Annotated in this window: 54 protein-coding genes and 1 pseudogene (2 of these 55 running past the window's edge); 22 read left to right on the top strand and 33 right to left on the bottom strand. The window is 72.5% G+C overall.

What is annotated here, in order from left to right:
* Together O7621_RS12605 and O7621_RS12600 are read right to left on the bottom strand one after the other, a co-directional pair.
* Nucleotides 1–837 carry the 5' portion of a 1-acyl-sn-glycerol-3-phosphate acyltransferase gene (locus O7621_RS12605; protein WP_282234129.1) on the bottom strand. The gene continues 186 nt to the left of window position 1, outside the view, so the window shows 837 of its 1,023 coding nt (coding positions 1–837); it begins with the start codon at nt 835–837; its stop codon lies off the left edge, out of view.
* Nucleotides 837–1,673: a patatin-like phospholipase family protein gene (locus tag O7621_RS12600; protein ID WP_281553523.1), complete on the bottom strand. Its 837-nt coding sequence runs from the start codon at nt 1,671–1,673 to the stop codon at nt 837–839. Before O7621_RS12600 ends, O7621_RS12605 begins: the two co-directional genes overlap by 1 nt.
* Nucleotides 1,674–1,876: 203 nt before the next feature.
* Here O7621_RS12600 and O7621_RS12595 point away from each other — a divergent pair, with 203 nt between their 5' ends.
* Complete coding sequence (locus tag O7621_RS12595) at nt 1,877–3,394, top strand: serine/threonine-protein kinase (RefSeq protein WP_282234128.1); 1,518 nt, start codon at nt 1,877–1,879, stop codon at nt 3,392–3,394.
* Between the two features lie 44 nt (nt 3,395–3,438).
* Here O7621_RS12595 and O7621_RS12590 read toward each other — a convergent pair whose 3' ends face one another.
* The 9 genes from O7621_RS12590 to O7621_RS12550 form a co-directional block, all read right to left on the bottom strand.
* Complete coding sequence (locus O7621_RS12590) at nt 3,439–4,809, bottom strand: ABC transporter ATP-binding protein (protein WP_282234127.1); 1,371 nt, start codon at nt 4,807–4,809, stop codon at nt 3,439–3,441.
* A gap of 124 nt (nt 4,810–4,933) precedes the next feature.
* Entirely contained in the window at nt 4,934–5,773 is an 840-nt protein-coding gene (locus O7621_RS12585) for an Os1348 family NHLP clan protein (RefSeq protein WP_282234126.1), read from the bottom strand.
* A 333-nt stretch (nt 5,774–6,106) separates the two neighbouring features.
* Nucleotides 6,107–9,616, bottom strand: a complete 3,510-nt coding sequence (locus O7621_RS12580; RefSeq protein WP_282234125.1) for a cyclic nucleotide-binding protein — start codon at nt 9,614–9,616, stop codon at nt 6,107–6,109.
* 127 nt (nt 9,617–9,743) lie between these two features.
* Nucleotides 9,744–10,199 (bottom strand): SRPBCC family protein, encoded by a 456-nt coding sequence (locus O7621_RS12575; protein ID WP_282234124.1) that lies wholly within the window; start codon nt 10,197–10,199, stop codon nt 9,744–9,746.
* Between the two features lie 120 nt (nt 10,200–10,319).
* Nucleotides 10,320–11,822 (bottom strand): trypsin-like peptidase domain-containing protein, encoded by a 1,503-nt coding sequence (locus tag O7621_RS12570; protein ID WP_282234123.1) that lies wholly within the window; start codon nt 11,820–11,822, stop codon nt 10,320–10,322.
* Between the two features lie 62 nt (nt 11,823–11,884).
* Nucleotides 11,885–13,501 (bottom strand): HAMP domain-containing sensor histidine kinase, encoded by a 1,617-nt coding sequence (locus O7621_RS12565; RefSeq protein WP_282234122.1) that lies wholly within the window; start codon nt 13,499–13,501, stop codon nt 11,885–11,887.
* Complete coding sequence (locus tag O7621_RS12560; RefSeq protein ID WP_282234121.1) at nt 13,498–14,199, bottom strand: response regulator transcription factor; 702 nt, start codon at nt 14,197–14,199, stop codon at nt 13,498–13,500. The genes O7621_RS12565 and O7621_RS12560 overlap by 4 nt, the downstream gene beginning before the upstream one ends.
* Before the next feature lie 89 nt (nt 14,200–14,288).
* Nucleotides 14,289–15,137, bottom strand: coding sequence for a lysophospholipid acyltransferase family protein (locus O7621_RS12555; protein ID WP_282234120.1), 849 nt, complete (start codon nt 15,135–15,137; stop codon nt 14,289–14,291).
* A 125-nt stretch (nt 15,138–15,262) separates the two neighbouring features.
* Nucleotides 15,263–16,045, bottom strand: coding sequence for a GNAT family N-acyltransferase (locus O7621_RS12550; RefSeq protein WP_282234119.1), 783 nt, complete (start codon nt 16,043–16,045; stop codon nt 15,263–15,265).
* A 120-nt stretch (nt 16,046–16,165) separates the two neighbouring features.
* On the opposite strand from O7621_RS12550, the gene O7621_RS12545 reads away from it, so the two are divergent.
* The 7 genes from O7621_RS12545 (at nt 16,166) to O7621_RS12515 (ending at nt 26,284) form a co-directional block, all read left to right on the top strand.
* Nucleotides 16,166–16,936, top strand: a complete 771-nt coding sequence (locus O7621_RS12545) for a hypothetical protein (protein WP_282234118.1) — start codon at nt 16,166–16,168, stop codon at nt 16,934–16,936.
* A 13-nt stretch (nt 16,937–16,949) separates the two neighbouring features.
* A complete protein-coding gene (locus O7621_RS12540) occupies nt 16,950–17,864 on the top strand; it encodes an ATP-binding cassette domain-containing protein (protein WP_282234117.1) in 915 nt (304 codons plus the stop codon).
* Nucleotides 17,861–18,688: an ABC transporter permease subunit gene (locus O7621_RS12535; RefSeq protein WP_282234116.1), complete on the top strand. Its 828-nt coding sequence runs from the start codon at nt 17,861–17,863 to the stop codon at nt 18,686–18,688. The genes O7621_RS12540 and O7621_RS12535 overlap by 4 nt, the downstream gene beginning before the upstream one ends.
* A gap of 225 nt (nt 18,689–18,913) precedes the next feature.
* On the top strand, nt 18,914–22,825 hold the full coding sequence (locus tag O7621_RS12530; RefSeq protein WP_282234115.1) for a multifunctional oxoglutarate decarboxylase/oxoglutarate dehydrogenase thiamine pyrophosphate-binding subunit/dihydrolipoyllysine-residue succinyltransferase subunit: 3,912 nt from the start codon (nt 18,914–18,916) through the stop codon (nt 22,823–22,825).
* Nucleotides 22,826–22,838: 13 nt separating this feature from the next.
* Complete coding sequence (locus O7621_RS12525) at nt 22,839–23,015, top strand: DUF6104 family protein (protein WP_199757927.1); 177 nt, start codon at nt 22,839–22,841, stop codon at nt 23,013–23,015.
* Between the two features lie 81 nt (nt 23,016–23,096).
* Nucleotides 23,097–25,160: a phosphate acetyltransferase gene (gene pta / locus O7621_RS12520; protein WP_282234114.1), complete on the top strand. Its 2,064-nt coding sequence runs from the start codon at nt 23,097–23,099 to the stop codon at nt 25,158–25,160.
* A complete protein-coding gene (locus O7621_RS12515; RefSeq protein WP_282234113.1) occupies nt 25,157–26,284 on the top strand; it encodes an acetate kinase in 1,128 nt (375 codons plus the stop codon). Before pta ends, O7621_RS12515 begins: the two co-directional genes overlap by 4 nt.
* Before the next feature lie 60 nt (nt 26,285–26,344).
* Here the strand turns inward: O7621_RS12515 and O7621_RS12510 are convergent, their stop codons facing one another.
* Nucleotides 26,345–26,509 carry a hypothetical protein gene (locus O7621_RS12510; protein WP_282234112.1) on the bottom strand — a complete coding sequence of 55 codons (165 nt, stop codon included), beginning with the start codon at nt 26,507–26,509 and terminating at the stop codon, nt 26,345–26,347.
* 92 nt (nt 26,510–26,601) lie between these two features.
* Between O7621_RS12510 and O7621_RS12505 the strand changes: the two genes are divergently transcribed.
* Nucleotides 26,602–27,561 (top strand): chlorophyllase, encoded by a 960-nt coding sequence (locus tag O7621_RS12505; protein ID WP_282234111.1) that lies wholly within the window; start codon nt 26,602–26,604, stop codon nt 27,559–27,561.
* A gap of 25 nt (nt 27,562–27,586) precedes the next feature.
* Here O7621_RS12505 and O7621_RS12500 read toward each other — a convergent pair whose 3' ends face one another.
* From O7621_RS12500 to O7621_RS12490, 3 genes are all read right to left on the bottom strand, one after another.
* Entirely contained in the window at nt 27,587–28,549 is a 963-nt protein-coding gene (locus O7621_RS12500; RefSeq protein ID WP_282234110.1) for a zinc-binding dehydrogenase, read from the bottom strand.
* 54 nt (nt 28,550–28,603) lie between these two features.
* Entirely contained in the window at nt 28,604–29,770 is a 1,167-nt protein-coding gene (locus O7621_RS12495; RefSeq protein ID WP_282234109.1) for an NADP-dependent malic enzyme, read from the bottom strand.
* 139 nt (nt 29,771–29,909) lie between these two features.
* Nucleotides 29,910–30,233, bottom strand: coding sequence for a S24/S26 family peptidase (locus O7621_RS12490; RefSeq protein ID WP_282234108.1), 324 nt, complete (start codon nt 30,231–30,233; stop codon nt 29,910–29,912).
* A 115-nt stretch (nt 30,234–30,348) separates the two neighbouring features.
* On the opposite strand from O7621_RS12490, the gene sodN reads away from it, so the two are divergent.
* Together sodN and O7621_RS12480 are read left to right on the top strand one after the other, a co-directional pair.
* Nucleotides 30,349–30,756, top strand: coding sequence for a superoxide dismutase, Ni (gene sodN, locus O7621_RS12485; protein WP_123605226.1), 408 nt, complete (start codon nt 30,349–30,351; stop codon nt 30,754–30,756).
* Between the two features lie 183 nt (nt 30,757–30,939).
* Nucleotides 30,940–31,353, top strand: coding sequence for an ATP-binding protein (locus O7621_RS12480; RefSeq protein WP_282234107.1), 414 nt, complete (start codon nt 30,940–30,942; stop codon nt 31,351–31,353).
* Nucleotides 31,354–31,402: 49 nt separating this feature from the next.
* On the opposite strand, the gene O7621_RS12475 is transcribed toward O7621_RS12480, so the two are convergent.
* Nucleotides 31,403–31,792, bottom strand: a complete 390-nt coding sequence (locus O7621_RS12475; protein ID WP_282234106.1) for a hypothetical protein — start codon at nt 31,790–31,792, stop codon at nt 31,403–31,405.
* Nucleotides 31,793–31,834: 42 nt separating this feature from the next.
* Between O7621_RS12475 and O7621_RS12470 the strand changes: the two genes are divergently transcribed.
* The gene (locus tag O7621_RS12470; RefSeq protein WP_282234105.1) at nt 31,835–32,785 is read left to right on the top strand and encodes a diacylglycerol kinase family protein; all 951 of its coding nucleotides are present in this window, start codon (nt 31,835–31,837) and stop codon (nt 32,783–32,785) included.
* A gap of 425 nt (nt 32,786–33,210) precedes the next feature.
* Nucleotides 33,211–33,468 carry a WhiB family transcriptional regulator gene (locus O7621_RS12465; protein ID WP_123605230.1) on the top strand — a complete coding sequence of 86 codons (258 nt, stop codon included), beginning with the start codon at nt 33,211–33,213 and terminating at the stop codon, nt 33,466–33,468.
* Between the two features lie 118 nt (nt 33,469–33,586).
* Here O7621_RS12465 and O7621_RS12460 read toward each other — a convergent pair whose 3' ends face one another.
* From O7621_RS12460 to O7621_RS12435, 6 genes are all read right to left on the bottom strand, one after another.
* Entirely contained in the window at nt 33,587–34,345 is a 759-nt protein-coding gene (locus O7621_RS12460) for a CbiX/SirB N-terminal domain-containing protein (RefSeq protein ID WP_282234104.1), read from the bottom strand.
* Nucleotides 34,327–35,088: a phosphoadenylyl-sulfate reductase gene (locus tag O7621_RS12455; RefSeq protein WP_282234103.1), complete on the bottom strand. Its 762-nt coding sequence runs from the start codon at nt 35,086–35,088 to the stop codon at nt 34,327–34,329. The genes O7621_RS12460 and O7621_RS12455 overlap by 19 nt, the downstream gene beginning before the upstream one ends.
* Nucleotides 35,085–35,249, bottom strand: coding sequence for a hypothetical protein (locus O7621_RS12450; RefSeq protein WP_281553493.1), 165 nt, complete (start codon nt 35,247–35,249; stop codon nt 35,085–35,087). Before O7621_RS12450 ends, O7621_RS12455 begins: the two co-directional genes overlap by 4 nt.
* 19 nt (nt 35,250–35,268) lie before the next feature.
* Nucleotides 35,269–36,960 (bottom strand): nitrite/sulfite reductase, encoded by a 1,692-nt coding sequence (locus O7621_RS12445; RefSeq protein ID WP_282234102.1) that lies wholly within the window; start codon nt 36,958–36,960, stop codon nt 35,269–35,271.
* A 296-nt stretch (nt 36,961–37,256) separates the two neighbouring features.
* On the bottom strand, nt 37,257–38,774 hold the full coding sequence (locus O7621_RS12440; RefSeq protein ID WP_282234101.1) for a PAS domain-containing sensor histidine kinase: 1,518 nt from the start codon (nt 38,772–38,774) through the stop codon (nt 37,257–37,259).
* A gap of 40 nt (nt 38,775–38,814) precedes the next feature.
* The gene (locus O7621_RS12435; RefSeq protein WP_282234567.1) at nt 38,815–39,885 is read right to left on the bottom strand and encodes an SIS domain-containing protein; all 1,071 of its coding nucleotides are present in this window, start codon (nt 39,883–39,885) and stop codon (nt 38,815–38,817) included.
* Between the two features lie 333 nt (nt 39,886–40,218).
* On the opposite strand from O7621_RS12435, the gene O7621_RS12430 reads away from it, so the two are divergent.
* Complete coding sequence (locus O7621_RS12430) at nt 40,219–41,955, top strand: tetratricopeptide repeat protein (RefSeq protein WP_282234566.1); 1,737 nt, start codon at nt 40,219–40,221, stop codon at nt 41,953–41,955.
* A gap of 73 nt (nt 41,956–42,028) precedes the next feature.
* Here the strand turns inward: O7621_RS12430 and O7621_RS12425 are convergent, their stop codons facing one another.
* From O7621_RS12425 to O7621_RS12400, 6 genes are all read right to left on the bottom strand, one after another.
* Nucleotides 42,029–42,244: a biotin/lipoyl-binding carrier protein gene (locus tag O7621_RS12425; RefSeq protein ID WP_123605236.1), complete on the bottom strand. Its 216-nt coding sequence runs from the start codon at nt 42,242–42,244 to the stop codon at nt 42,029–42,031.
* Nucleotides 42,245–42,591: 347 nt separating this feature from the next.
* Nucleotides 42,592–42,876, bottom strand: coding sequence for a mycothiol system anti-sigma-R factor (rsrA, locus tag O7621_RS12420; protein WP_278174373.1), 285 nt, complete (start codon nt 42,874–42,876; stop codon nt 42,592–42,594).
* Between the two features lie 5 nt (nt 42,877–42,881).
* Nucleotides 42,882–43,583, bottom strand: a complete 702-nt coding sequence (locus O7621_RS12415; protein ID WP_282234100.1) for a sigma-70 family RNA polymerase sigma factor — start codon at nt 43,581–43,583, stop codon at nt 42,882–42,884.
* A 450-nt stretch (nt 43,584–44,033) separates the two neighbouring features.
* A complete protein-coding gene (locus tag O7621_RS12410) occupies nt 44,034–44,633 on the bottom strand; it encodes an alpha/beta family hydrolase (RefSeq protein ID WP_282234565.1) in 600 nt (199 codons plus the stop codon).
* 164 nt (nt 44,634–44,797) lie between these two features.
* Nucleotides 44,798–45,193, bottom strand: coding sequence for a WhiB family transcriptional regulator (locus O7621_RS12405; protein WP_278167290.1), 396 nt, complete (start codon nt 45,191–45,193; stop codon nt 44,798–44,800).
* Between the two features lie 251 nt (nt 45,194–45,444).
* Complete coding sequence (locus tag O7621_RS12400; RefSeq protein ID WP_282234099.1) at nt 45,445–46,215, bottom strand: SOS response-associated peptidase; 771 nt, start codon at nt 46,213–46,215, stop codon at nt 45,445–45,447.
* Between the two features lie 48 nt (nt 46,216–46,263).
* Here O7621_RS12400 and aroA point away from each other — a divergent pair, with 48 nt between their 5' ends.
* From aroA to O7621_RS12380, 4 genes and pseudogenes are all read left to right on the top strand, one after another.
* Nucleotides 46,264–47,562, top strand: coding sequence for a 3-phosphoshikimate 1-carboxyvinyltransferase (aroA, locus tag O7621_RS12395; RefSeq protein ID WP_282234098.1), 1,299 nt, complete (start codon nt 46,264–46,266; stop codon nt 47,560–47,562).
* Nucleotides 47,535–48,737: a ribosome small subunit-dependent GTPase A gene (locus tag O7621_RS12390; protein WP_282234097.1), complete on the top strand. Its 1,203-nt coding sequence runs from the start codon at nt 47,535–47,537 to the stop codon at nt 48,735–48,737. The genes aroA and O7621_RS12390 overlap by 28 nt, the downstream gene beginning before the upstream one ends.
* A gap of 66 nt (nt 48,738–48,803) precedes the next feature.
* Nucleotides 48,804–49,595, top strand: a complete 792-nt coding sequence (gene hisN, locus O7621_RS12385; RefSeq protein ID WP_282234096.1) for a histidinol-phosphatase — start codon at nt 48,804–48,806, stop codon at nt 49,593–49,595.
* Between the two features lie 84 nt (nt 49,596–49,679).
* Nucleotides 49,680–50,462 (top strand): annotated as a pseudogene (locus O7621_RS12380) (hypothetical protein); the annotation flags it as partial.
* A 107-nt stretch (nt 50,463–50,569) separates the two neighbouring features.
* Here O7621_RS12380 and O7621_RS12375 read toward each other — a convergent pair.
* Nucleotides 50,570–51,937: a glycosyltransferase gene (locus O7621_RS12375; RefSeq protein WP_282234095.1), complete on the bottom strand. Its 1,368-nt coding sequence runs from the start codon at nt 51,935–51,937 to the stop codon at nt 50,570–50,572.
* A gap of 231 nt (nt 51,938–52,168) precedes the next feature.
* Between O7621_RS12375 and O7621_RS12370 the strand changes: the two genes are divergently transcribed.
* From O7621_RS12370 to O7621_RS12360, 3 genes are all read left to right on the top strand, one after another.
* Nucleotides 52,169–52,300 (top strand): hypothetical protein, encoded by a 132-nt coding sequence (locus O7621_RS12370; protein ID WP_282234094.1) that lies wholly within the window; start codon nt 52,169–52,171, stop codon nt 52,298–52,300.
* 103 nt (nt 52,301–52,403) lie between these two features.
* Nucleotides 52,404–52,871 carry a hypothetical protein gene (locus tag O7621_RS12365; RefSeq protein WP_282234093.1) on the top strand — a complete coding sequence of 156 codons (468 nt, stop codon included), beginning with the start codon at nt 52,404–52,406 and terminating at the stop codon, nt 52,869–52,871.
* Nucleotides 52,872–52,899: 28 nt separating this feature from the next.
* Complete coding sequence (locus tag O7621_RS12360; RefSeq protein WP_282234092.1) at nt 52,900–53,481, top strand: DUF5709 domain-containing protein; 582 nt, start codon at nt 52,900–52,902, stop codon at nt 53,479–53,481.
* 30 nt (nt 53,482–53,511) lie between these two features.
* On the opposite strand, the gene O7621_RS12355 is transcribed toward O7621_RS12360, so the two are convergent.
* Nucleotides 53,512–54,141 carry a response regulator transcription factor gene (locus O7621_RS12355; protein WP_282234564.1) on the bottom strand — a complete coding sequence of 210 codons (630 nt, stop codon included), beginning with the start codon at nt 54,139–54,141 and terminating at the stop codon, nt 53,512–53,514.
* A 41-nt stretch (nt 54,142–54,182) separates the two neighbouring features.
* The gene (locus O7621_RS12350) at nt 54,183–55,418 is read right to left on the bottom strand and encodes a DUF5931 domain-containing protein (RefSeq protein WP_282234091.1); all 1,236 of its coding nucleotides are present in this window, start codon (nt 55,416–55,418) and stop codon (nt 54,183–54,185) included.
* 138 nt (nt 55,419–55,556) lie between these two features.
* Between O7621_RS12350 and O7621_RS12345 the strand changes: the two genes are divergently transcribed.
* Nucleotides 55,557–56,075, top strand: a complete 519-nt coding sequence (locus O7621_RS12345) for an ATP-binding protein (RefSeq protein WP_282234090.1) — start codon at nt 55,557–55,559, stop codon at nt 56,073–56,075.
* Here O7621_RS12345 and O7621_RS12340 read toward each other — a convergent pair.
* Complete coding sequence (locus O7621_RS12340) at nt 56,056–56,994, bottom strand: ribose-phosphate pyrophosphokinase (protein ID WP_278167274.1); 939 nt, start codon at nt 56,992–56,994, stop codon at nt 56,056–56,058. The genes O7621_RS12345 and O7621_RS12340 overlap by 20 nt on opposite strands.
* A gap of 56 nt (nt 56,995–57,050) precedes the next feature.
* Nucleotides 57,051–57,671 carry the 3' portion of an alpha/beta fold hydrolase gene (locus tag O7621_RS12335; RefSeq protein WP_282234089.1) on the bottom strand. It continues 354 nt past the right edge of the window, so the window shows 621 of its 975 coding nt (coding positions 355–975); the start codon falls outside the window, past its right edge; it ends in the stop codon at nt 57,051–57,053.

Here is a 57,671-nt window from a genome sequence, read left to right as displayed (position 1 = left end):
CCGGTCCAAACCGGTGTGCGCGACGAAGATGACGCCGGCGTCCGGGGCCGCGTCCAGCGCGGCGAGCAGGCCGCCGGGGCGCGGTGCCAGAACGTGCCGCATCGACTCGGCGCGGGCCGCCATCCCGTGCAGTCCCAACGCGTGCAGCCGCTCGATCGCCCGGCTGCGCCGGCCCGGGGTGAAGTTGCCGCCCTCGGGGAAGATGACGAACGCGTCGTTGGCGTCCAGTCCGGTCGCCAGGTGTCCGATCTGGGTCTCGACCGGCTCGGCGCGGCTGTCGCCGGGGGCGATGAACCGGTTGGGCAACCGGTTTAGCAGCACGTCGATCGCCGGATCCCACTGCAGGGTCTCCTTCAGCACGATGCGCGGCTCCCGGTCGAACCAGTTGACCAGGCCGTGGATCAGGATGAACGAGTCGCCCGGGCCGGCGTGCCGGGAGACCACCAACTCGGGACGGCCGGGCAGGGCGGTGTCCGGGTCGGTGCCGACCACGTCGATACTCAGCCGCAACGCCCAACGGGCATGCCAGAAGAAGAACGTCAGGAACCAACCGGTCAGCACGTAGTGGGCGCGTTGAAACGCCGGGCTGCGGATCTTCCAGCCGCAGCCGGAGGCCAGCCAGAGTCCGAACAGGGCGATCAGAGCGGCGGTGTCCCACAGCAGATAGACCACGGCGACCCAGAACAGTCGCAACACCCGCAGCCGGCCGGGCACCAGCAGCGAGGCGGCAGCGGCCAGAAAGATCCAGAACGGCAGCGTGGTGAGCACCGCAGCGGCAAGCAGCGGTACGGCCGGGGCGAGCAGTGTCCGGCGTACCCAGCGGGGTGGCAACGGCATCAGCAGCCGGCCACGTTGGTCTTGAGGTAGCGCCGGGAGGCGGTGTAGGCGCGGCTGATCCGGCGGCCGACAGCGGTCATGTCCCGATACGCCCAGGGTGTGTCGTCACGTGTCTCTCCCCCACCGGTCGGCAGTACGTGCACCTCCACATCGTGACCGAGCGCCGCCAGTTCCCGGGCGAACCGGTGCCGGCGGGCGATCTCGAAGGCGACCTGGGCGACCTCCCAGGGCCGCCGGGGCGCACTGAGTGGCCGCTCGATCCGGCCGACCTGGAGCACGAAGACGCGCTTCGCCCCGGCTTCGACGGCCTTGCCGATCGGGATCGAGTTGACGATCCCGCCGTCAATGAAGTGCTCGCCGTCGATCTCGGCCGGGGGCAGCAGGCCGGGCACCGCGGCCGAGGCGAGCACCGCCGGCACCACCGGGCCGGTGTCGAACCAGTGTTCGGCGGCGCGTTCGATGCTGGCGGCACAGCAGTGGAACGGCACGGCCAGGTCGGCGAAGGTGGTGGTCTCGCCCAGTTCGGCCGCCAGCAGCCGGCGCAGTGGTCGCGGCGAGTGCAGGTGGGTACGGGCGGCGAACCGGCGCAGCTGGCGGGCCATCGAGTCGCCGTACACCTCGCTGGCCTCCGGGGAGGCCCAGAGCCGTACCAGCCGCAGGGTGACCGCCTCGGAGGGGTCGGCGGCGACCAGTACGCCGTTGACGGCGCCGATCGAGGTGCCTACGACGAGATCGGGCTCGATGCCGGAGCGGAACAGGGCGCGCAGCATGCCGACCTCGACCGCGCCGAGCACCCCGCCGCCGCCCAGCACGAAGGCGACCGGACCGTTGACCATGGCGTTCATCCTGGCACGGGCCCGATGGCCGCCGGTCGGGGTCGGCTCGCCGCCCAGGCTCGGTCAGTATTACCGGCTCATCGGCAATCCTGACCTATGTCGGGTTAAATGATAAATGTTCGCCTGTTTAACGTGCCGTTGACAGGACGTGCCAATTCGCGCAGCCTGATACGACCTCCACTCCCCAGGCAGGTGCGACAACGATGGCATCGCTGCAAGCGGGCGAACTGCTCGCCCGCAGGTACCGTCTCATCGACCGGATCGGTGCCGGCGGCATGTCGGTCATCTGGCGCGCCCGCGACGAGGTGCTCGACCGGGTGGTCGCGGTCAAGGTGCTCGCCGCGTCGTTGGCCGCCGACGCGCGGTTCCGCAGCATGGTGCGGGAGGAGGCGCGGTCCGCCGCCCAGCTGATCCATCCACACGTGACCGCGGTGCACGACTACGGCGAGGCGGTCGCACCGGACGGCACCGTCACCGCGTTCGTGGTGATGGAGCTGCTGTCCGGCGAGGAGCTGGACGCCCGGCTCACCGCCGGCCCGCTGGCCTGGCCGGCGGCGGTGGAGACCTGCGCCCAGGTCGCCGAGGCGCTGGCCGCCGCGCACCGGTTGGGCATCGTGCACCGCGACGTCACCCCGGCCAACATCATGATGACCTCGATCGGCGTCAAGGTGCTCGACTTCGGGATCGCCACCCAGATCGGTGCCCCCGACGAGGACGAGGAGGGCGAGACCTTCGGCACCCCGGCGTACGTGGCCCCGGAACGCCTCGACGGCCGACCGGCACAGCCCGCCACCGACGTCTACTCGCTCGGCGTCCTGCTCTACGAGACCCTCACCGGCCGGGTGCCGTACCCCGCTGACACCTGGGACGACCTGCACCGGGCACTCGATCAGGAGATCCCGCCGCTGACGGTGCCCGGACTGCCCACCCCGGTCGCCGAGATCTGCCTGCGCTGCCTGTCCCGGGACCCGCTACGCCGCCCCACCGCGCACCAGGTCGGCGCCGCGCTGCGGGACCAGTTGCTACCGGCCGATCCGCAGGCGGCGACCATGCTCGCGCCGACGATGACCCTGCCGACGATGGCCGGGTCCGACGCTGTGCCACCCGCCGACGCTGGGCCACCCGCCGACGCCGGGCCGCCGGCTGTCGACGGTCGACGGCGGGTCGGCCGGCTCGATTCCAAGGTCGCCACGCTACTGATGGTCGGCGCCGTCGCAGTCGCCGTGATCCTGCTGCTGCAGCCCGAGGTGCTGCGGCGGCCGGGCAGCGACCATCCGCCGCCCGCCGGGCAACCGCAGTCCACTGGTACGCCCGCCGATCCTGCCCCGCCGGCACAGCCGACCCAGCCGGGGCCGTCGGCGGACGCGCCGCCCACCGACGCGCCCGCCACCGGCGCCGCGCCGACCCCTGCAGCGACCGACACCGCACCGGCACCGACCGGACCGGTCGTTCCGACCGTCGACGAGGCGATCACCCTGCTCGGTCAGGTGATCGACGACGGGCTGGCGGACGGTGCGATCCGCCGCGACGCCGGCCTCGACCTGCAGAACCTGGTCCGGAACCTGCGGACGTCGTTGACCAGTGGCACCGCAGACATCGACCGGGACGTCGACCAACTGCGCCGCAAGGTGCGGATCCGCGCCGACGAAGGCGCGATCACCTACGCGTACGCCGACGAGCTGGACTCGGCACTGGACCAGTTGGCCGGTGCCGCCGTCTGACCGCCGGCAGCCACGGCACCAACCGGGTCGCGGGTACAGATGCGTCAGTGCAGGCGGATGCGGTGCCCGGAGCGGTCGAACAGCAGCAGCCGGTCCAGGTCCAGCGCCATGGTCATCGTCTCGCCGGGCTGCGGCGGTGCCGTTGCCGGCACCCGGACCACGACATCACCGTCACCGTCCGGTGGGTCGGACGGATCCGGCTCGTACACCGGGTAGAAGCCGTACCGGGTCCGAGCGGTCGGCGGCGGGTCCGGACGACGCTGCTGCGGAATCATCCGGGCGATGGTCTTCCGCAGCTGGTGCCGGGGCGGCGGATCCTCGGCCAGCAGCTCGGCCAGGTGGGTCTGCGGATCCGGCAGATCCAGCTGTGACTCGGCCGGGGAGGTGGGCAGGCCGCCGGTGTCCACCCAGACCAGTGCCTCGTGGCCGAGGTTCTCCACCGCCCGGACTGTGCCGCGCAGGGTGACCGAGAGCGTCCGGTCGGACCTGGCCGGGTCCGGGCCGTCGGGCCGCGCCGGGTCAGCGCCGGTCGGCGGTACGGGGTACAGCGCGTCGGCCCGCAACGCCACGGTGACGCGCTCGGTGTGGTGCTCGGCCAGCCGGGCCACCCGGGCGTCACCCACCGGCAACTCCAGCACCTGCGAACCGAGGTCGATCACCATCCGGTCCGGCTCGGCGTAGACCGCCCCCTGCAGCAGGCTGGTCCGTGGGGTGCCGAGGAACGCCGCGACAAACAGATTCGCCGGGTCACCGTACACCTGCTCCGGCGGCCCGATCTGCTGCAGCCGGCCCTTGCGGAGCACCGCGAGCTGGTCCGCCATGGTCAGCGCCTCGGTCTGGTCGTGGGTCACGTAGACGGTGGTCACCCCGTGCCGGCGGGCCAGCGCCGTCACATCGGCCCGCAACTCGGCGCGCAGCCCGGCATCCAGGTTGGACAGAGGTTCGTCCAGCAGGAACGCCTTCGGCTGGCGCACGATGGCCCGGGCCATGGCGACCCGTTGGCGTTGCCCACCGGACAGCACGGCGGGCTGCCGGTGCAGGTGTCCGGCGATGCCCAGCTCGGCGGCCACCTGCCGGATCCGCTGCTCCACCGCCGGGCCGTGACCCATACGCAGCGGAAAGGCGATGTTCTGGGCGACCGTCAGATGCGGGTACAGCGCGTAGTCCTGGAACACCATGGACACCTGTCGTCGCTGCGCCGACCAGCCGTCCACGACCCGGTCGTCGATCAGCACGTGCCCGGACGTCGGCGTCTCCAGGCCGGCGACCAGCCGCAGGATCGTCGACTTCCCGCACCCGGTCGGCCCGAGCAGCACCAGGAACTGGCCGGACGGGACCGCGAGACTCACCCCGTCGACTGCGACAGTGCCGTCGTCGAAGACCTTCGTCAGCCGGTCGGTGGCGATGGCGACCACGCGATCACCTCCTGACCCCATCGTCAGGCCCAGCAGCCATCGACGCCAGCCCCTGTCGACGGACGGCCCGCGACCGCCGGTGAGCGGTCGTCGGCGGCACCGCCGACGGCGACCGCCGGGAAGGTCAGCGCAGTTCCTCGGGGAGCCGCAGGTTGTCGCCGATCAGCCCGCCACCGACCGGGGGCGGGGCTGGCGGCGTGGGCGGGGGTGGTTCGGTGGGCGGAGGCTGGTTGGTGACGCTGCGGTCGAGCCACCCGTCGCCGTCGTCGTCGTAATGGGTCTGCTCGAAGAACCCGTCACCGTCAGTGTCGTACGCCGCGGAGTCGACCAGACCGTCGGCGTCGTCGTCCCGGCCGACGAAGTCGGCCCGGCCGTCGCCGTCCTGGTCAACCAGTATGTCCACCCCGCCGTCCGACCGTCCCCGGACGATGTGCCGGTCCCACTCGCCGTCGCCGTCGACGTCCACCCGGGTCCGGTAGTCCTCCGGCACCGCCGGCTCTACCGGCTGGGGTGCCGTGCCGAACCCAGCGGACCGGTCCGGCACCGGCGGACCGGCAGCCTCCGGCCGTGCCCCGAAGTCGCTGTCCGCCCCGGCCGGGCCGAAGCCGCTCTGCGCACCGGCAGAGCCGAAGCCGCTCTGCGCTCCAGCCGAACCGAAGCCGCTCTGCGCACCGGCAGAGCCGAGAGCCTCGTCGACGGCACCGGCCGCCGCGCCGATGTCGCCGAAGCCGCCCATCATTCCGGTCAATGGGCTCAGCAGCCCGAACGCGCTGGACTGGTTCGCCCGCGTCTCCACCGCCGCCGTCGGGCCGCCCGCGACACCGCCCATCTGGGTCCGCAGCAGCTCCTGCTCCTCGGCGGTGAGCTGGTAGCCGGCTAGCGCCGCCGTCGGGTCGGCTGCCAGCGCGGCGGCGAATCCAGGGTCGGTCAGCAGGCGTTCGAGCGCGGTGTCGAAGTCACTCATCACCGGTCCCCTCGTCGATGTCGCTCCAGGGTAGTCCGGGGCCACAATCCGCCACGAGCCCGGCGGCGTCCGGCGCGGGCTGCCGGTGACCAAATGTCTCCTCGATCAGTCCAGCTCCGGCATTGGTACAGGCTGCGGCCTGGGCCGGCAGGTGCCGCACTGCAACGCGTCCTCGACGACCAGCCCCTCCGCCCGTCCCCGCCGCTCCGACCGGTGCACCTCCAGCAGATACGGACCGAAACGGGCGTGGTCCTCACACACGCCTCGGCCGCAGAACCGGCAGCCACCCCGCGCCGCCTTCGGACAGAACCAACAGAGCACCTGTATTCCCCCTCAGCTGACATTCGTCGAGCCCACGGTTTCCTGGCACCCGGCAACGGCGACAGTGGCCACCAGCGGTTGGCTGCTGCGCCCACTGCGGTCGGTGGCAACCGCCCGTACGCTGAGCGACCCACCACCGTTCGGGGTACCTGAGTACTGCACCGGGCCGACCACGCCGTAGTAGATCGGGCCGTCCGGGCTCATGACGGCGCTGCCGTCGGCGAACCCGGTCCAGGAAAGCCTGACACTGACGCCGGGAGGATCTCCGACGACCCGCACCGAGGCGTCGGCGATGGTCAGGTTCGGGCCGCCACACGGGTTGCCGCCTACCGCCTGCCCTATCTGCCCACCTGGTGCCTTCACCCAGGTGATCACCAGGGCTGGTGGTGCGGTGGTCGGCGGCGGTGCGGTGGTCGGCGGCGGCCCGCTGGTCGGCGGTGCGGTGGTCTCCAGTGGCGTACTGGTCGGCGGATCGGTCGTCGGCGCTGCCGTGGTCGGTACCGGGCCGCTGGTCGGCGGCGGGCCGGGCGGGCTCGGCGGCGCGGCCGGGGTAGTCGGCTGCGGCTGCGGCTGGCGAGTCACGCCGGGGTTCGGCGCCGGGGCCGGCGTCGGCTGGCTGGTCGCGGAGAGATCCGGTGACGGGCTCTGCACCGTCGGTGATCCACTGGTTGCGCCCGGAGCAGGAGCACTCGGCGTGCCGCCGGGCGGGTCGACCACCCGGCCGTCACCGCAGCCGAGCTGCTCCCCGGTGGCCCGCAGAGACACCCCGTTACGCCGCACCTCGCCGAGCGACACCCGGGCTGTTCCGGCGTTCACCGCGAACCAGGCCTCGCCCCGGTTCGCCAGTACCGCGTCCTGGCTGATCACGGTCATCGCCAACGGTCGGAAGGCACCGGAGACGCTGGCGGTGTCGGCCAGGATCCGGCCCCGGTCCAGGGTCAGCTCCCCGCTGGGCGCGACCGGCCGGGTGCCGTCGCTCCACAGCGCCCCCACCTCGGCTTCAACCCAGGCGCAGAGCACCGTGGCGGCCCCGCCCCGAAAGACAAGTTCACCGGCAGACCGGTCGGCGACCTCGATCCGGTCCCCCTCGGCGACGTATGCCGCCGCACCATCGCGCAACGTCAACAGCCGCCCGCCGGCGGTACGCACCTCGACGGTGCCCCGCTCGGCCCGCAGCAGCGCCCGGTCGGCCGGCATCTCCGCCCAGGCCGGCCCGGGCAGCAAGTTGCCGCCGCTGATCAGCAACGCGAACAGCAGCAGGAGCAGCACCAGCCACCACAGCCGGCGCTCGAACCGCCGGTCCACCCGGTCGTCGGCGTCCCCCGGTGGCGGCGGGCCGGGCGGGGCGGCCAGCGGTGGATAGTCGGCGGGCGGATGCACGCCGCTGGTCGGCGGACCGCCGCGTACCGTCGCCGCAGCGGCCTCGGCCACCTGTGACGGTGCCGCGCCGAGCAGCATCGGCAGCCCGGCGACGGCTGGCAACTGCCACAGCCGGGTCTGCGTACGGGTGGTCGCGACCACGTCCGGCGGATCGGCGCCGACCGGGCCGATCATCGTGCCCCGGCGCAGTTCGAGGCCGTCCATCAGAGCGATCACGCCCGATTCGAGGACCACCGCGTCGTACGGGCCGGACAGTCGGACCGGCGCGCCGGGCGGCAACGACACCGGCCGGGCACGGGACACCAGTCCCAGCCGGTCCTCCGGGGTCAGCCCGGCCAGCGCGGGGGTCTCGGCGAACAGCGACTCGGCGGCGGACCGGTCGGCCGGCGGCGGACCGGGCAGCGGGCCGACGACCGTGGCGACCGCAGTCGGCGGCACCGCCAGCAGCGTCGTACCGGCGGTACGCCAGGTGAGCGTGGCCGGCGTACCGGTCAGGGCGCTGGCCAGACCGACCAGACCGCCCGGTCCGAGCCGCTGCCGGACCGTGCCGGCCGGGTCACTGGGCGCCCGGCCCTCCACCGCGCCGTCGACCACGACGTAGACCGCCGGTTGGGCGGCGCCGGCGGTGACGAGTTGCTGACCGGTACGCGGGTGCACCCAGCGCGCCTGGGCGGCGAGCCGGTTCAACGCGCTGGCCGGCAGTGTCCGCAGCGCGCTGGCGCGCAGCGCGTCCAGCCGCCGTGGGGTGTCGCTGGCGTGCCGCCGCTCGGCGAGCGCGCCGCGCAGCCGCCGCCAGCGCTGGGCCAGCCAGCCGGCTGCCAGGTAGACCAGCGGGGCGGCGAGGCCGGCGACCACCGCGGCGAGCAGCAGCCGGGCCGGCCACCCGGACCGCCACAGGCCGAGGACCAGGCCGGCGACCCGGTCGGTCCAGATCCGCCAGAACAGGTTGACCGCGATGACCACCCAGAGCACGGCGAGCGTCCCGTACAGGGCGACCAGCCGGCCCTCCCGGTCCAGCGCCGACCAGCGCGGGCCGCGCCGGCGCAGCCGGCCGACGACGTAGGCCAGGCCGCGGGTGCGCAGGTTCGGGATCTCCAGCCAATCCATCAACAGGTAGTAGCCGTCGAGAGCGAGGAACGGGTTGAGGTTGAACAGGGCGTTCAGATACCAGGCGAAGGCGAGTTTGAACGTCCACGGCGCGGCGGCCGGAAAGATCAGCCCGACGATGCCGGCGACGCCGGCCAGCACCAGCCCGGCGGCCGGCCCGGCGGCCGTGGTGATCAGTCGTTGCCGGCGGCCGGCCAGCCAGACATCGGTGGTATCGACGAAGACCGACGGGATGCCGAAGTAGATGAGGAACCCGGCGGCCGGCACCCGGCGGCCGGCGTGTTTGGTGGCCAGGGCGTGACCGAGTTCGTGGCAGGCGAGAGCGACGACGTTCAACCCGAGCAACACCGCCGCGCCGGCCGCGTACGACCCGCCGGTGAGGAAGACTGCCTGCTCGCCGCGCCACCAGGTCCAGCAGAACGCGGCGAACCCGGCCAGCGCGACGACGGCCAGTAGCACCGCCGCCAGCCGGGTGAACAGGAAGCGCCCACCGCCCCGGTAGAGGGCGCCGACCAGCGGGTCGACGTCGGCCAGCACGGTACGCCGGCCCTGCGCCACGGCCAGCAGGGTGCGGCCGAACCGCAGCGGCCACGGCCGGCGGTGCACCCGGGCCAGCGGTCGGAACGCGTCGACCGGCAACTCGGCGAGCATCCGGTTGCCGGCCAGGTCGGCGACGACCCGGGTGACCTGGTCGGGGGCGAGCCGGCCGGCGATCCGGGCGAACTCGGCAACCAGCCGGGCGACCGTACGGCTGCCGTCCATCAGCTGGGCGAGCCGCCACTCATCCGGGGCCAGCCGCAGGTAGCAGGCACCGCCGCGGCCGTCCGGCGAGCGGAGCATCACGTACGGCATCCCGCGTACCGAGGTCAGCTCGACGTGTTCGATGCCGGACCGCAGCACCGGCCGGGCCCGGGCCGGGTTGAGCCGTTCGACGACGGCACCCCACAGCCCGGCGTCGGCCGGGGCGACCGGCTGGCCCGGTGCCCGGCCGGCCAGGGCCTCCCACACGCTCATCCTGGTCTCGACGACCGTCACTGTGCCTGCTCCTCCGCCGCTACTTGCGGCTGCAGGTTAGACCGCCTTGTCGACCGCGCGCGACTGCTCAACCGCTTCCGGACAGCATGTCGTGCGGAAAAAGTCCCGTCGATCGACTACGCCGGGGTCAGCCGCTCATCCTTTCGGCCAGGGTACGGGCCCGGAACATCTGCACCCGCTTGGCCGTGCGCACCACATAGGAGCGCAGCAGGGCCGGCATGGTGAGACTCACAGTGACGGTGACCGCCGATCCGGTGCCGTCGGGCTCGGTCTCCATCACGAACCGCACCGATACCCGCGCCGGGCTGCGTACCTGCATCACGAGCCGGCGACCCGGATCGGTCTCGGTCTGCCGGACGTGCAGGATGTTGTCGTACCGCAGCGGCCCGACGATCTTGAACCGCTCCACCGCGACGTACCGCAGCACGGTGTGGCCGTCGGCGTCGGTGCTCCGCTCGATGTCACGGACCGCGACGATCAGCGGCGAAAGCCCGATGTGGTTGGCCGGGTCGGCCAGGTGGGCGTGCACCCGGTCCGGTGCCGCCGCGACGGTGAACCGGTCGGTGAAGGTCTCGGTGCGCACGCCGGGGAAGGTAGCGAACGCCAGGGAGGAAGCGAACGGCGGGCGGCGTGACCAACCCCCTTGGTCACACCACCCGCCGCTCTTTTCGGGGGAGGCAGGTCCATCTGTGTCACATTGCGGTCACGGCGCGTCGACCAGGGTCGCGGAGGCGGTCCGCGCCTCGCCGTCGCGCTCGTAGGTGATCTCGATCTGTTCCCCGACCTGGCCCGACTGCACCGCCGCGACGAGATCATCCGAGTCGTTCACCGGGGTGTCGCCAATCTGCACGACCACGTCGCCCTGGGCCAGGCCGGCCTGGTCGGCCGGGCTGCCGTCCTCGACCGCCGCGATCAACGCGCCGCCCTCGTCGGCCGCGGTCACACTCACCCCGAGGTACGGGTGGCTGACCTCTTCGCCGGCCATCAGCGCTTCGGCCACGTCGTTGGCCTTGTTGCTGGGGATCGCGAAGCCGACCCCGATGTTGCCCTCGCCCTGACCGGAGGTGGCGATCGCCGTGTTGATGCCGATCACCTCACCGTTGGTGTTGACCAGGGCGCCACCGGAGTTCCCCGGGTTGATCGGGGCGTCGGTCTGCAACAGCCCGGACATCGAGCTGACCTGACCCCCGCCGCCGAACGGGCTCTGCTGCTGGCCGCCACCCACCGAGATGGTGCGGTCCTGCGCGCTGATGATCCCGGCGGTCACCGAACCCTGCAGACCCAGCGGGCTGCCCAGGGCCAGTACGGTGTCACCGACCCGCATCGTGCTGCTGTCGCCGAGGGTCGCCGGGGACAGCCCGTCCACGTCGTCGACCTTGACCACGGCCAGGTCGGTGCGCGCGTCGGTGCCGACCACGCCGCCGGACGCGGAGCCGCCGTCGGCGAAGTACACGGTGACCGATCCGCCGCGCGCCGACTCGACGACGTGGTTGTTGGTCAGGATGAAGCCTTCGGCATTGAGCACCACACCCGAGCCTTCACCGGAGCCGGTGGAGATGGACACCACGCTGTCCTGGACGGCGTCGGCGATCTCGGCGAGCGACGAGCGGTCGATCACCGGTGCCGCGCTGCCGCCGCCGTTGCTGCCGGTCTGCACCGCTGGCGCCGCGCCGCCGTTGTCGAAGGCAGCGACGACCGCACCGCCGACCGCGCCGGAGCCGAGCATCAGGGCGAGGACGACCGCCGAGCCGGCGACGATCCGACCGAGCCGGTTCGGCCGCTGGGCGGCGGCCTGGGCGGCGGCGCCGGGCGGCGGCGACCAGCTGACGTGCGGCTGGCTGTAGCCGTGGCCGGCGTACGGCTGACCATGGCTCCACTGCCCGTGCTGGCCGTGCCCGTACGGCACCTGGGCGTAGCCGGGGGCGTACGGGCCGGCCTGCGGCTGGCCGCTGAGCGGCGGTCCGGTGACCGGCTGCGCCGACGTGGGAGTCACGGACGCGGGCGCCTCAGACGCGGGTGACGTGGGCGCGGGCTGGGCCGGCGCGGGTGAGCCGGCGTACGGCTGGTTGGTCGGCGTCCAGTCGGTGGACGGACGACCGACGGCCGGGTCGGGCTGGCCCGACCCGGCAGGGGCCTGCCAAGGGCTGGCCGGCGGTTGAGCCTTGTCCGACGGCTCCGCCGGCGGCGTGGTCTCGTGCTCGCTCATGTGTTCAGATTGCCCCCCGGCACTTTGACGCACCTGATTTCCGGCTGAGGTTTCGCTGAAAATCATGATCCGTCGTCGTCGATGGGAGGCGGGTCGACGAGGTCGGTGTCGGCCAGCGGCAACCGGACCTGGAAGGTGGCACCCTCGCCAGGCCCGCTGTGCACCTCGACGGTGCCCGAGTGAGCAGCGACGAGGGCGGCGACGATCGCCAGCCCGAGACCGGTGCCGGTCGGCCGTTCCGCGCTGCGGGTACGGGCGGCGTCGGCCCGGTAGAACCGCTCGAAGACCCGTTCGGACTGCTCCGGGGTGAGACCGGGCCCCTCGTCGGCTACCTCGACCGTGGCGAACCCCGGCTCGGTGGCCCGCAACCGCAGGGTGACCGGCGTGTCGGCCGGGGTGTGGTTGATCGCATTGGTCACCAGATTGCCGATCACCTGACGCAACCGGGCGTCATCGCCCAGCACCACCAGCCGGCCGGCACCGGGCCCGATGTCCAGCTCCACCCGGCGCTGCGGGTCGACCGCCCGGGCCGCCTGCACAGCGTCGCTGGCCAGCACCGGCAGCTCGACCGGCGCCAGATCCAACGGGCGTTCCCGGTCGAGGCGGGCCAGCAGGAGCAGGTCCTCCACCAGCAGACCCATCCGGGCCGCCTCGTCTTCGATCCGGCGGACCAGCCGGGCCGCTTCCTGCGGCGACGCGGCGGCGGCCCCCTGCCGGTACAGCTCGGCGAAGCCGCGGATGGTGGTCAACGGGGTGCGCAGCTCGTGCGAGGCGTCGGCGACGAACTGGCGCATCCGCTCCTCGGACCGGCGGGCCCGGGTCTCCGAGGACTGGGCCGCGACGGCGGCTTCCCGGGCCGACGCCTCGGCCATCCGGGCCGCCCACTCGGAGCTCGCCCGCGCGGTGAACGCTGCCTCGATCTGGGTCAGCATCGCGTTGAGCGTGCGGGACAGCCGGCCCAACTCGGTCTGCGGCACGTGCGCGCCCGGCTCCGGGTCGGGCACCCGCCGGCTCAGGTCACCGGCGGCGATGGCCGCCGCGGTCTGCTCGATCTCGACCAGCGGCCGCAGGTTGGTCCGTACGATCGCGGCGCCGGCCAGCGCCAGCAGCGTCACCACTCCGATGCCGACCAGGATGTCGATCCAGACCAGCCGGCTGACCGCCCGGTCGACGTCGACGAGGCTCTGCCCGACCGCGATGACGTCGCCGGTGGGCAGCGCCGCGTAGAGCATCCGCCAGCGTGGGGCGCCGTTGCGGGCGTACACCGTCTTCGGCTCGCCCTGCAGCGCGGCGAAGCCGTCCCAGTCGGCCGGCCAGCGTGGCAGCTCGCCGGCGGCGATCCGGTCGTCGTCGTAGTAGGGCCCGCCAAGCGGGCCGTCCTGGTACGAGACGACCACCAGGTAGTTGGTCGGCAGCGGGGCGGTGACTGAGGCGCGCTGGTCCCACACCGGCAGGCGTTGCGCCTTGCTCACCTCGTCGCGCAGGCCCGTGACGTAGTCGCGCAGGTCCGTGTCGATCTGGTCGACCAGGTAGCTGCGCAGGAAGAACGCGCTGCTCACGCTGATCACCAGCAGCGCGGTGAGGACCAGGCTGAGCACCGACGTGACCAGCTTGACCCGCAGCGGTACGCCGCGCAGCCAGCCCGTCACCGGGGCGGGCGCCAGCGTCGGCCTGCTCACGCCGCTGGTTTGCGCAGCACGTAGCCGACGCCACGCAGGGTGTGGATGAGCCGGGGTTGGGTGTTGTCGATCTTGCGGCGCAGGTATGAGATGTAGGACTCGACGATGTTGTCGTCGCCCCGGAAGTCGTAGTTCCACACGTGGTCGAGGATCTGCGCCTTGGACAGCACCCGGTTGGCGTTGAGCATCAGGTAGCGCAGCAGCTTGAACTCGGTCGGTGACAGCTGCACCCGGCTGCCCGCCCGGTAGACCTCGTGGGTCTCCTCGTCCAGCTCCAGGTCGGCGAAGGTGAGCCGGGACGAGGTCTGACCGCCGTTGCTGGTACGTCGCAGCACCGCCCGGATCCGGGCGGTCAGCTCCTCCAGCGAGAAGGGCTTGGTGACGTAGTCGTCGCCGCCGAGAGTCAGCCCGCGGATCTTGTCGTCGGTGGCGTCCCGCGCGGTGAGGAAGACCACCGGGGTACGGGTGCCGGCCTCCCGCATCATCCGGATCACCTCGAAGCCGTCCAGGTCGGGCAGCATGACGTCGAGCACCACGAGGTCGGGCCGGCGCTCGCGGGCGGCGTTGAGCGCGGCGCTGCCGCTGGTCGCGGTGGTGACGTCGAATCCGGCGAACCGCAGACTGGCGGAGAGCAGTTCGAGGATGTTCGGGTCGTCCTCGACGACGAGCAGCTTCGCCTCGGTCTGCGATGCGGTCATGACCGCATCATCCCGGATCGGTCTGGGTTCGGCCTGGGGAGCCGCTGACAATCAGCTGAGAGTGAGCTCGATGTCCGGGACGAGTGAGCTCAGCCGACGAGGTCGAGGGCGGAGCGGGTCGGTGCCGGGTCTCGGTCGGCGAGCCGGGCGAGGGCCCGCCGGTGCCGGGACCGGTCCGGCGGCAGCGGCGCACCGGCGTCCAGCGTCACCACCAGATCCCGCAGCCCCAGCACCCGCCGTACCGACGGCCACAACGCCTCGTCCCCGATGAACGCCGCCACGCTGGTCGGCACCGGACCGGCCGGCGCCAGGTCGACCGACCCGGCCGCCGGGGTCGCGGCCGGGCAGGCGAAGTGGTACGTCAGAGTGAGCGGGACGACCGGCACCTCCGCGTCGACCGCGGCCTGGAACAACGCGGGGCGAAACGGTGCCGGGCGCGGCGCACCCGAACTGCACCGACCGGCGGAGGTGACCCGGCCGGCGGTGCCGCAGGTCGTGGTGGCCTGCGGGAACACCGCGATCTGGTGCCCGGCGCGCAACGCAGCGGCGACGTCAGCGACCGTGCCGGGCAGCGTACGCGGCCGGTCGCGGTCGATGAACAGGGTGCCGCCGACCCGGGCCAGCGCGCCGATCACCGGCCAGCCACGGATCTCGCGCTTGGCCAGCAGCCGGGCCGGGGTGACGGCGAGGATGGCCAGGGTGTCCAGCCACGAGACGTGGTTGGCGGCCAGCAGTGCCGCCCGGACCGGCAGCCGGCCGACGAGCCGCAGCCGGACGCCGAGCGAGCGCAGCAGTCCGCGCGCCCACAGCCGCCCGGCGACCGGACGCAACCGCCGGGTGAGCAGCGGCAGCAGCACCAGCAGGACCAGCCCGGCGGCGAGCATGCCGAGCACGCCGGTCAGCCGGGTCAACCGGGTCAACCGGTTGGCGGCGGGCACGGTGGGCGGGGGCGGCAGGCAGCCGGCCCCACACCCTGATCGGGGTCGCCAGAAGGTGCCGTGCCCGAGCGGTCGCGGTGACCTGGCGAGCGGTCGCGGTGACCTGGCAGGCGATCTCGGTGCCATCACAGCTCCAGGAAGTGACGCAGGTAGCGGGGATCGATCCGGTCCAGCGACAGCAGCACGTACAGGTCGGCGACTGCGAAGTCGGGGTCGTACGCGGGTTCGCCGCACACCCAGGCGCCGAGTCGCAGGTAGCCGCGCAGCAACGGCGGCATGCCGACCCGGCCGGTCCTCGGCAGGACCGGTGCGGGTGGCGGTTCGGGTTCGGCGAGCCAGGGACGACGTGGCCGTACCCTCAGCAGCGGCGGGGCCAGGTGCCGGTCCCGGACCGTGCGCCAGACCGCGTGGGCGCTCGCACCGCCGTCGTGCAGCGGCACCGACGCACAGCCGCCCAGCCAACGCAGGTCACGTTCCCGCAGGTAGCGGGCGATGCCGGCCCAGATCAGGTTGATCACCGCGCCGCCCCGGTGGTCAGGGTGCACGCACGCCCGGCCGGCCTCCACCAGGTGGTCACGGATCAGCCGCAGTGGTCTGGTGTCGAACTCGGTGTCGGCGTACCAACGGCCGAGCCGGGCGGCGCGGTCCGGCGGCAGCAGCCGGTAGGTGCCGACCACGGCACCGGTCCGGTGCCGGACAATCAGGTGGTCACAGTGTTCGTCGAACCCGTCAACGTCCCGGTCGGCGTCCGACCCGCCGGAGCGGGTGTCGCAGCCGGCACCGAACTCGGCGGCGAACACCTGGCGGCGCAGTCGCTGCGCGGCGGCGACCTGATCGGTGTGATCGGCGACCGAGACGACGTACTCGCTGGTCCTGGTTGGGGTAGCGGCGGTCAGCAACACGGCCATGACAACTGTGTAAGGTGCCCCGGAACCGTCGGCGTGTCGGTAGCGGATGGCACCGGTGTCGATCCGGTGAACGGCGGTGTCGATCGAACGGCGGTGGCGGCCGACTGCGAGGATGGTCCGATGCTGATCTCCGCCCGGTTCAACGGCCCGACCGGCTCCGCCAACGGCGGGTACGCGGCCGGCCGGTTCGCCCAGGCGCTGCTGTGCGCCGAGCCGGCCACCGTGGTCGGGGGTCGGCCGGTCCGGGTGACCCTGCGCCGGCCGCCGCCGCTGGACACCGAGCTGCGGGTGGTGCGTACCGCCGACGACACCCTGAGCGTGGAGACCGGCGCCGATCCGGTCACGCTGATCGCCGAGGCCGAGGCGGTCGACGGCTCGATCGACGGGCTGACCGGCCCGGTTGACGGCTCGGGCGGCCCGGTGGGCGGGCCGACCGTACCGCCGGTCGATCTGGCCACGGCGGAGGCTGCCAGCGCCCGGTACCCGGGCCACGACGCGCATCCGTTCCCGGACTGCTACGTCTGCGGCCCACGGCACCCCGACGGTCTGCGGGTGTTTCCCGGGCCGGTGGGTGACGGGCGCAGCGCCGCGCCGTTCGTCGTCCCGGACGACCGTACGGTGCCGACCGTCTGGGCCGCGTTGGACTGCCCCGGCGGCTGGACGGTGCTCGCCGCGGGCCGGCCGTACCTGCTGGGCCGGATGACCGCGACGGTGGCCGCGCTGCCGGCACCGGGCCAGCGCTGCGTGGTGGTCGGCGAGTTGCTCGGAACCAGCGGCCGTAAGGCCGAGGTACGCACGACGCTCTACGATGCTGCGGGACAACCGCTGGCGGCGGCCCGGGCGACCTGGATCGCCATCGCCGGCCCGCCGTCGGATGCCGGGGCGGTGTGACGAGAGGAGCCACATGTCGGAGGACGGACGCATCGTCGTCTCCGGGCTGACCAAGCAGTACCGCAACGTCCGAGCGGTCGACGATCTGTCGTTCACCGTGGAGCCGGGGCGGGTGACCGGCTTTCTCGGCCCGAACGGGGCCGGCAAGACGACCACCCTGCGGATGATGCTCAACCTGGTCACGCCGACCAGCGGTCATGCCACCGTGGGCGGGCGGCGGTACGCCGACCTGACCGATCCGCTGCGGCACGTCGGCGCGGTGCTGGAGGCGTCCAGCGCGCACAAGGGCCGCTCCGGCATCAACCATCTGCGGGTGATCTGCGCCGCCGCCGGGATCCCGCTGCGCCGCGCCGAGGAGACGCTCGGCCTGGTCGGGTTGACGCCGGCCGCGAAGCGCAAGTTCAAGGGCTACTCGCTCGGCATGCGGCAACGGCTGGGGATCGCCGCGGCGATGCTGGGCGACCCGAAGGTGCTGATCCTCGACGAGCCGGCCAACGGCCTGGACCCGGAGGGGATCCGCTGGATGCGGGACCTGCTCAAGTCGTTCGCCGCGCAGGGCCGTACCGTGCTCGTCTCCAGCCACCTGCTGGCGGAGATGCAGTTGCTCGCCGACGACGTGGTGATCATCGCGGCTGGTCGACTGGTCCGACACGGCCCGGTCGCCGAGGTGATGGCCTCGATGTCCGGTGCCCCGACGATCCGGGTCCGCACGCCGCACGGCGAGAAGCTGACGGCGGCGTTGAGCCGGGCCGAGGCAACGGTGCAGACCGCGCCGGACGGTGCGCTGCTGGTCGTCGGGGTGGACGCGCCGACGGTCGGCCGGACCGCGCTGGCCGAGGGCGTCGAGCTGCACGAGTTGAGCACCGAACGACCCGACCTGGAACGGGTCTTCCTGGAACTGACCAGCGCGAAGGCGGCCATCCGATGAACCTGGTACGCAGCGAGCTGCTCAAGATCACCACCACCGCCACCTGGTGGGTCTTCGGCCTGATCTACCTGCCGCTGTGGGCGGTCACCCTGCTGGTCAACTACGTACAAACCAGTGTGCTGTCCGACCCGGAGCGGTTCGGCCCGACGACGCCGGAGAACGACGAGGTGCTCAGCGCGGTCAGTGAGGCGCCGGCGCTGGCGGCCAACCTCTACACCAACGGCCAGTTCTTCGGGCTGCTGGTCGTGATGCTGCTCGGCGTGATCGTGGTGACCAACGAGTACTTCCATCAGACCGCGACCACGACCTTCCTTACCAGCCCGCGACGTACCGAGGTGGTGCTGGCGAAGCTGGCCGCCGCGTCGCTGCTCGGCTTCGTCTTCTGGCTGATCACCACGGTGGTCAACCTGATCGCCGGCGCGCTGGTGCTGGCCACCTTCGACATCGGTCCGGAGTTCGGCTCGGGCGCGGTCTGGGAGGCGGTCGGGCTCAACGGCCTGGCCTACCTGTTGTGGGCGATCTTCGGGGTCGGCTTCGGGGTGCTGATCCGCAGCCAGCTCGGGGCCACCGTCTCGGCGATCCTGCTCTACCTGGGTGGCTACCTCGGCACGGCGATCATCCTGGCCACACTGGCGTCCCGGTTCGGCGACTGGGTCAGTGACCTGCAGTGGTTGGTGCCCTCGATCGCGTCGCAGCTGATGGTCGCCGGCACCGACCTGCCGGACAGCCCACCCCGGTGGACCGGTGCGCTGATCCTGATCGCTTACGCGCTGTTGACCGGCATCGTCGGTACGGTGATCACCCGCCGTCGGGACATCTCCTGACCGGTCAGGCATACCCCTACTGACCTGCCATTCCGGCCGGTACGGCAACCGCCGTACCGGCCGGTGCGGCTGGGGCAGCCGTTGTGAAAAGTGACACGAGCCGCATGCGACAATGCCGCCCGTCGGCGTACGGCGTAGCCTGGTAGCCGTCCCCGACCAGCGCCCCGACCCTGGTGGCGTCCCCGCGTGACAAATCCGACCGCGTGAAAGAGGCGATTACCGGCCGTGTCGACCCAGCAGACTTCGCAGGACAATCCGCTGGCGGGCTTCGGCCCGAACGAGTGGATCGTCGATGAGATGTACCAGAAGTATCTCACCGATCCCGCCAGCGTAGATCCGGCTTGGCACGACTTCTTCGCCGACTACAGCCCCGAGCAGGTCGCCTCGCCGACCGAGGCGGCCGCCGCGACGGCGACCACGGCCGCCGCCCGGGCCGGCACCGACGCGCCGGCCGCACGGTCCGTCCAGCAGACCGAAGCGTCCGCGCCGGGTCGCGGGAACACCCGCCGGGCGGCCGAGCCCGCCGCGGCCAAGAGCAGCCCCACCCGGGCGGACGCGCCGACCGGCAGGACGGCACCGGCAGGCAAGACAGCACCGACCAGGCCGGCCGCCGGCACGGAGAGCACCGCAAAGACCGCCGCCGGCAAGTCCACCGGCGGCCGGTCCGCCGCGACCAGAACGGCGACCAAGGCACCGGCAGACAAGGCAGCAGCAGACAAGGCACCCGGCAAGGCACCCGCCGGCAACGGTTCGATGGCCGGCGGCAGCCGGCAGACGCCGCTGCGCGGGGTCGCCGCCCGGATCGTGCAGAACATGGACGCGTCGCTGGCGGTGCCGACCGCGACCAGCGTGCGCGCGGTCCCAGCCAAGCTGCTGGTCGACAACCGCATCGTGATCAACAACCACCTGGCCCGGGGCCGTGGCGGTAAGGTCAGCTTCACCCATCTGATCGGGTACGCCATGGTCCGGGCGCTGGTCGAGCACCCGGAGATGAACAACTCGTTCGCCGAGATCGACGGCAAGCCGAACATGGTCGCGCCGGAGCACGTCAACCTCGGCATCGCCATCGACCTGGCCAAGCCGGACGGCTCCCGGACCCTGGTGGTGCCGTCGATCAAGGCGTGCGAGCAGATGGACTTCCGGCAGTTCTGGCAGGCGTACGAGGACGTGGTCCGCCGTGCCCGCCGGGGCGAGCTGACCATGGACGACTACAACGGCACCACGATCTCGCTGACCAACCCGGGCGGCATCGGCACGGTGCACTCCCAGCCCCGGCTGATGACCGGGCAGGGGGCGATCATCGGCGTCGGTGCGATGGAGTACCCGGCCCCGTACGCCGGAATGTCCGAAGAGACCCTGGCCGACCTGGCGGTCAGCAAGGTGATCACGCTGACCAGCACCTACGACCACCGGATCATCCAGGGTGCGCAGTCCGGCGAGTTCCTCAAGACCATGCACGAGCTGATCCTCGGGGAGCATGGCTTCTACGACCAGCTCTTCACCGCGCTGCGGATCCCGTACGAGCCGGTGCGCTGGGTGCGCGACGTGGCGGTCAGCTCCGAGGGGCAGATCAACAAGACGGCGCGAGTCAACGAGCTGATCCACGCGTACCGGGTGCGCGGGCACCTGATGGCCGACACCGACCCGCTCGAGTTCAAGATCCGTAAGCACCCGGACCTGGACGTGCTGCAGCACGGCCTGACCCTGTGGGACCTGGACCGCACCTTCCCGGTGGACGGCTTCGCCGGCCAGCAGCGGATGAAGCTGCGGCAGATCCTCGGCGTGCTGCGCGACTCCTACTGCCGCCGGGTCGGCATCGAGTACATGCACATCCAGGATCCGGAGGAACGCCGCTGGATCCAGGAACGCATCGAACGCGGCTATGAGAAGCCCGACGCGGCCGAGCAGAAACACATCCTGAACCGGCTCAACGCGGCCGAGGCGTTCGAGACCTTCCTGCAGACCAAGTACGTCGGGCAGAAGCGCTTCTCACTGGAGGGCGGCGAGTCGCTGATCCCGCTGCTGGACGAGGTCCTGCAGTCCTCGGCCCGGGCCGACCTCGACGAAGTGGTCATCGGCATGGCCCACCGGGGCCGGCTCAACGTGCTCGCCAACATCGTCGGCAAGCCGTACGAGAAGATCTTCTCTGAGTTCGAGGGACACCTCGACCCGAAGTCCACTCAGGGCTCCGGGGACGTCAAGTACCACCTCGGTCAGGTCGGCAAGTTCACCACCCCGGACGGCGAGCACGGCATCACCGTGTCGGTGACCGCCAACCCGTCGCACCTGGAGGCGGTCGACCCGGTGCTGGAGGGCATCGTCCGGGCCAAGCAGGACCGGATCGACCTCAAGTTGGAGGGCTACACCGTGCTGCCGCTGCTGGTACACGGTGACGCCGCGTTCGCCGGGCAGGGCGTGGTCGCCGAGACGCTCAACCTGTCGCAGCTGCGCGGCTACCGGACCGGCGGCTCAGTGCACGTGGTGGTCAACAACCAGGTCGGTTTCACCACCGCACCGGAGCACAGCCGCTCGTCGCTCTACTCCACCGACGTGGCCCGGATGATCCAGGCGCCGATCTTCCACGTCAACGGCGACGATCCGGAGGCGGTCGTCCGGGTCGCCCGGCTCGCCTTCGAGTACCGTCAGGCGTTCAACAAGGACGTCGTGATCGACCTGGTCTGCTACCGGCGGCGCGGGCACAACGAGGGCGACGATCCGTCGATGACCAACCCGTTGATGTACGCGATCATCGACTCGAAGCGCAGCGTCCGCAAGCTCTACACCGAGGAGCTGATCGGCCGGGGTGACATCACCATCACCGACGCCGAGGAGCTGCTGCGCGACTACCAGACCCAGCTGGAGCAGGTGTTCAAGGCGACCCGGGACGCCGCCACCTCGGCTACCAGCCGGTTGCCCAGCCGCCAGCCGGAGCCGGAGCCGCAGGTGGCGACTGCGGTGGACGCCGCCGCCGTGCGGGCGGTCGGCGACGCGCACGTGGACCTGCCGGAGGGCTTCACCCCGCACAAGCGCATCCAGCAGCTGCTGGAGCGACGGGCGAAGATGTCGGTCTCCGGCGACATCGACTGGGGCTTCAGCGAGATCGTCGCGTTCGGCACGCTGCTCGCCGACGGCGTCACCGTCCGGCTGGCCGGCCAGGACTCCCGCCGGGGCACCTTCGTACAGCGGCACGCCTCGGTGGTCGACGCCCGCACCGGGCGGGACTACCTGCCGCTGGCCAGCCTGGTCACCGACGAGTCGCGGTTCTTCGTCCACGACTCACTGCTCAGCGAGTACGCGGCGATGGGCTTCGAGTACGGCTACTCGGTGGAGAACCCGGAGGCGCTGGTGCTCTGGGAGGCGCAGTTCGGCGACTTCGTCAACGGCGCCCAGTCGATCGTCGACGAGTTCGTCTCCTCCGGCGAGGTCAAGTGGGGGCAGCGGTCGGCGCTGACCCTGCTGCTGCCGCACGGCCACGAAGGGCAGGGTCCGGACCACACGTCCGGGCGTCCGGAGCGTTACCTGCAGATGTGCGCCGAGGACAACATGCGCATCGCGATCCCGACCACCCCGGCGAACTACTTCCATCTGCTGCGCCGGCAGGCGCTGTCGCCAAAGCGCAAGCCGCTGGTGGTGTTCACCCCCAAGTCGCTGCTGCGGCACAAGCTCTGCGTCTCCTCTGTCGCCGACTTCACCTCCGGCACCTTCCAGCCGGTGCTGCCTGACCCGGTGGCCGACGGCCGGCCGGAATCGGTCAAGCGGGTGCTGCTGTGCACCGGCAAGGTCTACTACGACCTGCTGCAGGCCCGTGCGGAACGGCACGCGGTCGCCGGCGGCAACGGTCAGCTCGACACCGACACCGCGATCATCCGGATGGAACAGCTGTACCCGCTGCCGGTGGAGCAGATCCGGGCGGCGCTGGCCGGCTACCCGAACGCCGAGGACTTCGCCTGGGTCCAGGAGGAACCGGCCAACCAGGGTGCCTGGTCGTTCGTCGCGCTCAACCTGCTGGAGCATCTCGACGGTGTACGGCTGCGGCGGATCTCCCGGCCGGCGGCGGCGGCGCCGGCGGTCGGCTCGACGAAGCTGCACGACGTCGAGCAGTCCGCGCTGATCGACGCCGCGTTGCCGCGACGCTGACCGGGGGGCACGCGTGTACTTCACCGACCGGGGCATCGAGGAACTGGCGCAGCGCCGCGGCGAGGAGGAGGTGGCCATCTCCTGGCTTGCCGAACGGCTGCGTGACTTCGTCGACCTGCACCCGGAGTTCGAGACCCCGGTGGAACGGTTCGCCACCTGGCTGGCCCGGCTCGACGACGAGGACGACTGAGCCAGGCGTTGACGCTGGACCCACCCGGGCCGGGACCAAGGTCACCAGACTCCGGGCGCCTGCGCCTTGTACGTTGGGGCGGTGGCGCGAAGTGTCTACCTGGCCGGTCTCGGCCCCGGTGGCGGCAAGTCCACCGTCGCCCTCGGCCTGGCCGAGCTGCTGTCCCGCCGGGTCGAGCGGATCGGGGTGTTCCGGCCACTGCTCGCCGGTGCCGGCCCGGACGCGACCCTGACCCTGCTGCGTGAGCGCTACCGGATCGACCTGCCCGACGACCAGCTGTACGGGGCCAGCTACGCCGAGGCCGCCGAGCTGGTCGCCGACGGCCGGCGGGAGGAGCTGATCTCCCGCATCGTCGACCGGTACCGCGAACTGGAGCGGCGCTGCCCGGCGGTGCTGGTGGTCGGCAGCGACTTCGACGACACCGGTGACAACGGCGGTCTCCCCCGCGAGCTGGCGTTCAACGCCCGGCTGGCCACCGAGTTCGGCAGCGTGGTGGTGGCCCTCGTCGACGGGATCCGCCGGGACGCCGCCGAGGTCGCCGGCGCGGCCCGCAGCGCGTACCACTCGTTGACCGAGCTCGGTGCGACGGTGCTGGCCGTGATCGCGAACCGGGTCGACGCCGGGGTGGTGACACCGACGCTGCCGGTACCGGTCTACGCCATCCCGGAGATCCCGGCGGTCTCCGCACCGACCGTCGCCGAGGTCGCCGGCGCCCTCGACGCCGCCGTGCTGGCCGGCGACGACACCGCCTTGAGCCGTGATGTGCTGGACTTCGTGGTCGGCGCGGCGCACGTGCCGGTGCTGCTGGACCATCTCGTCGACGGCGCGCTGGTGATCACCCCCGGCGACCGGGCGGACCTGCTGGTCGCGGTCAGCGCGGCGCACGCCGCCGGGCTGGTGTCGCTGGCCGGGGTGGCGCTGACCCTGGGCGAACGGCCCGACCCGCGGGCGATGCGCCTGGTGGAGCGGCTCGGCACCAACCTGGCGGTGCTGTCCGCACCGGCGGACAGCTTCCATGCGGTGGCCACCGCCGGACGGATCTCCGGCCGGCCCAGCACCGCGAACCCTCGCAAGGTGGAGGCTGCGCTCGGCGCCTTCGAGTCCAGCGTGGACACGACCGAGCTGGCCCGCCGGCTGGACGTGACCCGGTCGGCCCGGGTCACCCCGATGATGTTCGAGTACGCGCTGATCGACCAGGCCCGGGCCGCCCGCCGCCGGCTGGTGCTGCCGGAGGGCACCGACGAACGGATCCTGCGGGCCACCGAGATCCTGCTACGGCGCGGCGTCGCCGACCTGACCCTGCTCGGCGACGCCGACGACATCGGCCGCCGGGCCCGCGAGCTGGGCGTGCAGATCGACGGGGTCGGCGTCGTCGACCCGGCGGTCAGCCCGTGGCGCGACGACTTCGCGTCCCGGTACACCGAGCTGCGCCGGCACAAGGGCGTCACCTGGGAGCTGGCGCACGACGTGATGGGCGACGTCAACTACTTCGCCACGATGATGGTGCACGTCGGGCACGCCGACGGCATGGTCTCCGGGGCGACCCACACCACCGCCGCGACGATCCGCCCCGCCTTCGAGATCATCAAGACGCTGCCGGACGTGTCGGTCGCGTCCAGCGTGTTCTTCATGCTGCTCGCCGACCGGGTGCTGGTTTACGGCGACTGCGCGGTCAACCCGGACCCGGACGCCGACCAGTTGGCCGACATCGCGGTCAGCTCGGCGCAGACCGCCGCCCGGTTCGGCATCGAGCCACGGGTCGCCATGCTGTCCTACTCCACCGGGACCTCCGGCAGCGGCGACGACGTCCGCAAGGTCGCCGCCGCCACCGACCTGGTCCGCAAGCGCTGCCCGGACCTGCTGGTCGAGGGCCCGATCCAGTACGACGCGGCGATCGACCCGACGGTCGCCGCCACCAAACTGCCCGGCAGCGACGTCGCCGGGCGGGCCACCGTCTTCGTCTTCCCCGACCTGAACACCGGCAACAACACCTACAAGGCGGTGCAGCGTTCGGCCGGTGCGGTCGCCGTCGGACCGGTGATGCAGGGTCTGCGCCGGCCGGTCAACGATCTGTCCAGGGGAGCCACCGTGCCCGATATCGTCAACACCGTGGCGATCACCGCGATCCAGGCGGCCGCGCGATGAGTGACGTAGCCCGGATCCTGGTGCTCAACTGCGGCTCGTCGTCGCTGAAGTACCAGCTCTTCGACGGCGACAAGGTGGTCGACAAGGGCACCGTGGAACGGATCGGCGAGCCCGGTGGCGGGCCGGCCGACCATGCGGCCGCGCTGCGGCTGATGGCCGAACGGGTCGACCTGACCGGCCTCGGCGGGGTCGGGCACCGGGTGGTGCACGGCGGTGTCCGGTTCGCCGAGCCGACGCTGATCACCGACCAGGTGGTCGCCGAGATCGAGCGGCTGGTGCCGCTCGCCCCGCTGCACAACCCGGCCAACCTGACCGGGATCGCCCAGGCCCGCCGGCTGCTGCCCGGTGTGCCGCAGGTCGCGGTCTTCGACACCGCTTTCCACCGCACCCTGCCGCCGGAGCAGGCCAGCTACGCGATCGACGCCGACACCGCGCAGCGGTACGGCATCCGCCGGTACGGGTTCCACGGCACCTCGCACGCATACGTGTCCCGGCGGGCCGCCGCCCTGCTCGGCCGGGCACCGGCCGACGTCGATGTGATTACCCTGCACCTGGGCAACGGGGCCAGCGCCTGCGCGGTGGCCGGTGGCCGCAGCGTGGCGACCTCGATGGGGCTGTCACCGTTGGAGGGTCTGGTGATGGGCACCCGCAGCGGTGACCTCGACCCGGCGGTGGTGTTTCACCTGGAGCGGGTGGCCGGCTGGTCGACCGCCGACGTTGACCGGCTGCTCAACCAGCGCAGCGGTCTGGTCGGGCTGACCGGGGCCGGCGACATGCGCGAGGTGCTGCGCCGCCGCGCCGACGGGGATCCGGCGGCCCGGCTCGCCTTCGACATCTACTGTGCCCGGATCCGGTTCTACGTCGGCGGATACCACGCGCTGCTCGGTCGGGTCGACGCGATCGTCTTCACCGCCGGGGTCGGCGAGAACGCCGCCCCGGTGCGGGCGGCGGCGCTGGCCGGGCTCGACCGGATCGGTGTCCAGGTCGACGCGCGGCGCAACGACGAGGGCCGAGGCGAGCGAATGATCTCCCCGGACGGCAGGCCGGTGCAGGTGTGGGTGGTCCCCACCGACGAGGAGTACGAGATCGCCAGTCAGACGCGGGCGGTGCTGACCGACGGCTGACCCCGGGCCGACCCGGGTCACTGGTGCCGGGTCGGGGCCGGCCGGCCGGCCGGCGAAGGATCAGAGCACCAGCCAGAGGGCGATCGCGACCACGATCGCCACCGCGACCGCGACACCGATGATCAGCGGTAGCCGGGACGGCTGGTCGGCGACCGGCTGCGGCGAGGTCTGGAAGGCCCGGAAGGCCTCGGTGTTGCCGCTCGGATCGACGTACTCGTCAGACATGACGAAAACCCTAGCGAAGTCAACCGGACGCTGCCACGACCGGCCGGCGCGAGCCGGTGGTCGACCCGGCGGATGCCGGTAACAATCGTCCAATGCGTGACTTCCGTCCGGTGGTAGCCGGCCTGCTCACCGTCGGTCTGCTCACCACCACGCTGGCCGGATGCGGCACCGCCGCCGCGCCCGGCCCGGTGACTGACGCCCCGGCTGCGACGCAGACCGCCGCGGCGGGACAGCCTGACTCGACGTCGGCGCAGCCCGACCAGCGGCCCGGCCGACCGGCGCCGACGCGGCGACTCGACGTCGGGACCCGCACCCTTGATCTGAACCGTGGTGACCGGCCGCTGCCGGTCACCGTCTGGTACCCGGTCGGCGGGGACGGTCCGTACCCGGTGGTGCTGTTCAGCCACGGCCTCGGCGGCAAGCCGGCCGACTACCGTACGGTGCTGTCCGAGTGGGCGGCGGCCGGGTTCGTCGTCGCCGCCCCGACCTACCCGTTCACCAGTCAGGGCGGCTCCGGCGGCAACGCACTGGACGTGCTCAACCAGCCGGCGGACGCGTCGCACGTACTGGACGAGTTGCTGGCGCTCGACGGCCGCGTCGGTGACGAGTTCGCCGGCCGGCTCGACGTCGAAAGCGTCGCCGCCGCCGGGCACTCGGCCGGTGGTGTCACCACCGTCGGGTTGTTCACCGCTGCCCGGGACGACCGGCTGGACGCGGGCGTCGTGCTGGCCGGCAGCGCGCTCGGCGTCGGTACGGCGTTCAGCGGGGCCGCCGCACCGCAGCTGTTCATCCACGGCGAGCTGGACGAGGTGGTGTCGTACGCGTCGGGCAAGGCGGCGTACGACCGGGTGCCGTGGCCGAAGGCGATGCTGAGCCTGCCCGACGGCGACCACGGTCAGTCGCTGCTGCGGCCCGGCAACCCGGCGTACGACGTGGTGCTCGGCACCAGCACCGACTTCCTGCGGTGGACGCTGTACGGCGACGACGCCGCCCGGCAGCGGCTGGCCGACGACCCGCCGGCCGGGGTCGCCGTCTTCGACGATCAGCTCTGACCCGGCCCGTTGGTGACGCGGCTGGTCAACGCCGGTGGTCGAGCACCAGTTTGCCGAACGTGCTACCGGCGTGCAGCCGGGTGAATGCGTCGCGCACCTCGCTGAAGCCGTACTCGGTGTCGACAACCGGCCGGATGCCCCGCTGCGCGCACAGCGCCAGCAGGTCCCGCAGCTCGTCGGGAGTGCCCATCGAGGTGCCGAGGATCTCCAGCTGCATGGCGAACACCCGGCGCAGGTCGACAGCGGGCAGGTGGCCGCTGGTGGCACCGGACACGACGATCCGGGCACCCGGCGCGGCGGACTTCATCGAATGGTCGAAGGTGGCCGCACCGACGGTTTCGATCACCACGTCGACCCGCTCCGGTAGTCGGCTGCCCGACGCCAGAGCGGTGGCACCGAGCGCGGCGACCCGCTCCTGCTTTTCAGCGTCCCGGCTGGTCGCGTAGACCCGCTTGCCCAACGCGACGGCCAGCACCACGGCCGCCGTCGCCACCCCACCGCCCGCTCCCTGGACCAGCACCGACTCGGCCTGGTCGACCCGGCCCCGGGTGGTCAGCATCCGGTACGCGGTCAGCCAGGCGGTGGGCAGGCACGCCGCCTCGGTGAAGGTCAGCCCGGCGGGTTTCGGGATCAGGTTCGACCGGGGCACCGTTACCCGGTCGGCGAACGTGCCCGGGTAGCGCTCGGACAGGATCGACATGCCGCGCGGGTCCGCCGGATCGGGCACCACCGAGTGGACGACGACCTCGTTGCCGGCGTCGTCGACCCCGGCGGCGTCACAACCGAGGATCATCGGCAGCCGGTCGGCGGGCAGCCCGACGCCGCGCAGCGACCACAGGTCGTGGTGGTTGAGGGAGCTGGCCCGGACCTCGACCACCGTCCAGTCCGGGGCGGGCGGGTCCGGTTCGGGCAGCTCACCGACGCGCAGCGCGGCAAGCGGGTCGTCGGCGTCGACGGTCGAGGCGAAGGCAGCTCGCATGCACCGCACGCTAGCAGCCGTGGTGCCGGCCGGCGCGCCATGCGTTCCGGCCGGCACCGCGGGTCAGCGACGGGCGACGCCGTCGCGGCGGGCGGCGGCGGCGACCGCCGCGGCGACCGCCGGCGCGACCCGGGGATCGAGTGCCGACGGCACGAACGCCTCCGGTTGCAGCAGGTCGGCCACGACGCCGGCGATCGCGGCGGCGGCGGCCACCTTCATCCCCTCGGTGATCCGGGTGGCACCGGCGTCCAGGGCACCCCGGAACACGCCGGGGAAGGCCAGCACGTTGTTGATCTGATTGGGGAAGTCGCTGCGGCCGGTGGCCACCAGGGCGGCGTACCGGTGGGCGATCTCCGGGTGGACCTCCGGCGTCGGGTTGGCCAGCGCGAAGACGATCCCGCCGGGTGCCATGCCGGCGACCGCCGATTCGTCGATCTGCCCGCCGGAGAGGCCGATCAGCACATCGGCACCGACCAGCGCGTCGGCGATGCCACCGGCACAGGCAGCGGTCATCGCGGCCAACTCCGCCTTGACGCCGGTAAGGTCGGCCCGGTCGGAGTGGATGATGCCGCGGGAGTCGCAGACCACGGTCTTCGCCGGGTCGACGCCGCCGGCGATCAGCATCCGGGTCACCGCGACGCCGGCCGCGCCGGCACCGCTGATCACCACCCGCAGATCGCCGAGCTTGCGGTCCAGCAGGGCGACCGCGTTGCGCAGGGCGGCCAGCACCACGATCGCCGTGCCGTGCTGGTCGTCGTGGAAGACCGGGATCGGCAGCGCCTCGTCGAGGCGGCGCTCGATCTCGAAGCAGCGTGGCGCGCTGATGTCCTCCAGGTTGATCCCGCCGAACGATGGCGCCAGGGCGGTGACCGTCGCCACGATCGCGTCGATGTCCCGGGTGTCCAGACAGATCGGCACCGCGTCGACGTCGCCGAACTGTTTGAACAGCACCGCCTTGCCCTCCATGACGGGCATCGCGGCGCGTGGGCCGATGTCACCGAGGCCGAGCACCGCGGTGCCGTCGGTGACCACCGCGACCGTGTGCGACACCCAGGTGTAGTCGTCGACCAGGGTCGGATCGGCGGCGATCGCCTCGCACACCCGGGCCACTCCCGGCGTGTACGCGAGCGAGAGGTCGTCCCGGTCGGCCAGCGCGACGGTGGGCGTGATCGCCATCTTGCCGCCCCGATGCAGGTCGAAGACCGGGTCAGAGATTGCCACAGTAGACATGGTGACTCCAGAGCCGTTGAGCGTGATAAATAGCCGCCGGCTCGGCGCGAGGTCAGCGTTGACCGGCGAGGCGCTGCGGGGGTCACCCGGATTCCGTGTCGAGCATAGTGTCACACAGCACCGTTTCCTGCGAAGTGGTTCACCGCAGTCGGTGACCCGGGCCCACCCGGCGTGGCCGCGGCCAGTAGCGACACAGCACCCGGCCACGCACGTCGGCCACCCCGAAGGCACGCGAGTCGTCGGTGACCAGATCGTTGTCCCCGCGCAACCACCAACCGCCGGATTCGGGCCGTACCGCTCGTTTGACCACCAGCAGTCCGGGACGCGACCGGAAGGTGGCGACCACCACGTCCCCCGGGCGGACCGCCCGGCCGCCCCGGCGGACCAGCAGCGCGTCGCCGTGCCGCAAGGTGGGGGCCATCGACGGTCCGTGCACGAGCACGGCGAACAGTGGTGAAAGCACTTGTACCTCCCGCCAGGTCCGCGAGCCCGATGCGCGATAGGGTCGGCAGGGAGGATCATCCTCCAGCTTACGCGTGCCGGCGATCGTGCCGCCGGCCAACACACGGAGGGTCCTGATGCGACTTCTACGCATGTTTACTCCGCGCACGGTGGTCAGCGCCCACTGCGACCTGCCCTGTGGCGTCTACGACCCGGCGCAGGCCCGGATCGAGGCCGAATCCATCAAGGCGATCGCGGAGAAGTACCAGGCGAACACCGACCCGGAGTTCCGCACCCGGGCGCTGATCATCAAGGAGCAGCGCTCCGAGTTGGTCAAGCACCACCTGTGGGTGCTCTGGACCGACTACTTCAAGCCGCCGCACTTCGAGAAGTACCCGCAGCTGCACCAGCTGTTCAACGAGGCGACCAAGCTCGCCGGTGGCGGCGGCGGGACCAAGGCGTCGGTCGACCCGGCCAAGGCGGACGAGCTGCTGGTCAAGATCGACGAGATCGCGAAGATCTTCTGGGAGACCAAGCAGGCGTGATCCGTCGGTCCGGCCGGTGCGCATCGCGCACCGGCCGGCCGGGTCCGCCGGGCACGGGCCGCCCCGCCGAGGCCGTGGTAGGTGCCGCGTACCACCCGCCCGGCTCGGTCGGACGACGAATCGCTCCGGATGACACCGCAGGGATAGACGTCAACCGGTAGAGTCCACGCGGGGGTATCCGGGATGAGTTCGCTGGTCACACAATCCGAGCCGACCGTCGATGATGACGTGGTGCTGCTCACCGTGCCTGCCGACGGTGGCTACCTGAGCGTGCTGCGTACCGCGACGGCCGGGCTGGCCGCACGCCTGCACTTCGCGCTGGACGAGATCGAGGATCTGCGGATCGCGGTCGACGAGGCCTGCGCCATGCTGCTCGCCGTCGCCACCCGCGACGCGGACCTGCAGTGCCGGTTCTCGGTGACCGACGACGCGCTGACCGTCGAGGTCGCCGTCGCGACGGTACGCGGTGCCCGGCTACCACCGGACTCCTCCTTCGCCTGGAAGGTGCTCCGGGCGCTGACCAGCTCGGCGTCGGCGACCGCCAGCAGCGGCCAGGCCAGCATCAGACTGCTCACCCGCCGGTCCGGCGGCCGCTGACCTCCGCAGGAGTTCTCCACCGGCGGCTGTCCCGCCGGTGTTCGGTTGGTCACTCCAGCCCGAAGGCCCGGGTCGTCGGCCCGGCGACCAGCAGAGCGGTCACCACCAGCCCGAGCCCGATCAGCGGCACGCCGAGCCAGGCCAGGCCGCCGACGATCATGTAATAGCCGACCGGTAGCAGCATCAACTGCGCGACGATGGCCGGTGCCCGCGCCGCGCTGCGGCGGCGGGCCACGGCACGGGCCAGCACCGCCAGCAGCACCGCGCCGCCGACGGCGAACCCGGTGACGATAAGCGCCGAGGCGAGGTCGGTCGCGGTGCTGGTGACGTCCTGGTACGCGAGGTAGCCGGCGACCAGCCCGACGGCCACCGCCTCCCCGGCCAACGCCCACACCGCCGACCGCAGGGTCGTCGGTGTGGGCTGTGCGTCGATGGTCACGGCGCCACGATACCCGCGACGGCTCGCGATAAAGTGCCGCCCATGCGGGCCCTCTTGGTGGTCAATCCGAAGGCCACCACCACCAGCGAACGCACCCGGGACGTGATCGTCCGGGCGTTGCGCAGCGAAGTCGACCTGTCGGTGGCGTCCACCCACCGGCGCGGGCATGCCGTCGCGTTGGCCAGGGCGGCCGCTGAGGACGGCTTTGACGTGGTGGTCACGCTGGGCGGCGACGGCACCGTGAACGAGGCCGTCAACGGCCTGATGACGTCTGCTCCGGCGAGGGAGACGCTGCCGGGTCCGGCAGCGGACCGGCTGCCGGCGCTGGCGGTGGTGCCGCTCGGCTCGACGAACGTCTTCGCCCGTGCGGTGGGGCTGCCGCCGCAGTGGCCGGAGGCGACGAGCGTACTGCTGGAGGGTCTGCGGACCGGGCGGTTCCGTACCGTCGGTCTGGGCCGCGCCGACGGCCGGTACTTCACCTTCTGCGCCGGACTGGGGCTGGACGCGGCGGTGATCCGGCAGGTCGAGCGGGCCCGGCTGCGCGGGCGCCGGTCGACCGTCGGGCTCTACCTGCGGTCGATGGTCAGCGAGTTCTTCATCGGCATGGACCGGCGGCATCCGGCGATCCGGTTGGAGCGGGCCGGCGAGCCGGTGGCGGCCGAACTCGCCACGGTCGTGGTGCAGAACACCGCGCCGTGGACGTTCATAGGTGAACGGGCGATCAATCCGAATCCGGAGGCGTCATTCGATCTCGGCCTGGACGTGATGGCGCTTCGCCAATTGCATGTGCCGAGCACCACCCGCACTCTGGCTCAGGTCGCCGCCAGCCGACCGGATCCGCGCGGCCGCCAGCTCGTCCGACTGCACGACTTGTCCGAATTTACGCTATCCGCAACACAACCGCAGGCCTTCCAACTAGACGGCGATTATCTCGGGGAGCGGCTCAAAGTCCGTTTCACGGCAGTCCGAGAGGCCTTGCGGGTGGTCTTCTGACACGCTCTGTAACCGAGCTTCGACTGCGGAGCGTGACCGGAGGCACGGAAGACACGTGGCTGAAATGCCTGCACTGCGGCGCGGACCGTACTACATTGATTCTTGACTGTCGCACTCCGGGTGTCGGTGAGCGTCAGAAAACGGACAAAAGGGTCGTGACGTTGCTCACCCGATTGGACTTTTTCTGAGCGCTACTCTTGACATCGCAGGGGTTCGTGAAAGTATTCACAAGCGGACCGATTCACCCCGGGACGTTGCCTGGATGCGCTCGCCACGCGGCAGCTAGGAGCAACGTTCCACAGGCTTACGCCTGCTCACGCGCTGCCGATCCGACGGATGCAATCCGTTGTGGCCGACTGCGCGGGCGCATAAAGAAAGACCGGAGCATTTACCGCCACCGATCCAGAATGAGGAGTGTTGCCGCCATGGACTGGCGTCACCATGCTGTCTGCCGCGACGAGGACCCGGAGCTGTTCTTCCCGATCGGGACGTCCGGCCCCGCGATCCTGCAGGTCGAGCAGGCCAAGGCTGTCTGCCGGCGCTGCTCCGTGACCGACCAGTGCCTGCAGTGGGCACTGGAGTCCGGACAGGACGCTGGCGTCTGGGGCGGGATGAGCGAAGAGGAGCGGCGCGCCGTCAAGCGTCGCGGCGGACTGCGCGTCCTGCGCGCTCAAACTGCCTGACCCACCCGACCACCAAACGACGTCCGACGGCGCCCCGGGAACTGTCCCGGGGCGCCGTCGCACGTTGCAGTGCCGCGAAACTCAGATCCGGAAACCGCCTCGGTGCGCGGCACTCCACTCAGACCTGCGCCGGCGCGGCCGCCCGGTCGACCCGACGCAGCACCAGCCGGGCCAGTTCCGGCGCGCCGGCCAGGGGTGCCGCCACACAGACCGCGCCGGCCTGCCGGGCCGACGCCATCGCCGTGTCGTAGAGCAGGCCGGGTGCCAGGAAGTACGCGGCCACCGCGACCCGCCGGGCACCCGCCGTACGCAGGATCTCGACCGCCGCCCCGGCGGTCGGCGGCGCCGCCGACGCGAACCCTTCGACGCACGGCGCCCCGAGCTCGGCACCGAACGCCGTCGCGGCCACCGCCACCGTCTCCCGGGCCGGAGCCGACCGGGTGCCGGCGGCGGCCAGCACCACGGCGTCCCAGCCGGTACCGGCCTCGGCGAGTCGCCGCCGCAGCCCGGCAGTCAACAGCGGGTCCACCGCGCCGGAGCCGACCGACGGGCCGAGCACCGGGGTCGTCGTCACCGGCATCCGCAGCCCGTCCCGGTACGCGGCCCGCACCACCTCGGGAATGTCCACCCGGCCGTGGAACGCCTCGGTCAGCAGCAGCGGCACCACCGTCGCCGCCGGATAGCCGGCAGCCTGCAGGTCGGCCAGCACCGCCCCGGGACGCGGTCCGGCGTGGTCCAGGTATGCGGCCCGGACGTCGACCCCAGGCCGGGCCGCAGCGACCGCCCGGACCAGCGCCCGGGTCGCCGTCGCCGCCCGCAGATCCCGGCTGCCGTGTGCCACCAGCACGATCGGCCCGGTCAAACGTGCAGGCCGCACTCGGTCTTCTCAAACATCGCCCAACGGCCGGCCCGCGGGTCCTCGCCGGCGGTGGTACGCCGGGTGCACGGCCAGCAGCCGATCGAGGTGTACCCCTGCTTGAACAGCTCGTTGACCGGGATGTTCCACCGGGACACGTAGGCGTCCACGTCCGCCTGGGTCCACGCCGCGATCGGATTCACCTTGACCCGGCCACGTCGGGCGTCGAACCCGACCACCGGGGTGTTCGCCCTGGTCGGCGACTCGTCACGGCGCAGCCCGGCGGCCCAGGCGTCGTAGTCGCCGAGCGCCCGCTCCAGCGGCTCGACCTTGCGCAGCGCGCAGCACTCGTCGGGCGCCCGGTTGAACAGCCGGGGACCGAACTCGCCGTCCTGTTGACCGACGGTCATCCGGGGCCGGATCGACCGCAGGTTCACCGGCATGGTCGCGGCCACCTGGTCGCGGACCCGCAGCGTCTCCGGGAAGTGCAGCCCGGTGTCGAGGAAGACCACGTCGACGCCGGGCGCCACCCGGGAGACCAGATGCGCCAGCACCCCGTCCGCCATCGAACTGGTCACGCAGAACCGGTCGCCGAAGGTCCGAACCGCCCACCGGGCGACCTCCTCGGCCGGAGCGCCGTCCAGCTCCCGGCCGGCGCGTTCGGCGAGGGCCCGCAGCTCGGCGGGGCTGCGCCGGGTCGGCGGCCGGTCGGCGGCCGGGCCGAGCCGGATCAGGTTCAGGTCGGCGGCGAGCACCGGGCTCATCGGGACACCCCCTTGCGGGCCAGCAGTCCGGTGAACTTGACGGTGAAGACCCGGGCGCAGTCGTGGCACTCCCAGGCGGTGTGCGCGTCGGCGTGCGGGCGGAGGTTCTCCTCCCCGCAGTACGGGCAGTAGAGCGGTGCCGCGCGTGTCTCGGTGCTCACCGCACCTCACCTCGCTCGTTCATCGCAACTCCTCCTCATCGGCCCGGACGACCCACCTGGCGAACGTCTCGCCGTCGGTACGACCGGCCAGGTAGCGACGGACCACCCGTTCGACGTACTCGGGCAGCTCGTCGGCGGTGGTCTTGAGACCCCGCACCTTGCGCCCGAAGCCGGCGGTCTGCCCCTGGGCCATGCCCAGGCCACCGCCGAGATGGATCTGGTAACCCTCGACCTGCCGGCCGTCCGGCCCGACGACCAGCTGGCCCTTCAGCCCGATGTCGGCGACCTGGGTACGGGCGCAGGCGTTCGGGCAGCCGTTGATGTGGATCGAGATGTCGGCGTCCTCGGCGAGACCGGCCGAGGCCAGCCGCTGCTCCAGGTGAGCCACCAGCTCCTCACCGCGCCGCTTGGTCTCGACGATGGCCAGCTTGCAGAACTCGATCCCGGTGCAGGCCATCGTGCCGCGCCGCCAGGTGGACGGCCGGGCCTCCAGCCCGATCGCGCGCATCCCGGTGACCAGCGACTCGACCCGGTCCGGCGCGATGTCGAGCACCAGCAGTTTCTGGTACGGGGTGAGCCGTACCCGGTCCGAGCCGTGCTCGGCGGCCAGGTCGGCCAGGGCGGCGAGCTGGCCGCCGGAGACCCGCCCGACCACCGGGGCGACCCCGACGTAGCGGCGGCCGTCGGCCTGCGGGTGCACCCCGATGTGGTCGATCGGCTTGGCCGGCAGCTCCGGAGCCGGCCCGTCCAGCAGGGTCCGGCCCAGGTACTCCTTCTCCAGCACCTCGCGGAACTTCTCGGTGCCCCAGTCGGCGACCAGGAACTTCAGCCGGGCCCGGTGCCGCAGTCTGCGGTAGCCGTAGTCGCGGAAGATGCCGACCACGCCGGCCCACACGTCGGGTACCTCGGCCAGCGGCACCCAGACGCCGAGCCGCTGGGCGATCATCGGGTTGGTGGACAGCCCACCGCCGACCCACAGGTCGAACCCGGGGCCGTGGTCGGGGTGGTCGACGCCGACGAACGAGATGTCGTTGACCTCGTACGGTGTGTCGGCCAGCCAGGAGATCGACGACTTGAACTTGCGGGGCAGGTTGGAGAACTCCTTGCTGCCCACGTACCGGCGGACGATCTCGTCGATCGCCGGGGTGGGGTCGATCCTCTCGGCGGCGGCGACGCCGGCGACCGGGCTGCCGAGCACGATCCGCGGACAGTCGCCGCACGCCTCGGTGGTCTCCAGCCCGACGTCCTCCAGGGCCTTCCAGATCGCCGGCATGTCCTCGACCCGGATCCAGTGCAGCTGGATGTTCTGCCGGTCGGTGACGTCGGCGGTGTCCCGGGCGTACCGCTGCGAAATGTCGGCGATGGTACGCAGCTGGGCCAGGTTCAGCTGACCACCGTCGATGCGCACCCGGAGCATGAAGTACTCGTCCTCCAGCTCGTGCGGCTCCAGCACGGCGGTGCGCCCGCCGTCGATGCCCGCCTTGCGCTGGGTGTACAGGCCCCACCAGCGGAACCGGCCGCGCAGGTCGGCCGGGTCGATCGAGGCGAAGCCCCGGTGGGCGTAGATGGTCTCGATCCGGGCCCGGACGTTGAGCGGATCGTCGTCCTTCTTGGTTCGCTCGTTGGGGTTGAGCGGCTCGCGGTGCCCGAGCGCCCACTGCCCCTCGCCGCGCCGGCGGCCGGGTCGGGTCGGGGTGCTGCTGCGCGCCATCGCGGCGTCCTCCGTGTCTGCGGGTCGATCTCGGTGGGCGGCACGGGCGCCTGCGTCGTCGTCGACGGGGCCAGGGAGGAGGCCGGCGCGGGATGCCGCCCGGAACACAAATAGGTCGGGCGTGCCTCAGTCGGCCGGACAGATGGCGCTGCGGACGCGACCGTAATCGACGTGGCGGCGAACCACGAAGCGGCGCTCAACGGCAGCGGTCATGGCACGAATGTTGCCACATCCGTACCGGTCAGACCAGCGCACCGTAGCCGACGTCCCACATGACGGGCGGGTTGTGGGCCGGCTCACCTGCGGGCAAGCGGGACCACCAGCACCGCCTCGGTGCCGCCGCCCGCCCGGTTGCGCAGCTCGATGGTGCCGCGCAGCTCGCCGGTGGCCAGGGCCCGCACGATCTGCAGGCCGAGCCGACCGCCTGCGGTCGCGTCGAACTCCGCCGGCAGTCCCCGACCGTTGTCGACCACCGTCACGTGCAGCTGCTTGCGGAACCGGTACACCGTCACCACCACCTCGGCGGCCGGCTGCGACGCCCCGCCGCCCTCAGCGGCGGGTGGGAAGCCGTGCTCGACCGCGTTGAGCAGCAGCTCGTTGAGCACCATCACCAACGAGGTGGCGATCTCCGCCGGCAGTACGCCGAACGTGCCCTCCCGGCGCATGACCACCTCGACCTCGGTGGCGGCCACTTCGGTGGCGGCGCTGGCCACCCGGTCCAGGATGCCGTCGAACTCGACCGCCTCGTCGCTGGACATGGCGAGGGTCTCGTGCACCAGGGCGATCGACGCGACCCGGCGCACCGACTCCTCCAGGGCCGCCCGCGCCGCCGGCTGCGCCACCCGGCGGGCCTGCAGCCGCAGCAGCGCCGCCACCGTCTGCAGGTTGTTCTTCACCCGGTGGTGGATCTCCCGGATGGTGGCGTCCTTGGTGATCAGCGCCCGGTCCCGACGGCGTACCTCGGTGATGTCGCGGACCAGCACCAGCGCACCGATCGGCACGCCGGCCGGCATCAACGGCAGCGCCCGGGTGAGCATGGTGGCGCCACGGGCCTCGATCTCCTTGCGGGCCGGCGCCTCGCCGCGTAGCGCGGCCAGCATCCGGTTGGCCGCGTCGGTGCCCTCCAGCGGGTCGTCGGCGAGCCGGTGGCACAGCGCGGCGAGGTCCTCACCCACCAGGTGGGCGGAGAAGCCGAGGCGGCGAAACGCCGACTGGGCGTTCGGGCTGGCGTACGTGGTCTTGCCGCTGGCGTCCAGCCGGATCAGCCCGTCGCCGACCCGGGGCGCCGAGGTGGTCTCGCCCGGGTGCCGGGCCGGCGGGAAGGTGCCGTCGGCGACCATCTGGGCGAGGTCGTCGGCGGTGGTCAGGTAGTTCAGTTCGAGCTGGCTGGGGGTGCGGGCGGTGGACAGGTTGGTGTCCCGGCCGACCACCGCGATCACCCGCCCGGTCTCCCCGACGGCCGGGCGCATCCGGACCGGCATCGCCTCGTGCCGGGCCGGCGTGTTGCCGTACCAGACCGGGTCGCCCTCGCGCCAGATCCGACCCTGGTCGTAGGCGATGGTCAGGTGCGCCACCTCCGGGCCGTCCACCGTCCGCCCGACCTGGTCGTCCTGGTAGGCGGTCGGCGCCGTGGTGGGCCGGACCTGGGCCACGCACAGGAACGAGCTGTCGGCGGCGACCGGCACCCAGAGCAGCAGGTCGGCGAAGGACAGGTCGGAGAGTAGCTGCCACTCCCCGGCGAGCCGGTGCAGGTGGTCGATGTCGACCGGCCCCAGAGAGGTGTGCTCCTCGACGAGATCACGCAGGGTGGACACCCTCGTAGCCTGCCATGCGGCGGCGGGGCGGACACAGCCGTCACCGGGTGGAGGTGACCTTGGCCAGCCCACGGGGCGCGTCCGGGTCCTCGCCCCGGGCCAGCGCGAGGGCCAGGGCCAACTGCTGCGCGGGCAGGATGTCCAGCAGCGGCGCGTACCGCTCGTCGACGTCGGGCACCCCGATCACCGCGGCTGGGCCGATCACCGCGGTCGGGCCGGTCGGGCCGGCACCGATGGCGGCGGCACCGGCCCCGATGGCGAGTACGTCGGCCCGCCGCTCGCCGAGCCGGCGCAGCACGTCGCGCATGGCGGTGCCGCCGGGCCCGGAGCCGACCACGGCCAGCACCGGCACGTCGGGGTCGGTCATCGCCAGCGGGCCGTGCAGCAGGTCGGCTCCGGAGAAGGCGAGCGCCGGCAGGTACGACGTCTCCATCAGTTTCAGGGCGGTCTCCCGCGCGGTCGGGTAGCCGTACCCGCGCCCGGTGGTGACCAGCCGGGCGGCGAACCGGTAGCGCGGGGCCAGCTCGGCGGCGGTGGGATCGGCCAGCACCCGCTCGGCGAGCCCGGGCAGGGCGTCGAGGTCGGCCCGCTCGTCGGACGGCAGCGTCCCGTCGCCGGCGCGGATCCCCTCGACCAGCATCAGCAAAGCGAGCAGCTCGGCGGTGTACGTCTTGGTGGCGGCGACCGCCCGCTCGTGGCCGGCGGCGATGTCGACGGTGAGCTCGGCGGCGGCGGCCAGCGGCGACTCGGGGGTGTTGGTCACCGCCACGGTGAGCGCGCCCTGCTCCCGGGCCACCGCCAGCACCTCGGCGAGATCCGGTGAGCCGCCGCTCTGGCTGACCCCGACGACGAGCGCGTCCCGCAGGTCGGGACGGGCGCCGAAGAGGGTCACGGCGCTCGGTGAGGCCAGCCCGGCGGGCAGCCCGAGCCGGATCTCGGTCAGGTACGCAGCGTACAGCGCGGCATGGTCGGAGGTGCCCCGGGCGGTGAACACCACGTGGCGTGGGCGGCGGGCGGCGATCGCCGCCGCCACCACGGCGATCGGGTCGGCGTACGCCGGCTGTAGCAGCCGGGCGTAGCCGGCCGGCTGTTCGGCGATGTCGGCGGCCATCCCGGCACCGGGCCGGGCGGTGCCCGCCCCGTCCGCTGCCCGCGCCCGGTCAGCTGCCCGGTCAGCCGTCCCGGGCTGGTCCGACACCGGCTTCCACTGCGTCACGACGCCTCCCTGTCTGCGCGAATCCGCTCGAACAGTGAGCATTCTTGCACTTTTCTGCCACTTAGCGCAATGAAGCGAGCAGTAATGCGCAGGGTGCGACGTTTGGCGCTCCGTGCCCTAGGCTGCCGGAGCCAGGGGGGACGATCACGCTACGAGGATCGGAAGAACGTGTCCGAGGGATTGCACGACCCGCGGCTGGCGGCCGAGGGCGAGCTGGCACTGGCCCGGATGGCACTCGACGAGGGTGACTACCGGCACGCCGCCGACCACGTCGCCGGTGCGATCACGCACGCGCCGACCATGCCCGAGGTGCATGAGATGCTCACCCGGCTGGCTGCGTGCACCGGCGGAGGTCTCGACCTGTTCCCACTGGACGAGCAGGTTTTCATCGGTGCGGTGGTGGCCCGGGCGCATCTGCTGGCCGCCGCCGGCCGCGCCGGCGAAGGGCTGGAGTTGCTGGCCGCCGCGACCGGGCACGCGCCGACCGTGGACTGGGCCGGGGTGCCCTGGGTCGGCGCCGAGGACCTGCCGGCCCGGCTCGACCCGGACCAGATCGCCATCGTGCTGATGCAGATCTGCGCCAGCGTGCCGGACCCGGTACCCGCCGCCGACCGGCCGCCCCTGCTGCCGTACCTGCGGCTCGCCGGGCACGCCACCGCCGCACACCCCGACCACGGCCTGCTGCTCGGCGCCAGTTCAGCGCTGGCCCGGCGGCTCGGGGAGATCGCCACCGCGCTCGACTGGGCGAGCCAGGGGGTCCGCGCCGAGCCGTCCAAGCTGGCCGAGGTGTGGCTCGGGTACGCGTACCGCAGCGCCGGGCGCACCGGTGCGGCGATCGCCGCCCTGCGCCGAGCGAGCGCCCACGACCCGGACGACCTGTCCATCTACGCCGACATCGCCGGCACCCTCGCCGACGCGGGACGCCTCGACGAGGCGATCGACTGGATCGAGCGGGCGCTGGCCCGCAACCCCACCTTCGACTGCGCGGTGCACACCGCGTGCCGGCTACGCTACCGCCGAGACGGCGGCCTACGCCATCTGATCGCCCTGGCGGACTTCCAGCGGGACCACCCGGACGACTCGCACGAACACCACGACCTGGCCGAGTGCTGCCACGACCGGCCCTGGCTGGCCCGGCTGCCGGCGGCCGGCGGTCCGGTGGTCGCCACTGTCGAACGGGCACTCACCCGTGGCCTGGTGCCGACCCGGCTGTCGCTGCGCCAGCCGGAGCCGCCCAGCGCGATGCGGCTGCTCGGAACGGCCCTGCCCGGGCTACCGGTCACCGTGGAGCGGACCCCGACACCGGATCCCCGTCAGCCACGCCGCACCTCGGTACGGCAGCTCTGGCGCTACGCCGGCTGGCAGGCCGATCCGGCGCTGGAGCACCCGTCACCGCAGGCGTGCGAGCGAATCCGGCAGATCGCCCAGCCGGTCTGGCACCATCCGCCGGCCGCGTACGACAGCGCGGTGATCCTGGCCACCCTCGACGCCGACGACCTGCTCGGCCTGCTGGTACATCCACCGCCGCCAGCGGATCCGGCCGGCACCGACCCGGCCGGCTGGCTGCGGTGCGTGCAGGTGTGGGCCTGCCTGGGCATGCTGCACCACCGCACCGACGAGCCCTGGCCCGACTCGACCCGGCGCCGGGTGCTCGTCGACGTGGCCTGGGGCGTCGAGGACTGGGCCGCCGAGGCCGCACTGTTCGCCCTGGTCACCGCCGCCTGGGTGGATCCGGCGGTACGCCCGGACGTGGCCCGGGTGGTGGCGGAGCGGCTCGCCGACGCGGTGGAGGTCGCCGGGCACCGAACCGTGCCGATCCTGTGGTCGTTGGCCCACCTGGCCCTGGCGACCCCGGAGCTGGACCCGGACACCGCCAGCACGGCACGCCGGATCGCCGGCCGGTCGGCGCGAATCCCGCGCCAGCGCCGGCCCGGTCTGATCCGTCGGCTGCTGGGCCGAGCCTGATCCCCGTACGGCCGGCCGTCGCCGCCGACCGCGACGCCCGGGTCCGCTAGATATCGACCGGTCCGCGAAGAACCTATTCGATGACCGCGATCAGGTCGCCTTCCTGGACCACGTCGCCCTCGTCGACGGCGAGTTTCTGCACCACCCCGTCGGACTCGGCGACCACCGGGATCTCCATCTTCATCGACTCCAGAATCACCAGGGTGTCGCCGTCGGAGACGGTGTCGCCGGCGGCGGCCACCACCTTCCAGACGTTGGCTACCATCTCGGCCCGGATCTCTTCGGCCATCGGCCGGCCCTCCTCCGTACGCCCGGCCCACTGGCCGGCCCGTCCCTCGCGCCGGCCCATCGGCCGGCCCGTCCCGTAACCACCGGCCCGTCCCGCATGTGCCGGTTGCGACATGCGAAAGGTATCCAATGGCGTGCCCGTCGCGCATGCCGCTCGCCGGCCCGGCCTAGCATCAACGGGTCAGCTCCCGGTCTACGGGAGACACCGTCCGACGGGAGGACCGATGGCCAAGAAGGCTCGTAAGAAGAAGGCACGTAAGAAGAGCGCGGCCAACCACGGCAAGCGCCCCAACTCCTGATGCCGGTGGGTCGCCGGTCGGGCCACCCGGCCGGCGACCCGCAGCAGGGTCAGTCCGGCAGGTACTCCCGCGAGTCCGTGTCGAACACGAACTCGCTGAGCTTGGCGCGCAGCCGGTCCCGCAGCTCGGCCGGCGCCGTCTCGTTGCCACAGCAACGCGCGACGAGCGCCTTGACCTCCTGCTCGATGCCGTACTCCCGCAGGCACGGGGAGCACTCGTCGAGGTGATGCCGGATGAGTTCCCGCCGCTCCTCGGCACACTCCAGGTCCAGGTAGAGGTAGACCTCGGCGAGCACCTGACGGCAGTCCTGGTCGAACGAGTCACCGCCTTGCACGATCGTCACACCTCCTGGCCGGCCGCGGCGGGCTTGGTCGAGCGGACCCGGTTGAGGCCGCGATCGGTGGCATAGCGCTCCAGCATCCCGCGCAGATTCCGCCGCCCGCGGTGCAACCGGGACATGACCGTCCCGATCGGAGTCCCCATGATGTCGGCGATCTCCTTGTAGGAGAAGCCCTCGACGTCGGCAAGGTAGACGGCGAGCCGGAAATCCTCCGGCAGTTGCTGCAGGGCCTGCTTGATGTCGCTGTCCGGCAGCCGCTCCAGCGCCTCGGTCTCGGCGGACTTCAGTCCGCTGGAGGTGTGTGACTCAGCGGCGGCGAGCTGCCAGTCGGTGATCTCCTCGGTCGGCGCCTGCACCGGCTGGCGCTGCCGCCGACGGTAGGAGTTGATGTAGGTGTTCGTCAGGATGCGGTAGAGCCAGGCCTTGAGGTTGGTGCCCTCCTCGAACTGGTGGAAGGCGGAGAACGCTTTGAGGTACGTCTCCTGCACCAGGTCCTCGGCGTCGGCCGGGTTACGGGTCATCCGCAGCCCGGCCGCGTACAACTGATCGACGAAGGGTAATGCGTCACGCTCGAACCGCGCGCGCCGCTCGTCTGTCCGCTCTGATCGGGTCAACCGCTCGTCCCCCCTCGACTGTCCCGCCGAGGATACGCGCAAAGGCTGACCGCCCGTTGCGGTTCGACCAGGTGTGCCCGTACTCACCGGTCGTGTGGCAGGCTGACCTGTCCGGCGCGGGGTCGGGTCACCGACCCGCCGGGTGGCTGACGCCGGCCGGACCGGTCCGTGAGGTCGGGACGGCCCCGGCGCGGCGAGCCCTTCCAGGGTCCGCAACTCGGGTGACCATTCGAAGGCGTCCCGCAGCCGACGGCCCCCGTCGTGCTGGCCCGCGGGCTGCGTCGCGCCGCGTATGTGGATGCGCACCGGTTCCACCCCTTCGTCGAGACTGAGCTCCCGGGGTAGTAACGCGGGCCGGGTGGTAGCGCATTCCAACCCGTCCCGGCCCCGGAACCCGGTGACGGGCTCCGGAACCGGGAAGGGCCTGGGAGTTCCCGCGGCGGTGTCGCCACCGCGGCGCTCCGGACGCCGGCTCGGCGTCGCGGACACCCGATGCAACGACGGGTACCGGGCGCCGGACACGGCCCGGGTGTGCGGTCACCGGCCCGCCCAGCCGTGCCGGACCAGCCAGTCGACCACCACGTCGGCCGTGCCGGCCGGGTCGACCCGCAGGTCGTGCCGTTCACCCGGCCGGATCACCACGTCGCGGCCGGCCGCCGGGGGCGGTGCCCCGAACGGGTCGCGATCGCCGTTCACCACCAGCGTCGGCCGGCCGGTGTCGAGCTCGTCCTCCCGGGTCCGCTCCGGCCGCCCGGGCGGGTGCAGCGGGAAGGCGAGGGCGACGACCGCGTCGGCGTGCACCGCCGCAGCCGTACGGCAGGCCACCCGCGCGCCGCTGGACCGTCCGCCGACGATCAGCGGTGGCGCGGGGGTGAATCCGGCGACCGCCTCGGTGACCACGGCACGCCAGGCCTCGTCCAGGTGGTGTGCCGGCGCGGGAGCCCGCCGACCGGCGACCCGGTACGGCTGGGTGACCAGGGCCACCGCCACCGCTGCCCGGGACGCCGCCGAGCGCAGTGCCGACAGGTCGGCGGCGGTCACGTCACCGCCGGCACCGTGCCCGAGCACCAGCAGACTGGCCGGGGGCACCGGCGGCACCGTCAGGTCGACCCAGGCGGTGCCGCGCGGCGTCGGCACCGACCGCCGGTCGGCGCTCGGGCCCACGGTTGCGCCCGGGTCGGCCGGCTCGCCCCGGCCTACCGGCCCGCCCGGGTCCACCGCCTCCGGCTGGTCCGGGTGGCTTCGCTTCACCGGACCATTGTGCCGTCGTCGCCGGGCGTACCCGCCTGGCAACGCCCCGATCAGCTCAGCGGCACCAGGGTGAGTAACCGGTCGCGGACCGGCGGGCCGGCTTCGTCGACCGGACCGGGATCCGGACCACCGCCGGAGCCCCGCCAGGCCACCTGCATGGCCCGGCGTTCCCGCGGGGTCGTCGCCCCCCAGACGCCGTGGCTGTCCCCGGCGTCAAGCGCCCAGGCCAGGCACGGCCCCTGGACCGGACAGGTACGGCAGAGCGCGACTGCGGCGTCGGCCGGTTCACTCGGCGCGGGGAAGAACGTCTCCGGGTCGACGCTCTGGCAAACCCCGCGAGTCCGCCAGGCCTCGTCGAGGCGGCGTTCCGCCATCGCTGTGAGCAGCCTGGGGTCGCGCCGCGCGGCTGCGACCTCATGTGGACGGGGCATTCGCGCCCGTGTCATTACCCACCTCCCCCGTGGGATCTTAGACATTGATCAACGTCGTTGGTTTGCGGCGAATCAGAATCCACTGTCGGCGCTGGTTTCTATCGCACTTCGGCAGCCACAGACAAGGGCCTGCATCGATTCTGGGGAAAATACGTCCCGGCGATTCGGTCCCAACACTGGCAAACCCCCGCCCGCGTGGTCGGCCGATCACCGAAAGTAGGACCCCGGCGTCACCGCCGGGCCTGGGAGCGGTACCATCCGCAGGGTCAGAAGAGCTCCGGGTGCGCCGCCGGACCGGCCGGCCGCGACCCGCTCCCCGGAGCGACCCGTCGCACCAGTTCGGCGCCGTTGTTACGGACGTTGCCGACCGCCGTACCCACCGGCCGAATCTCGATGCGGTCCAGGTAATTGTCATCCGGCGCAGCCAGCAGGGCGGTGCCGTCCACTTCCGGGTCGAGCCATTCGGCCCAGCGCTCCTCCGGCAGCAACAGCGGCATTCGATCATGAACCTCGGCGAACGGCCCGACCGCCGCAGTGGTAATCACACTGCTCGTGATCATTGGGTCCGGCCGGCCCCAAACCGACCAGAGACCGGCGAACGCCAGTACCCGGCCGTCGACCGGGGTCATGAAGTACGGCTGCCCGCCACCGCGCCGGGCACCGGGCGGGCGTACCCACTCGTACCAGCCGTCGGCCGGCACCAGACAGCGACGACGGGCGAACGACGGCGCGAACGCCCGACTGGACGCGACCGTCTCCGACCGCGCGTTGATCATGCGGGTGCCGATCCGAGCGTCGGCCGCCCACGGCGGCACCAGGCCCCACCGGGCCACGCTCACCACCCGTCGGGCGGCTGCCGGCTCGGCGGCCGGCTGCGGCTGGTCGGTCCGGTCCCCCCGGGACAGCCGCACGATGGGCACCGGATCGGTGGGTGCCGCGTTGTAGTCGGCCGCCAGCGGGCCGCCCGTGTCGTCCAGCGCCTCGAACAACGCGGAGAGATCCGCCGCGCTGCGCGTGGTCGCGTACCGCCCGCACATGGTGCCCAGGCTAGTTGGTCGGCCCGGCCCGGTTGGCACACTGTACGGGTGCCTGAACTCAGCAGTGTCCCGCCGCACCAGCCATGGACCGCACCCCGCGCCGCCGGGCCGATCCGGTCCACCCTCCGACTGCCCGGCTCGAAGTCGATGACCGCCCGCGCCCTGGTGCTGAGCGCGCTCGGCACCGCCCCCGGCGGCGTTGTCCGCCCGCTGCGGGCCCGGGACACCACGCTGATGGCCGCCGGCCTGGCCGCGATGGGCACCGGGATCGAGACCGGCTCCGCGCGGCGCTGGCCGGTCGTCCCGGCCGCACTGCACGGCCCGACACACGTCGACGTCGGCCTCGCCGGCACCATCATGCGGTTCCTGCCGGCGGTGGCCGGGCTGGCCGACGGTCCGGTCACCTTCGACGGCGACCCGCAGGCCCGGGCCCGCCCGCTCGGCCCGCTGCTCGACGGCCTGCGCCACCTCGGGTTGCGCATCGACGCCGCGCTGACCGGCGGGTTGCCGATCACCGTGCACGGCACCGGACAGGTCACCGGCGGTGCGGTCGAGGTCGACGCCTCGAAGTCCAGCCAGTTTGTCTCCGGGCTGCTGCTGGCCGCGCCCCGGTTCACCGGCGGGGTGCTGGTCCGACACACCGGGGCGGTGCTGCCGTCCACCCCGCACATCGCGATGACCGTCGAGATGCTGCGCGCCGCCGGTGCGGTGGTGGACGACTCGGTGCCGCGGACCTGGCGGGTCGAGCCGGGCGAACTGCGCGGGCGGGACTGGCCGATCGAGCCCGACCTGTCCGGCGCGCTGCCCTTCTTCGCCGCCGCGCTGGTCACCGGCGGCACGGTCACGCTGGCCGACTGGCCGACGCGGAGCGCCCAGCCGGTAGGCCTGCTGATCGAGCTGATCGAGCAGCTCGGCGGCTCGGCCACGGTTGACGCCGCCGGGCTGACCGTCCGGGGCACCGGCACGGTGCGCGGCGTCACCGTCGACCTGCGCCAGGTCAGCGAGTTCACCCCGGTGCTCGCCGCACTCGCCGCACTCGCCGACGCGCCGTCACGGCTGACCGGCGTCGCCCACATCCGTGGACACGAGACCGACCGGCTGGCGGCACTCGCCGCCGAGCTGACCGGGCTCGGCGCCGCAGTGACCGAGCTGCCCGACGGGCTGGAGATCGCCCCCAAACCGCTGCACGGCGCGGTGTTCCGCACCTACGACGACCACCGGATGGCGCACGCCGCCGCCGTGCTCGGCCTGGCGGTGCCGGGCGTCGAGTTGACCGACGTCGCGTGCACGGCCAAGACGCTGCCGGAGTTTCCGGCACTATGGTCGGCGGTGGCGGCAGGAGACTGACCGCGACGGGAAGGGAGCAGATCCTGGCCGGCAGGCGCAGGGAGTACGACGAGGACGACGTGCGGGTACGACCGCGCCGGTCGTCCCGGCCGCGTACCCGCACCCGGCCGGCGCACGACGACGCGGTCAACGGTTTCGTGGTCACGGTAGACCGGGGCCGCTACGGCTGCGTACTCACCGGCCCGCCGGCTCCGCAGCCGGTCGCCGGCCCGCCTCCGGTGGTGACCGCGATGCGGGCCCGGGAGCTCGGCCGGCGCGCGGTGGTGGTGGGCGACCGGGTCGCGTTGGTCGGCGACGTCTCGGGTGACGCCGGCAGTCTCGCCCGGATCGTCCGGATCGACGAACGGGCCTCGGTGCTGCGCCGTACCGCCGACGACGACGAGAGCACGCCGGAAGGTCGGCTGGAACGGGTGGTCGTCGCCAACGCCGACCAACTGGTGATCGTCAGCGCGTTGGCCGACCCGCCGCCCCGGACCGGGTTCATCGACCGTTGCCTGGTCGCCGCGTACGACGCCGGGATCGACCCGCTGCTCTGCCTGACCAAGGCCGACCTGGCCGACCCGGCGCCGGTCGTCGACTACTACCGGGACCTCGACCTGGAGTACGTACTGTGCCGACCCGGCAGTGACCTGGCCGACCTGCGGCACCGCCTGGCGGGTCGACTGTCGGTGCTGGTCGGGCACTCCGGGGTGGGTAAGAGCACGCTGGTCAACCGGCTCGTGCCGGAGGCGTTGCGAGCGGTCGGCACGGTCAGCGCGATCGGCCGGGGACGGCATACCTCGTCCAGCGCGGTAGCCCTGCGGCTGCCGTGCGCCGACGCGTCGCCTGACGATGCCGACACGTCGGCCGACGACGGTGCCGGTGCGGGGAGTCGGGCCGACGCGCGGGTCGTGCCGGCCGGCGACCCCGGATGGATCGTCGACACGCCCGGCGTACGCAGTTTCGGGCTGGCCCACGTGTCGGCCGAGAGCCTGCTGCACGGCTTCGCCGACCTGGTCGAGGGGAGCCTCGACTGCCCGCCGAACTGCGAGCACACCGGCGACGCCGGCCAGTGCCGGCTGGCCGGCTGGGTGGCGGCCGGCAACGCCGATCCGCGCCGGCTGGCGTCGTACCGGCGGCTGTTGGACTCGCGGTCCGGGGATACTGAGACCGGCCGTACCGCGACCCGCGAGTGAGCGGACCGGACCTTACGCGGTGGGACATCCGACCATTGCGGTGAGTAATCAGATACCTTTCCCGCCATGGCCCGGTACGCCGACGATCTCTCCCTCGCCCATCTACTCGCCGACACCGCGGACTCGATGTCGATGGCCCGGTTCCGGGCACTCGACCTGCGGGTCGAAGCGAAGCCGGATCTCACACCGGTCTCCGACGCGGACACCGCCGTGGAGAAGGCGCTGCGCGCCACCCTGGCCCGGACCAGACCTCGCGACGGCGTGCTGGGTGAGGAGTTCGGCGCGTCGGTCGCGGCGGCGGGGCCCGGCAACCGGCAGTGGGTGATCGACCCGATCGACGGCACCAAGAACTTCATCCGGGGCGTACCGGTCTGGGCGACGCTGATCGCCCTGATGGAGGGGGACCAGCCGGTGGTCGGCCTGGTCTCGGCGCCGGCGCTGGGCCGACGCTGGTGGGCCGCAATCGGTCACGGAGCGTACGCAGGACGGCACACGGCCGCCGCGACCGCGATCCAGGTCTCCGGGGTCCGCCGCCTCGCCGACGCCAGCTTCTGCTACTCCTCGCTGACCAGTTGGGAGGAGTCCGGGCGACTACCGGCCATGCTGGACATCATGCGGTCGGTGTGGCGCAGCCGGGCCTACGGGGACTTCTACGGCTACATGCTGGTCGCCGAGGGCGCGGTGGACGCGATGGTCGAACCGGAACTGTCGCTGTGGGACCTGGCCGCGTTGATCCCCATCGTCACCGAGGCGGGTGGCACCTTCACCGATCTGACCGGCCGGGCCGGCCCGGCCGGCGGCAGCGCCGTGGCCAGCAACGGCAAACTGCACTCCGATCTGCTGCACCGGCTCAGCTGACCGCAGCCGGTCTCAGGTAGAGCAGCTCGAGCGACCGTCTATCCTCGCCGGGTGACGTCGACCGGTTGGTTTTTTCTCACGGCGATGATCGCCACGTACGGCGTCGCACACCTCTTCCAGGCGGTGGCCGCCGCCCGCACCACGGTCCGTCACTGCTTCGACCCCGGTCTGCTGCTGCGACTCGCCCGGCAGCCGGTGTACCTGATCGGCCTCGGCTGCCAGTGCCTCGCCTTCGTGCTGGCCTTCCTCGCCCGGCGGGACCTGCCGCTGTTCCTGGTCCAGGCGAGCGTGGCCGCCGCTCTCGGCGTGACCGCGCTGCTCGGGGTACTGACCCTGGGCTGGCGGCTGCCGACCGCCGAGGTGGTCCTGCTGGTGCTGCTGCTGGTCGGAGTAACCGCGCTGGTCATCGCCGCCCGGCCCGCGCCAGCGCACCCGCTCGGCCCCCGCGCGGTGGCCGTCATCGCCCTCGCCGGCCTGCTGATCGCCGCCCTCGGTGCCGGGGCGGCCCGACTCGACGGCCCGGCTGCCGCCGTCCTGCTCGGACTGCTCGCCGGGTTCGCCTTCTCCGCCGCCGCGGTCGCCTCCAGGCCACTCGCCGGCACTGCCAATTACCGCGACCTGGTCACCGAGCCGCTGCTCTACCTGCTGATCGTGCACTCAGCCATCGGTCAGTGGCTGATCGGCCTGGCGATGCAGCGCGGCTCGGTCACCGCCGCCATCGCTGCGATGGACGCGGCGGGCGCGGTACCGGCCGCCGTCGTCGGCCTGCTGCTGCTCAACGACAAGATCTGGCCCGGACGCGAATGGCTGGCCGCGGTCGGTTTCCTCATCACGCTGGCCGCCGTGCTCGGTCTGACCCGGTACGCGACGACTCAGCACGCACCCGAGACCGCGCAGCCGGCCTGGGCCGACGGCCCGGGTCAGGCAGGCCGGCCGGTCAGGGTCAGCGTCGGGCCAGACACCGACAGCGCCGGTCAACCGGCCCGGACCGGCGTGGCGGTCGCCGCCGCCGGCGCGGTCGCCTCCAGCGGCGCCGTGGCATCGATCGCCGCCAGATCGATCTCCACGTCGACCGGCTCGACCGAATCACCGTCGGGCAACTGCCCGGAGACGACGCCGCTCGACCCGACCGGCACCGGGCCGCCGTGGCGCGACCCGAGCACCCGCTGGTAGAGCCGTTCGATGGCGGCAGCGGTCCGGTCCCAGCCGTACCGGCACCGGACCCGGTCAACCGCCGCGTGCCCGTACGCGAACCGCTCGGCCTCGTCGGCGAGCAGCCGCCGCAGCGCGACGCCGAGCGCCCGGACGTCACCGGGCGGCACCAGCCGACCGGTCACCGCGTCCACCACACAGTCGGCCACCCCGCCGTGGGCGTAGCCCACGACCGGCACGCCGCACGCCATCGCCTCCAACGCCACCGTGCCGACCGGCGCGTACCGGCTGGTGCAGGCGACCACGTCAACCGACCGGTACAGCTGCGGCATCTCCCCAACCGGCACCGCCCCGAGCAGTTCGATCTGGTCGGCCACCCCGTACCGGGTGGCCACGTCCCGCAGCCGCCGGGCGTCCGGATGCCCGGCCAGCTCGGCCCGGTCGGGCCCGCCGACGATGAGCACGTCGACGTCGCCGACCAGCCGGAGCGCGCCGATCAGCTCGTCATGCCCGGAGCCGGGGGTGAGGTCGCCGACGGCGAGCAGCCGGCGACGCCGCCGTACCGGCGACGCCGGGTCTGGCGCGAACCGTGTGGTGTCCACCCCAGGTGGGATCATCGCGACCGATGCCCGGTCACGTCCCATCCGGGCCAGCTCGTCCACCTCTTCGGTGCACTGCGCGACGGCCGCGTCGACCACCCGGCACAGCGCCTGCTCGAGCGCGATCCGTTGCCGCGGACCCTGGTAGCCCGTACCCAACTGCCGCTGCTGTTGACTACCGATGCTGTGGAAGGTCTGCACCAGCGGAACCCGGCTGCGGCCGACCGCACTGGCCGCCGCGAGACCACCCGGCCAGAAGTGCCCGTGCACCACCTCCGGCGTCCACTCCCCGTCGTCCCACTGACCCGCCAGCCAGCGACCGAACTCCGGCAGGTGGGCCAGCAGTTCGGCGGTGCCCAGCCGGGTCGGCGGACCGACCGGCACCCGGATCAGCTGGTAGCCGTCCGACGACTCGCCGTCCGGCTCGTCCGGCCCGGTCCGCCGCTGGTAGACCCGAACCTCGTGACCGAGAGCAGCCAGTTCGGTGGCGAGCCGGGCGATGTGCTGCCGGGTGCCGGTGACCGGCTGCCCGGCGGTGTCGAGACGTCCGGGGTCACGCTGTGCGAGGTCGCGGTGTACGGGGTGGCCCATCGCAGCTCCATCGTGGGCAGACACCAGACCGACGCGCATCTTCACCTCCGTTGCTCGTCACGGGTGCTAGCGGTTCTTTCTAACCCCTGCGGTACGAGGATTCCTCCGGTTCCGGCGAGCACCACCCTCGGGTGAGAGCCACGGGTGAGGCACGACGACCCACGCCGGTGGTATGACACGCCCAAATCGGGGTACCCGCACACATGACAGCGGCCGGGACCGGTCACGCCGGTGTCGGTGCGGACCGGTCTGCGCGACGGCCGGCTGCGGATGTCGGTACGCGACGGCTCGGACGGCCTGCCCACCCTGGCCGGGCCGGTCCCGGATGCCCGACCGCGTTGGGTGGTCGGGGCGTGCTGCTGATCGACTCGGTGGCGCGGCGGTGGGGCTGTACCCGGCTGCGAGGCGGCAGACCCGACTGAACAGCCATCGATCCGGCGGACCATGCACAGGACGGAGACCGACAGTGGTACGGCGCGACAGTTCGACCGGCCCGGCCCGGCTCGCCCTGCTGCTGGCTGGGGTGGCGGTCGGCTACCTGCTCGGCAGGCGGACCAGGTCCGGTGGAACCGACGTCACGACGGGGCCGGCCGTGGACCAGCCGACGGCCGGCGCCGCGGTGGACCCGCCGACGACGCACCCGGCGGCCACCGGACCGGTACGGGTACGGCCAGCGGTGGCGCCGGCCGGCCAACGGCCCGGGACCGACCTCGGATACCACCCGGGACGCCCGGCGGACGAGGAATTCGCCGCCGACGTGGTAAGCGGATCATCGGCGACCACCGCCTCGCACCCGTACCAGGTGCCGGCCGGTCGGACCACGGCGACGCCGGCAGCGCCGGTCGGCGACCCGGTCGTGCCGACCGGCGCGGACGGTGACGAAAGGCCGCCGCCGGAGCGACGCCGCCCCGACCCGCCCCGACCGGGTGTGTGACCGCCACCGACCCGGGTAATGGGACGGCATGCGTACAGACGACTTCCCCCGGCCGGTTTCCGACCCGGAGTCCGAAGGGATCCCGCAGACCGCGGACGACGACTCGACCGCGTACGACGACGTGGCCAGCGGCCGCGAGGCCGACGGTCCGGACCCGGAGAGCATCCCGGGCGACGTGCCGGTGGCGGTGGACCACTTCGGCAACACCGCCCAGGAGCAGCTCGACGGGGAGTCGTTGGACTACAAGCTCGCCCGGGAGGCGCTGGGCAGGCCGGTGGACGATCCACTCAGCGGGCCGGTCGACCAGGCGCTCGGCGACGAGGCCAACAGCGAACAGGCCGCCGCCCAGGCGCAACGCGACGCCGACGTGCTCGACCCCGGCCCGTACTCGGATCCGGACTCACCGGTCTCGCTCTACGACCACGGCCGGCTCGGTGGGGCGGACAACGGGATGGTGGGACGGCTGGTGGAAGCCGACGAGGGGGCGCACACCGACGAGGAACCGGACTCGGTGGCGGCCGACGCCGGGGCCGCCGGTGGTGGGGCCAGTGCCGAGGAGCTGGCGGTGCACGAGACCGAGGCCCCCGAGGACCGCCCGATCGACCGTTGACAGCAGCTTCGCGACCGGCCGGTCAGTCGGTCAGTCGTCGAGGCCCTGTTCGATCGCGTACCGGGTGAGTTCCACCCGGTTGTGCAGTTGCAGCTTGCCCAGGGTGTTCTGCACGTGGTTCTGCACCGTCCGGTGGGACAGCCCCAGCCGGCCGGCGATCTGCTTGTACGACAGCCCTTTGGCGACCAGCCGCAGCACCTCGGTCTCCCGGTCGGTGAGCCGGGGTTCGTCCCCGGCGGGTCGCGCGGTAGCGGCCAGCCGGCGGTACTCGCCGAGCACCAGTCCGGCCAGTCCCGGCGTGAAGACGGCCTCCCCGGTCGCGGTCCGCCGGACCGCGTCGAGGAACTCCCCCGGGCCGGCCGACTTCAGCAGGTAGCCGGTCGCGCCGGCCTTGACCGCGTCGAGCACGCTCTGCTGTTCTCCGCTGGCCGACAGCATCAGCACTCGTACGCCGGGCTGCTCGGCCAGCATGCCGCGGATCACCTCCACCCCGCAGATGTCGGGCAACTGCAGATCCAGCACCACCACCTGAGGTCGGGCCGCCGCGCAGATCCGCACGGCCTGGCGCCCCTCCCCGGTGGTGGCGACCACCTCGTGGCCGGCCTCGGTCAGATCCCGGGCCACCCCTTCCCGCCACATCGGATGGTCGTCGACCACCATCACCCGGATCGGCTCCCCCGCGTCCGCTGGCGCACCTGCCGTCACCCGTACTCCTCCACCGTCGTGTCCGGGCTCGGCACCCGCAGCTCGATCTCGGTGCCCGCGCCGGGCTCCGAGACGATCCGTACCGTGCCGCCGATCTCGGCGACGCGCCCCTCGATCGACTGGCTCACCCCGAGTCGACCCTGCGCGGCCGCCTCCGCCAGCCGACCGGGTCGGATGCCGCACCCGTCGTCCCGGATCGACACGGTAACCGCGTCCGGCTCCTCTTCGACCAGCACCCACACCCGCGCCTGCGGACCGCCGTGGCGCACCGCGTTGTCGACCGCGGCACCGAGCGCCGCGCCGAGCTCGGCGGCGAGCCGACCGGGCAGCAGCACCGGGTCGGCCGGGGTGGCGACCGAGACCCGTGACGACACGTACCCGTTGACCACCGACCGCAGGTCGACCGGACCGGCGACGAGCGCCACCGGCGGGTCGGCCGCTGTCCGCCCGTCCGCCGCCGTCGCGGCGGGCCTGTCCGACGGTACGGTGACCCGGCTGGTGACCAGCGCCCGCAACGCGGCCTCCTGCTCCCCGGCGAGCCGGGCCAGCTCACCGGCCTCGCCGTCGAGGTCGGCCCCGCGCCGGGCGACCATCGCCAGCACCTGCAGCACCGAGTCGTGGATGTCGCGGGCCAGCCGTTCCCGCTCCCGCGTCGCGGCGGCCAGCTCCCGGGTCGCCGCCTCCAGCTCGACCGCCCGCTGCAACCGGTCCTCGGCCGCGCCGATCAAGCGGGCCACGTGCCCGACGGCGATGCCGGCCAGCAGCATCAGCACACCGGGTGTGACCGACGACTCGTTGAGCCGGTCCCGTACCGCAAGGTCGGCGGCGGTCAGCACCAGGGCAGCGGTCACCCCGAGCCGCCGGCCGCCGGCGACCGCCCAGGCCAGCACCGGACCGGCGAGCCAGGCGACCGCGATGGTCGGCACCCCGTCGGCCAACGCGGGCCGCCCGATGATCCATGGGCTGACCAGCAGCGGGACCAACGCGACGAACAGGTCGACGGCAAGCAGCGGCCAGCGACGCAGGTGGGGCCGGGCGTACGCCCAGCTGGCGGCGACCGTCCAGGCGATCATGCCGAGCAGGACCGGGACGGCGACAAGCGGATGGGCGTAGTCGGCTGCGTTGCGCACGTACAGCACCAGCACGTAGCCGAGGGCGGTGAACCGGAACACCGCGAGGGCCCGCCACAACGGGACGATCAGGGTGCCCACCGGGGCGGGGCTCTGCCGCACCCGCCGACGATGGCACACAGCCGGGCGGCCGGCGAGGGCTGGGCGGCCGGACACGCCCGGACCGATGTGCATTTCCCCACAGGTCAACGTAGGGTGAGAAAGCCGCGAAAGCACTGACGATCAGCAGCCGGATGGGCCATGACCGACGCAGATCCCCCGTCATCGCGTACGGTCGTGCCTATCGACCCGATGGATCTGCTCAGCGAGGCCTTCGACCGGTCGCAGGTCACTGACCTGCGACACCATGTCGCATCGTGCGCCAGCTCCGCCGGGATGAGCGGTCAGCGGCTCGATGACTTCGTGCTGGCCGTCAACGAGCTGATCACCAACGCGGTTCGGCACGGCGGCGGCCAGGGCTGGTTGCGGATGTGGCGTGACGCACAGTCGATGTACTGCGAGGTCGCCGACAACGGGCAGGGCATCGGGTCCGACCGGCTGCGCAACCGGGACCGCCCAGCGCCGAACACGGCGGGCGGCTGGGGGCTGTGGCTGACCGAGCGGTTGACCGACACCATGGCGGTCGCCACCGGCACGGAGGGCACCACGGTACGGATCAGCCTCAGGTTGTCCGACCCCGCAGCGTCCGGGGCCGGGATGTCCGAGTCGGCGGCGTCCGGTGCCGAGGTGGACGATCCGGTCAGCCGAACAGGGCGCTGACCGACTCGCCGTTGTGAATTCGGCGCATCGCCTCGGCCAGCGCCGGCGCGACGGAGAGCACCTGCAGCTTCGGCACCCGCTTGGCGGCCGGAATCGGCACCGTGTTCGTGCAGACGATCTCCAGCACGCCATCCTGGTCGCTGAGTCGGTCCAGCGCACCGCTGGAGAACAGCCCGTGGGTGCAGGCGATGCGGATCGACCGGACCTTGAGCTCCCGCAGGTGGTCGATCAGCTCGATCACCGTGCTGCCTTTGGCGATCTCGTCGTCGAGGACGATCACGTCGCGGTCGACGACGTCGCCGATCACCGCGCTGATCTGCACCCGGTCGTCGCTGAACCGCTGCTTGGCCCCGGCCGCGACCGGCAGACCGAGCATCCGGGCGAAGGCGGCGGCTTCCTTGGCGTTACCCAGATCCGGTGAGACGACCACGGTGTCGGTCAGATCGTGGTCGTGGAAGTGCGCGGCGAGCTCACGCAGCGCGTGCAGGTGGTCGACGGGGACACTGAAGAAGCCGTGCACCTGCGGGGAGTGCAGCGTCATCGCGAGCACCCGGTCGGCGCCGGCGGAGACCAGCAGGTCGGCGACGAGTCGGGCACCGATCGAGATCCGTGGGGCGTCCTTCTTGTCCGACCGGGCGTAGGCGTAGTGCGGCAGCACCACGGTGATCCGCCCGGCTGAGGCGCCTCGGGCGGCGTCGAGCATCAGCAGCAGCTCCACCAGGTGCTCCTGCACCGGCGGTACCAGCGGCTGGATCAGGAAGACGTCCCGTTCGCGGCAGTTCGCCTGCAGCTGCACCTCCAGGCAGTCGTTGGCGAACCGGGACACCCGCACCGGGTGCAGCGGTACGTCGAGGTGGGTGCAGATCTCCGCAGCCAGCTCGGGGTGGGCGCTACCACTGAACACTGCGATGTCACGCACCAGGTGATGGTAGGTCAGCCCCGGACGGGCGCAGCCGGCGAGACCCTCGGCCGGGCTCAGCCGAGCTGCTTGCGCACGAACTCGATCGACAGCTGGTCGAAGTGAGCCCGGCCACCCTCGTGCCCGTCCCACTCGTACACCTCGATCTCCTTCGGGCCGGCGTACGCGTGGTAAGCGGCGAAGACCGTCGACGGCGGGCAGGTCTGGTCCATCAGCGCCGCGCTGAACAGCGCCGGGGCGGTGGCCCACGGCACCAGGTGCGCGGCATCGACGTAGTCGACGGTGGCGAACGCCGCCGCAGCCCGCTCCGGCTGGATCCGGCAGAACCGGACCAGCTCGTTGTACGGGTCGGCGTCGGTGATCGTGACGGCGCGGCGGATCTGGCACAGGAACGGCACCCGGGACACCACCGCGCCGACCCGGTCACCGGCGAGCGCGGCGGCGGCCAGCGCCAACCCGCCGCCCTGGCTGGTCCCGACCACGGCGATCCGGGACCGGTCGACACCGGGCAGCTCGGGGGCGATCTCCACCGCTCGGGCCGCGTCGGTGATCAGCCGGCGGTAGTAGTAGCCGGCCGGGTCCAGCACACCCCGGGTCAGGTAGCCCGGCGTGGTCGGCCCGGACCCGTCCGGCCCGGCGTCCGGGGTGTCCCCGCCGCGCCACGACCCGCCCTGGCC

Origin of the sequence: Solwaraspora sp. WMMD937, assembly GCF_029581175.1 — a bacterium.
Classification (GTDB): domain Bacteria; phylum Actinomycetota; class Actinomycetes; order Mycobacteriales; family Micromonosporaceae; genus Micromonospora_E.
The sequence above is the reverse complement of the archived record's forward strand: the minus strand, read 5'-3'. Positions and strand labels throughout refer to the sequence as shown.

Coding starts and splice junctions, on each gene's coding strand:
- O7621_RS12600 (WP_281553523.1), bottom strand. CDS start 1,673: ATGGTCAACGGTCCGGTCGCCTTCGTGCTGGGCGGCGGCGGGGTGCTC.
- O7621_RS12595 (WP_282234128.1), top strand. CDS start 1,877: ATGGCATCGCTGCAAGCGGGCGAACTGCTCGCCCGCAGGTACCGTCTC.
- O7621_RS12585 (WP_282234126.1), bottom strand. CDS start 5,773: ATGAGTGACTTCGACACCGCGCTCGAACGCCTGCTGACCGACCCTGGA.
- O7621_RS12570 (WP_282234123.1), bottom strand. CDS start 11,822: ATGAGCGAGCACGAGACCACGCCGCCGGCGGAGCCGTCGGACAAGGCT.
- O7621_RS12560 (WP_282234121.1), bottom strand. CDS start 14,199: ATGACCGCATCGCAGACCGAGGCGAAGCTGCTCGTCGTCGAGGACGAC.
- O7621_RS12550 (WP_282234119.1), bottom strand. CDS start 16,045: ATGGCCGTGTTGCTGACCGCCGCTACCCCAACCAGGACCAGCGAGTAC.
- O7621_RS12545 (WP_282234118.1), top strand. CDS start 16,166: ATGCTGATCTCCGCCCGGTTCAACGGCCCGACCGGCTCCGCCAACGGC.
- O7621_RS12540 (WP_282234117.1), top strand. CDS start 16,950: ATGTCGGAGGACGGACGCATCGTCGTCTCCGGGCTGACCAAGCAGTAC.
- O7621_RS12535 (WP_282234116.1), top strand. CDS start 17,861: ATGAACCTGGTACGCAGCGAGCTGCTCAAGATCACCACCACCGCCACC.
- O7621_RS12515 (WP_282234113.1), top strand. CDS start 25,157: ATGAGTGACGTAGCCCGGATCCTGGTGCTCAACTGCGGCTCGTCGTCG.
- O7621_RS12510 (WP_282234112.1), bottom strand. CDS start 26,509: ATGTCTGACGAGTACGTCGATCCGAGCGGCAACACCGAGGCCTTCCGG.
- O7621_RS12505 (WP_282234111.1), top strand. CDS start 26,602: ATGCGTGACTTCCGTCCGGTGGTAGCCGGCCTGCTCACCGTCGGTCTG.
- O7621_RS12495 (WP_282234109.1), bottom strand. CDS start 29,770: ATGTCTACTGTGGCAATCTCTGACCCGGTCTTCGACCTGCATCGGGGC.
- sodN (WP_123605226.1), top strand. CDS start 30,349: ATGCGACTTCTACGCATGTTTACTCCGCGCACGGTGGTCAGCGCCCAC.
- O7621_RS12480 (WP_282234107.1), top strand. CDS start 30,940: ATGAGTTCGCTGGTCACACAATCCGAGCCGACCGTCGATGATGACGTG.
- O7621_RS12470 (WP_282234105.1), top strand. CDS start 31,835: ATGCGGGCCCTCTTGGTGGTCAATCCGAAGGCCACCACCACCAGCGAA.
- O7621_RS12465 (WP_123605230.1), top strand. CDS start 33,211: ATGGACTGGCGTCACCATGCTGTCTGCCGCGACGAGGACCCGGAGCTG.
- O7621_RS12455 (WP_282234103.1), bottom strand. CDS start 35,088: ATGAGCCCGGTGCTCGCCGCCGACCTGAACCTGATCCGGCTCGGCCCG.
- O7621_RS12445 (WP_282234102.1), bottom strand. CDS start 36,960: ATGGCGCGCAGCAGCACCCCGACCCGACCCGGCCGCCGGCGCGGCGAG.
- O7621_RS12435 (WP_282234567.1), bottom strand. CDS start 39,885: ATGGCCGCCGACATCGCCGAACAGCCGGCCGGCTACGCCCGGCTGCTA.
- O7621_RS12430 (WP_282234566.1), top strand. CDS start 40,219: ATGGCACTCGACGAGGGTGACTACCGGCACGCCGCCGACCACGTCGCC.
- O7621_RS12425 (WP_123605236.1), bottom strand. CDS start 42,244: ATGGCCGAAGAGATCCGGGCCGAGATGGTAGCCAACGTCTGGAAGGTG.
- O7621_RS12405 (WP_278167290.1), bottom strand. CDS start 45,193: ATGACACGGGCGCGAATGCCCCGTCCACATGAGGTCGCAGCCGCGCGG.
- O7621_RS12400 (WP_282234099.1), bottom strand. CDS start 46,215: ATGTGCGGGCGGTACGCGACCACGCGCAGCGCGGCGGATCTCTCCGCG.
- O7621_RS12390 (WP_282234097.1), top strand. CDS start 47,535: ATGGTCGGCGGTGGCGGCAGGAGACTGACCGCGACGGGAAGGGAGCAG.
- hisN (WP_282234096.1), top strand. CDS start 48,804: ATGGCCCGGTACGCCGACGATCTCTCCCTCGCCCATCTACTCGCCGAC.
- O7621_RS12375 (WP_282234095.1), bottom strand. CDS start 51,937: ATGGGCCACCCCGTACACCGCGACCTCGCACAGCGTGACCCCGGACGT.
- O7621_RS12360 (WP_282234092.1), top strand. CDS start 52,900: ATGCGTACAGACGACTTCCCCCGGCCGGTTTCCGACCCGGAGTCCGAA.
- O7621_RS12355 (WP_282234564.1), bottom strand. CDS start 54,141: ATGGTGGTCGACGACCATCCGATGTGGCGGGAAGGGGTGGCCCGGGAT.
- O7621_RS12345 (WP_282234090.1), top strand. CDS start 55,557: ATGACCGACGCAGATCCCCCGTCATCGCGTACGGTCGTGCCTATCGAC.